This window comes from Devosia sp. (assembly GCF_048261455.1).
Classification (GTDB): Bacteria; Pseudomonadota; Alphaproteobacteria; order Rhizobiales; family Devosiaceae; genus Devosia_A.
Genome location: NZ_JBLXGA010000003.1, coordinates 120,146 through 176,993 on the forward strand (window position 1 = coordinate 120,146; position 56,848 = coordinate 176,993).

The 56,848-nt window shown below is 63.8% G+C and carries 52 protein-coding genes (2 of these 52 cut by a window edge); 26 read left to right on the forward strand and 26 right to left on the reverse strand.

All coding sequences use genetic code 11. The annotated features are described in order from the left end of the window. The 3 genes from ACN0TK_RS04510 to ACN0TK_RS04520 all read right to left on the reverse strand — a co-directional run. Nucleotides 1-82, reverse strand: partial view of a diacylglycerol/lipid kinase family protein gene (locus tag ACN0TK_RS04510; RefSeq protein ID WP_417308260.1) — the 5' end (the start) only. Its footprint begins 1,019 nt before the window's first position; only the first 82 of its 1,101 coding nucleotides appear in the window; the start codon lies at nucleotides 80-82; its stop codon lies beyond the left edge, outside the window. Further along, on the reverse strand, nucleotides 12-1,331 hold the full coding sequence (locus ACN0TK_RS04515) for a sensor histidine kinase (RefSeq protein WP_417308261.1): 1,320 nt from the start codon (nucleotides 1,329-1,331) through the stop codon (nucleotides 12-14). The genes ACN0TK_RS04510 and ACN0TK_RS04515 overlap by 71 nt, the downstream gene beginning before the upstream one ends. 185 nt (nucleotides 1,332-1,516) lie before the next feature. Further along, the gene (locus ACN0TK_RS04520) at nucleotides 1,517-2,302 is read right to left on the reverse strand and encodes a Crp/Fnr family transcriptional regulator (protein ID WP_417308262.1); all 786 of its coding nucleotides are present in this window, start codon (nucleotides 2,300-2,302) and stop codon (nucleotides 1,517-1,519) included. Between the two features lie 125 nt (nucleotides 2,303-2,427). On the opposite strand from ACN0TK_RS04520, the gene ACN0TK_RS04525 reads away from it, so the two are divergent. After that, nucleotides 2,428-2,775 carry a response regulator gene (locus tag ACN0TK_RS04525; RefSeq protein ID WP_417308263.1) on the forward strand — a complete coding sequence of 116 codons (348 nt, stop codon included), beginning with the start codon at nucleotides 2,428-2,430 and terminating at the stop codon, nucleotides 2,773-2,775. 11 nt (nucleotides 2,776-2,786) lie between these two features. On the opposite strand, the gene ACN0TK_RS04530 is transcribed toward ACN0TK_RS04525, so the two are convergent. Both ACN0TK_RS04530 and ACN0TK_RS04535 read right to left on the reverse strand, forming a co-directional pair. Further along, nucleotides 2,787-3,353: an RNA polymerase sigma factor gene (locus ACN0TK_RS04530; RefSeq protein WP_417308264.1), complete on the reverse strand. Its 567-nt coding sequence runs from the start codon at nucleotides 3,351-3,353 to the stop codon at nucleotides 2,787-2,789. Beyond that, the gene (locus tag ACN0TK_RS04535) at nucleotides 3,346-3,555 is read right to left on the reverse strand and encodes a NepR family anti-sigma factor (RefSeq protein ID WP_417308265.1); all 210 of its coding nucleotides are present in this window, start codon (nucleotides 3,553-3,555) and stop codon (nucleotides 3,346-3,348) included. The genes ACN0TK_RS04530 and ACN0TK_RS04535 overlap by 8 nt, the downstream gene beginning before the upstream one ends. 173 nt (nucleotides 3,556-3,728) lie before the next feature. Between ACN0TK_RS04535 and ACN0TK_RS04540 the strand changes: the two genes are divergently transcribed. After that, nucleotides 3,729-4,523: a response regulator gene (locus tag ACN0TK_RS04540; protein WP_417308266.1), complete on the forward strand. Its 795-nt coding sequence runs from the start codon at nucleotides 3,729-3,731 to the stop codon at nucleotides 4,521-4,523. A gap of 199 nt (nucleotides 4,524-4,722) precedes the next feature. Continuing rightward, nucleotides 4,723-4,893, forward strand: a complete 171-nt coding sequence (locus ACN0TK_RS04545) for a DUF1328 domain-containing protein (RefSeq protein WP_417308267.1) — start codon at nucleotides 4,723-4,725, stop codon at nucleotides 4,891-4,893. Between the two features lie 204 nt (nucleotides 4,894-5,097). Here the strand turns inward: ACN0TK_RS04545 and ACN0TK_RS04550 are convergent, their stop codons facing one another. After that, nucleotides 5,098-5,298, reverse strand: coding sequence for a CsbD family protein (locus ACN0TK_RS04550; RefSeq protein WP_417308268.1), 201 nt, complete (start codon nucleotides 5,296-5,298; stop codon nucleotides 5,098-5,100). Nucleotides 5,299-5,417: 119 nt separating this feature from the next. Here ACN0TK_RS04550 and ACN0TK_RS04555 point away from each other — a divergent pair, with 119 nt between their 5' ends. The 5 genes from ACN0TK_RS04555 (at nucleotide 5,418) to ACN0TK_RS04575 (ending at nucleotide 9,913) form a co-directional block, all read left to right on the forward strand. Continuing rightward, complete coding sequence (locus tag ACN0TK_RS04555) at nucleotides 5,418-6,185, forward strand: ABC transporter ATP-binding protein (protein WP_417308269.1); 768 nt, start codon at nucleotides 5,418-5,420, stop codon at nucleotides 6,183-6,185. Nucleotides 6,186-6,351: 166 nt separating this feature from the next. Next, on the forward strand, nucleotides 6,352-7,113 hold the full coding sequence (locus ACN0TK_RS04560; RefSeq protein WP_417308270.1) for a transporter substrate-binding domain-containing protein: 762 nt from the start codon (nucleotides 6,352-6,354) through the stop codon (nucleotides 7,111-7,113). A 52-nt stretch (nucleotides 7,114-7,165) separates the two neighbouring features. Next, complete coding sequence (locus ACN0TK_RS04565; protein WP_417308271.1) at nucleotides 7,166-8,020, forward strand: ABC transporter permease subunit; 855 nt, start codon at nucleotides 7,166-7,168, stop codon at nucleotides 8,018-8,020. Beyond that, entirely contained in the window at nucleotides 8,020-8,766 is a 747-nt protein-coding gene (locus tag ACN0TK_RS04570) for an ABC transporter permease subunit (RefSeq protein ID WP_417308272.1), read from the forward strand. The genes ACN0TK_RS04565 and ACN0TK_RS04570 overlap by 1 nt, the downstream gene beginning before the upstream one ends. A 4-nt stretch (nucleotides 8,767-8,770) precedes the next feature. Continuing rightward, nucleotides 8,771-9,913: a succinylglutamate desuccinylase/aspartoacylase family protein gene (locus ACN0TK_RS04575; RefSeq protein WP_417308273.1), complete on the forward strand. Its 1,143-nt coding sequence runs from the start codon at nucleotides 8,771-8,773 to the stop codon at nucleotides 9,911-9,913. A gap of 70 nt (nucleotides 9,914-9,983) precedes the next feature. On the opposite strand, the gene ACN0TK_RS04580 is transcribed toward ACN0TK_RS04575, so the two are convergent. The 5 genes from ACN0TK_RS04580 to ACN0TK_RS04600 all read right to left on the reverse strand — a co-directional run bounded on the left by ACN0TK_RS04580 (nucleotide 9,984) and on the right by ACN0TK_RS04600 (nucleotide 15,044). Continuing rightward, complete coding sequence (locus tag ACN0TK_RS04580) at nucleotides 9,984-10,934, reverse strand: glutathione S-transferase family protein (protein ID WP_417308274.1); 951 nt, start codon at nucleotides 10,932-10,934, stop codon at nucleotides 9,984-9,986. A gap of 87 nt (nucleotides 10,935-11,021) precedes the next feature. Then, nucleotides 11,022-12,095, reverse strand: coding sequence for a Gfo/Idh/MocA family protein (locus tag ACN0TK_RS04585; protein WP_417308275.1), 1,074 nt, complete (start codon nucleotides 12,093-12,095; stop codon nucleotides 11,022-11,024). Then, nucleotides 12,095-13,309: a mannonate dehydratase gene (gene uxuA / locus ACN0TK_RS04590; RefSeq protein WP_417308276.1), complete on the reverse strand. Its 1,215-nt coding sequence runs from the start codon at nucleotides 13,307-13,309 to the stop codon at nucleotides 12,095-12,097. Before uxuA ends, ACN0TK_RS04585 begins: the two co-directional genes overlap by 1 nt. A 71-nt stretch (nucleotides 13,310-13,380) precedes the next feature. After that, complete coding sequence (locus tag ACN0TK_RS04595) at nucleotides 13,381-14,508, reverse strand: iron-containing alcohol dehydrogenase (protein ID WP_417308277.1); 1,128 nt, start codon at nucleotides 14,506-14,508, stop codon at nucleotides 13,381-13,383. A 65-nt stretch (nucleotides 14,509-14,573) separates the two neighbouring features. Beyond that, nucleotides 14,574-15,044: a hypothetical protein gene (locus ACN0TK_RS04600; RefSeq protein WP_417308278.1), complete on the reverse strand. Its 471-nt coding sequence runs from the start codon at nucleotides 15,042-15,044 to the stop codon at nucleotides 14,574-14,576. Between the two features lie 174 nt (nucleotides 15,045-15,218). On the opposite strand from ACN0TK_RS04600, the gene ACN0TK_RS04605 reads away from it, so the two are divergent. Genes ACN0TK_RS04605 through ACN0TK_RS04615 form a run of 3 tightly spaced genes read left to right on the forward strand, consistent with a single transcriptional unit; the run spans nucleotide 15,219 to nucleotide 18,720 of the window. Further along, nucleotides 15,219-16,139 (forward strand): acetamidase/formamidase family protein, encoded by a 921-nt coding sequence (locus tag ACN0TK_RS04605; protein ID WP_417308279.1) that lies wholly within the window; start codon nucleotides 15,219-15,221, stop codon nucleotides 16,137-16,139. Next, complete coding sequence (locus ACN0TK_RS04610) at nucleotides 16,136-17,965, forward strand: glycoside hydrolase family 2 protein (RefSeq protein WP_417308280.1); 1,830 nt, start codon at nucleotides 16,136-16,138, stop codon at nucleotides 17,963-17,965. The genes ACN0TK_RS04605 and ACN0TK_RS04610 overlap by 4 nt, the downstream gene beginning before the upstream one ends. Before the next feature lie 26 nt (nucleotides 17,966-17,991). Then, nucleotides 17,992-18,720 carry a metallophosphoesterase family protein gene (locus ACN0TK_RS04615; protein ID WP_417308281.1) on the forward strand — a complete coding sequence of 243 codons (729 nt, stop codon included), beginning with the start codon at nucleotides 17,992-17,994 and terminating at the stop codon, nucleotides 18,718-18,720. 90 nt (nucleotides 18,721-18,810) lie between these two features. Here the strand turns inward: ACN0TK_RS04615 and denD are convergent, their stop codons facing one another. From denD to ACN0TK_RS04650, 7 genes are all read right to left on the reverse strand, one after another. Further along, nucleotides 18,811-19,800, reverse strand: coding sequence for a D-erythronate dehydrogenase (gene denD, locus ACN0TK_RS04620; protein ID WP_417308282.1), 990 nt, complete (start codon nucleotides 19,798-19,800; stop codon nucleotides 18,811-18,813). An 89-nt stretch (nucleotides 19,801-19,889) separates the two neighbouring features. Beyond that, complete coding sequence (locus ACN0TK_RS04625; protein WP_417308283.1) at nucleotides 19,890-20,645, reverse strand: SDR family NAD(P)-dependent oxidoreductase; 756 nt, start codon at nucleotides 20,643-20,645, stop codon at nucleotides 19,890-19,892. Between the two features lie 104 nt (nucleotides 20,646-20,749). Then, a complete protein-coding gene (locus ACN0TK_RS04630; RefSeq protein WP_417308284.1) occupies nucleotides 20,750-21,574 on the reverse strand; it encodes a sugar phosphate isomerase/epimerase family protein in 825 nt (274 codons plus the stop codon). After that, on the reverse strand, nucleotides 21,574-22,977 hold the full coding sequence (locus ACN0TK_RS04635; RefSeq protein WP_417308285.1) for a mandelate racemase: 1,404 nt from the start codon (nucleotides 22,975-22,977) through the stop codon (nucleotides 21,574-21,576). Before ACN0TK_RS04635 ends, ACN0TK_RS04630 begins: the two co-directional genes overlap by 1 nt. Next, nucleotides 22,977-24,143, reverse strand: coding sequence for a dihydrodipicolinate synthase family protein (locus tag ACN0TK_RS04640; protein ID WP_417308286.1), 1,167 nt, complete (start codon nucleotides 24,141-24,143; stop codon nucleotides 22,977-22,979). Before ACN0TK_RS04640 ends, ACN0TK_RS04635 begins: the two co-directional genes overlap by 1 nt. Before the next feature lie 148 nt (nucleotides 24,144-24,291). After that, the gene (locus ACN0TK_RS04645; RefSeq protein ID WP_417308287.1) at nucleotides 24,292-25,446 is read right to left on the reverse strand and encodes a Gfo/Idh/MocA family protein; all 1,155 of its coding nucleotides are present in this window, start codon (nucleotides 25,444-25,446) and stop codon (nucleotides 24,292-24,294) included. Between the two features lie 84 nt (nucleotides 25,447-25,530). Next, nucleotides 25,531-26,271, reverse strand: coding sequence for a sulfite exporter TauE/SafE family protein (locus tag ACN0TK_RS04650; RefSeq protein WP_417308288.1), 741 nt, complete (start codon nucleotides 26,269-26,271; stop codon nucleotides 25,531-25,533). A 225-nt stretch (nucleotides 26,272-26,496) separates the two neighbouring features. On the opposite strand from ACN0TK_RS04650, the gene ACN0TK_RS04655 reads away from it, so the two are divergent. The 10 genes from ACN0TK_RS04655 (at nucleotide 26,497) to ACN0TK_RS04700 (ending at nucleotide 36,983) form a co-directional block, all read left to right on the forward strand. Next, complete coding sequence (locus ACN0TK_RS04655) at nucleotides 26,497-27,528, forward strand: Bug family tripartite tricarboxylate transporter substrate binding protein (RefSeq protein WP_417308289.1); 1,032 nt, start codon at nucleotides 26,497-26,499, stop codon at nucleotides 27,526-27,528. Nucleotides 27,529-27,605: 77 nt separating this feature from the next. Next, nucleotides 27,606-28,178, forward strand: a complete 573-nt coding sequence (locus ACN0TK_RS04660; protein ID WP_417308290.1) for a tripartite tricarboxylate transporter TctB family protein — start codon at nucleotides 27,606-27,608, stop codon at nucleotides 28,176-28,178. Between the two features lie 12 nt (nucleotides 28,179-28,190). Next, nucleotides 28,191-29,714, forward strand: coding sequence for a tripartite tricarboxylate transporter permease (locus ACN0TK_RS04665; RefSeq protein WP_417308291.1), 1,524 nt, complete (start codon nucleotides 28,191-28,193; stop codon nucleotides 29,712-29,714). Beyond that, entirely contained in the window at nucleotides 29,695-30,366 is a 672-nt protein-coding gene (locus tag ACN0TK_RS04670; RefSeq protein ID WP_417308292.1) for a TetR/AcrR family transcriptional regulator, read from the forward strand. The genes ACN0TK_RS04665 and ACN0TK_RS04670 overlap by 20 nt, the downstream gene beginning before the upstream one ends. Nucleotides 30,367-30,510: 144 nt before the next feature. Beyond that, the gene (locus ACN0TK_RS04675; protein ID WP_417308293.1) at nucleotides 30,511-31,803 is read left to right on the forward strand and encodes an ABC transporter substrate-binding protein; all 1,293 of its coding nucleotides are present in this window, start codon (nucleotides 30,511-30,513) and stop codon (nucleotides 31,801-31,803) included. A 28-nt stretch (nucleotides 31,804-31,831) separates the two neighbouring features. Then, on the forward strand, nucleotides 31,832-32,758 hold the full coding sequence (locus tag ACN0TK_RS04680; protein ID WP_417308443.1) for a carbohydrate ABC transporter permease: 927 nt from the start codon (nucleotides 31,832-31,834) through the stop codon (nucleotides 32,756-32,758). Nucleotides 32,759-32,819: 61 nt separating this feature from the next. Continuing rightward, nucleotides 32,820-33,644, forward strand: a complete 825-nt coding sequence (locus ACN0TK_RS04685; protein ID WP_417308444.1) for a carbohydrate ABC transporter permease — start codon at nucleotides 32,820-32,822, stop codon at nucleotides 33,642-33,644. Nucleotides 33,645-33,686: 42 nt separating this feature from the next. Further along, entirely contained in the window at nucleotides 33,687-34,706 is a 1,020-nt protein-coding gene (locus ACN0TK_RS04690) for a Gfo/Idh/MocA family protein (RefSeq protein ID WP_417308294.1), read from the forward strand. Further along, nucleotides 34,703-35,782, forward strand: a complete 1,080-nt coding sequence (locus tag ACN0TK_RS04695) for a Gfo/Idh/MocA family protein (RefSeq protein WP_417308295.1) — start codon at nucleotides 34,703-34,705, stop codon at nucleotides 35,780-35,782. The genes ACN0TK_RS04690 and ACN0TK_RS04695 overlap by 4 nt, the downstream gene beginning before the upstream one ends. A 127-nt stretch (nucleotides 35,783-35,909) precedes the next feature. Beyond that, nucleotides 35,910-36,983 (forward strand): ABC transporter ATP-binding protein, encoded by a 1,074-nt coding sequence (locus ACN0TK_RS04700; protein ID WP_417308296.1) that lies wholly within the window; start codon nucleotides 35,910-35,912, stop codon nucleotides 36,981-36,983. A gap of 3 nt (nucleotides 36,984-36,986) precedes the next feature. Here ACN0TK_RS04700 and putA read toward each other — a convergent pair whose 3' ends face one another. The 4 genes from putA to ACN0TK_RS04720 form a co-directional block, all read right to left on the reverse strand. After that, entirely contained in the window at nucleotides 36,987-40,553 is a 3,567-nt protein-coding gene (gene putA, locus ACN0TK_RS04705) for a bifunctional proline dehydrogenase/L-glutamate gamma-semialdehyde dehydrogenase PutA (RefSeq protein ID WP_417308297.1), read from the reverse strand. Nucleotides 40,554-40,759: 206 nt separating this feature from the next. Further along, nucleotides 40,760-42,673, reverse strand: a complete 1,914-nt coding sequence (locus ACN0TK_RS04710; protein WP_417308298.1) for an ABC transporter ATP-binding protein — start codon at nucleotides 42,671-42,673, stop codon at nucleotides 40,760-40,762. Beyond that, nucleotides 42,670-44,523 (reverse strand): ABC transporter ATP-binding protein, encoded by a 1,854-nt coding sequence (locus ACN0TK_RS04715; protein ID WP_417308299.1) that lies wholly within the window; start codon nucleotides 44,521-44,523, stop codon nucleotides 42,670-42,672. Before ACN0TK_RS04715 ends, ACN0TK_RS04710 begins: the two co-directional genes overlap by 4 nt. A gap of 180 nt (nucleotides 44,524-44,703) precedes the next feature. Beyond that, the gene (locus ACN0TK_RS04720; protein WP_417308300.1) at nucleotides 44,704-46,152 is read right to left on the reverse strand and encodes an exopolysaccharide biosynthesis polyprenyl glycosylphosphotransferase; all 1,449 of its coding nucleotides are present in this window, start codon (nucleotides 46,150-46,152) and stop codon (nucleotides 44,704-44,706) included. 190 nt (nucleotides 46,153-46,342) lie between these two features. Between ACN0TK_RS04720 and ACN0TK_RS04725 the strand changes: the two genes are divergently transcribed. After that, on the forward strand, nucleotides 46,343-46,831 hold the full coding sequence (locus ACN0TK_RS04725; protein WP_417308301.1) for a hypothetical protein: 489 nt from the start codon (nucleotides 46,343-46,345) through the stop codon (nucleotides 46,829-46,831). Between the two features lie 6 nt (nucleotides 46,832-46,837). On the opposite strand, the gene ACN0TK_RS04730 is transcribed toward ACN0TK_RS04725, so the two are convergent. Together ACN0TK_RS04730 and ACN0TK_RS04735 are read right to left on the reverse strand one after the other, a co-directional pair. Further along, the gene (locus ACN0TK_RS04730) at nucleotides 46,838-47,956 is read right to left on the reverse strand and encodes a glycosyltransferase (protein WP_417308302.1); all 1,119 of its coding nucleotides are present in this window, start codon (nucleotides 47,954-47,956) and stop codon (nucleotides 46,838-46,840) included. A gap of 8 nt (nucleotides 47,957-47,964) precedes the next feature. Beyond that, nucleotides 47,965-49,539 (reverse strand): GumC family protein, encoded by a 1,575-nt coding sequence (locus ACN0TK_RS04735; RefSeq protein WP_417308303.1) that lies wholly within the window; start codon nucleotides 49,537-49,539, stop codon nucleotides 47,965-47,967. 126 nt (nucleotides 49,540-49,665) lie between these two features. Between ACN0TK_RS04735 and ACN0TK_RS04740 the strand changes: the two genes are divergently transcribed. Continuing rightward, entirely contained in the window at nucleotides 49,666-50,931 is a 1,266-nt protein-coding gene (locus tag ACN0TK_RS04740; protein WP_417308304.1) for a VpsF family polysaccharide biosynthesis protein, read from the forward strand. Here the strand turns inward: ACN0TK_RS04740 and ACN0TK_RS04745 are convergent. After that, nucleotides 50,923-52,365 (reverse strand): hypothetical protein, encoded by a 1,443-nt coding sequence (locus tag ACN0TK_RS04745; RefSeq protein ID WP_417308305.1) that lies wholly within the window; start codon nucleotides 52,363-52,365, stop codon nucleotides 50,923-50,925. The genes ACN0TK_RS04740 and ACN0TK_RS04745 overlap by 9 nt on opposite strands. Nucleotides 52,366-52,566: 201 nt before the next feature. Here ACN0TK_RS04745 and wecB point away from each other — a divergent pair, with 201 nt between their 5' ends. The 3 genes from wecB to ACN0TK_RS04760 are packed head-to-tail and all read left to right on the forward strand — an operon-like array spanning nucleotide 52,567 to nucleotide 55,876. Then, a complete protein-coding gene (gene wecB, locus ACN0TK_RS04750; protein WP_417308306.1) occupies nucleotides 52,567-53,718 on the forward strand; it encodes a non-hydrolyzing UDP-N-acetylglucosamine 2-epimerase in 1,152 nt (383 codons plus the stop codon). Then, entirely contained in the window at nucleotides 53,711-55,060 is a 1,350-nt protein-coding gene (gene wecC / locus ACN0TK_RS04755; protein ID WP_417308307.1) for a UDP-N-acetyl-D-mannosamine dehydrogenase, read from the forward strand. Before wecB ends, wecC begins: the two co-directional genes overlap by 8 nt. A 3-nt stretch (nucleotides 55,061-55,063) precedes the next feature. Beyond that, nucleotides 55,064-55,876 (forward strand): WecB/TagA/CpsF family glycosyltransferase, encoded by an 813-nt coding sequence (locus tag ACN0TK_RS04760; protein ID WP_417308308.1) that lies wholly within the window; start codon nucleotides 55,064-55,066, stop codon nucleotides 55,874-55,876. Between the two features lie 4 nt (nucleotides 55,877-55,880). Here the strand turns inward: ACN0TK_RS04760 and ACN0TK_RS04765 are convergent, their stop codons facing one another. After that, nucleotides 55,881-56,848, reverse strand: partial view of a lipopolysaccharide biosynthesis protein gene (locus ACN0TK_RS04765; RefSeq protein ID WP_417308309.1) — the 3' portion only. The gene runs 505 nt beyond the window's last position; only the last 968 of its 1,473 coding nucleotides appear in the window; the start codon falls outside the window, past its right edge — the gene reads right to left on this strand; it ends in the stop codon at nucleotides 55,881-55,883.

Below are 56,848 nucleotides of genomic sequence, written 5' to 3' on the forward strand. Positions count from 1 at the left end.
AGCTAAGTTCCTTAATCGGCGGCGGGCGCCAGCTTTGGCAGCGGCACCGTTGCCTGCGTGCCACCACCCTCGCGCGGCGCATAGGTCGGCACGCCGCCGAACGGCCGCGCCAGCTGCACGATCACCACGCTTCCGAGCCCATTGGAGCCGGCGGGCGGACTATCACCACTGAAACCGACACCGTCATCCTCGACCACGAGTTGGGGCCCGCCCTCGCCCTCGACCAGCAGCCGGATCCAGATCTGGCCGGGACGATCGGCGGTAAAGGCGTGCTTGAGAGCATTCGTCACGAGCTCGCTGACGATGATCCCCAGCGTCGTCGCGTCGCGGGCGGGAACCACCATATGCGCGATCTCGTGGTGAAAGCTGATCTGCCGCGATGCCGGCACAGAGTTAGCCAGATCACCGATAACCGCTTCCAGAAACTCGTCAATTCGTGCCGTGTCGTAATCGCCGCCAAGGCGCAAACGCCGATGGCTCGAGGCGATAGCATGTACACGGCTCTGGGCCGAATCGAGAGCCGTTCGCACCTCGTCGGAGCTCGCACGCGCCATCTGCAGCGAAAGCAGCGACGAGACGGTGGCCAGAGAGTTTCCGATGCGGTGATTGGTATCCTGCAACAGGGCTTCGACCCGCTCCCGCTCGCGTTCGGCACTCTGGCGCGCCATTTCCACTTCCGCCGTACGTTCCGCGACATGCGCTTCCAGCTCGGCCTTGCGCTCGATCAGTGCCGCTTGGCGCTCGGCCATGGTCGCCACTTGCCGCTGGCTGCGGGTGAGCAGCATGAAGGCCAGCGCGGCACAGCCGGCCAACGAGGCGAGGATGGCACCAACCAGCCAGACGCGGGCTGCGCGCATCTGAGCGTTGCGATCCGCCAGCCTGACTTCGAGCTCGGTGGCGAACAGACGCAGCGACAGCCGCAAGGCCTCCATCATCCCCTGGCCGGCGTCGGAGCGGACCATGTCGCGCGCCGCGTCCCACTCCCCGCCAGAAACCAGTTCGATGGTACGCGCCATCTCTGCCCGTTTGGCATCGATGTCGTCGGCCAGTGCCTCGACCGTGGCACGTTGGCGCGCGTCATCGGCAACGAGATCGCGCAGCCGCTGGTAGGTCTCGTCGAGATTGGCGATGGCCCGATTGTAGGGTCTGAGATAGCCGGCATCGCCGGTGATGATGTAGCCGCGCTGTCCAGTTTCGGCGTCGACCAGCGCCTGCAGCAAAGTGTTGGACTGCTGGCGCAGTTCATAGGTCTCGGTGATATCGGCGAGATGGTTGTCGACCAGACGCACGAGTACCAGCGAACTCCCCGCCGCCAGCAGGATCAATATCACCGAAACAATGATCGCAAATCGCCGCCGGACGCGGCTTCCCGCGGTCCTGGTCGTCGGTGAATGCGCTGCGACGTCAATCATCGGAATGCCCAAGGCAGGAACGCGATCGGCGAAGGCATCCACCATAACCCCGAGTCCCTCAGCCGAGCGAATCGTATCGCACAGCTGAATGTCGAGATTTGGACCTAAACGAACGGTCGGCGTTCTTCCTCGAGCCCGGTCCAGCCGGACAGTTCGAGCAGCCCGGTCTCGTCGAGCACTTCGCAAGACCGGTCATGCCATTTGATCAGGTTGCGCTCGGCGAGCTTGCGCAACGTCTTGTTGGTATGAACGATGGACAGACCCAGCGTATCGGCAACGTGCTGCTGGGTGATCGGGATCAGCAGGCGCTGGCCCACGGTGAGGCCGATCCGCGCCGCTCGCTGATAGATGAAAACCAGCAGATAGGCGGCCCGCTCGACCGCGCTGCGTCGCCCGACGCTGAGCAGCGTTTCGTCCAGCATGCGCTCCTCGCGCGAGGCAAGCCAGGTGATGTCGAAGGCGAGGCCCGGATGGTTGCGGAACAGCGACTGCAGATTGTCGCGCTCGAAAACGCAGAACACCACCGGCGACAGCGCCTCGACGGAATGCTGCATCTCCCCGATCACTGACCCCTGCAAACCCGCCAGATCACCGGGCAGGAGATAGTTCAGAATCTGCCGACGGCCATCCTCCAGTGTCTTGTAACGGAAAGCCCAGCCGGACAGCAGGGTGAACAGCTGCGCACTGTGCGCACCCTCGGACAGGATCATCGAGCCGGGTTCGGCAGCCAGTTCGCCGCGCTTGAAGCCGGAAACGAACTTCAGCTCGTCGGGAGTGAAAGCCCGGAAATATGGATTGGTCCGCAACGGACAGGCTTCACACGGGACGCGTCTGGCGGAACTGGTCAGGATCGTTACTCGCGCAGGTGGGGGGTACCCAAATAATGCCATCGGCGGCGCCTCACGCCAAGGCGGAAGATGCCCTATCCCCGCCCCGCAGTATGTCATTGTTTAATGCGAGATGCCGTCCCGCTACGCATTCTGACGCTCCTGCCTCCTCAAGCGTCACGAGAATCATGTCTGTTGCTGCCCGAATCCTCGTCGTCGAGGCTGAGTTTCTTATTGGCTTGGAGATACAGCAGATTCTCGAAGAGGGCGGCGCTCAGCAGGTCCAGCTATTCCAAAATGTCCTCGACGCAACCGAGGATGCCGACCTCGATGTCGACGTGGTCCTGCTGGAGGCGCGCCTGGGCGCCGAAGAGGTTCTGGCGTTCGGCAAGATGATCGACGAACGCGGCATTCCCGTCGTCATGATGACGGCGGATCGCGCCACGGCTGCAGCATTTGCTGGGGAAGGTGTGCTGGAAAAGCCCTTCACCGCGGAGCGGCTGCTGGCCGTTTGCCAGCAGCCCCAACCGCGCTAGGGCTTGGTCGTCTAGTTCAAGTGCGGCATGGTCGTGACCTGCGAGGACACGGCATCGGGGCCATAGTCGGACTCGCCGGTAACCTTGAGCACTTCCTGCAGCTTGGTCCGCGCACGGCTGACACGGCTCTTCATCGTGCCGATTGCGCAATGACAGATCTCTGCGGCCTCTTCATACGAAAAGCCCGACGCGCCGATGAGGATGATCGCTTCACGCTGATCGTCCGGCAAACCGTCGAGCGCCTTCTTGAAGTCGCCCATGTCCATGATGCCGTACTGAGACGGATGCACCGACATGCGTTCGGTGAACGCGCCATCGCTGTCCTGGATCTCCCGGCCGCGCTTGCGCATCTGGCTGTAGAACTCGTTACGCAGGATCGTGAACAGCCACGCCTTGATGTTGGTGCCCATTTCGAAGCTCTCCTGCTTCGCCCAGGCCTTCATCACGGTATCTTGTACCAGATCGTCTGCCTTGTCGTGACGCCCGCTCAGGGAGACGGCAAACGCCCGCAGGCTCGGCAAAGTCGCAAGCAGCTCTCGCTTGAAACTCGGCGTTTCGGAACTCGCAGTCTTACTCACTCTTGCTACCCGGCTTGGAGGCAGTTGCACCTTCGGCCTGCTGTTCCGCCTGATCGAGCTTGTCGAGCAGATCGAGCAGATTGGACGGAATCCCTTCGTCTTGCACAGCGCCGTACAGCGCGCGCAACTTATTGCCGATATCCGAGTTCGTACCCAATCCGTCGTCCTCAGCGCGACGCCTCAATCCTGTCGGATCGTTCATGTCTGCTTTATCTTTCATAAAAATTCGACCTGCACTGAATTTGCCCCCAATTTCGGTGCTATGTTACATTGAAATGCATGAGGCGACAAAAAGTTCCGGATAGCCGGAACCTTTTGCCGGGACCGAAAGTTATCGCCCCGGTATCTCGAGAAGCGTCACGGAGTGGAATACCAATGTCATTGTCTACGCGGATTGCGCCGCACCTTCCCTATCTGCGGCGGTTCTCGCGCGCTGTCACTGGCTCGCAGACGTCCGGCGACGCCTATGTCGCCGCTACCCTCGAGGCTTTGATCGCCGATCTGTCGATCTTCCCCGAAGCATCGAGCGACCGCATCGCGCTGTACAAGCTGTTTTCCGCCCTGTTTTCGAGCTCGGCGATTGCCATCCCAGAGCCGACGTCCAGCGTGCCGTGGGAAACCCGAGCAGCGGCAAACCTCGCCAATCTCTCGCCGCGCTCGCGTCAGGCTTTCCTGCTCGTCGCAGTCGAGGGCTTTGCGCATGAGGACGCTGCCGAGATTCTCGATGTCAGCGACGCCGACTTTTCCACCCTGCTTGACGAGGCCTCCTCGGAGATCTCCCGCCAGGTCGCGACCGACATCATGATCATCGAAGACGAACCGCTGATTGCGATGGATATCGAGCAGATGGTGGAAGGCCTCGGCCATCGCGTAGTCGGCATCGCCCGCACCCATAAGGAAGCGCTGGCGCTGTATCAAAAGACCAATCCGCGCATGATCCTCGCCGATATCCAGCTCGCCGATGGCTCATCCGGCATCGATGCGGTCAACGACATCCTGCACACGCACCCGGTCCCGGTGATCTTCATCACGGCCTTCCCCGAGCGGTTGCTGACCGGCGAGCGGCCGGAGCCGACCTTCCTCGTCACCAAGCCGTTCAACCCGGACATGGTGAAGGCGCTGATCAGCCAGGCGCTGTTCTTCGACGAAGGCTCGCGCGCCGCAGCGTAAACCCGTCAGATCGTCGAGTGAATTCAGGGGAGCCGGTCCGCCGGCTCCCCTTTTTCGTGCCGTCGCGGTGCCGGGCCGGACATCACTCAGCGCTCACGCGAACCGCAAAAACATCCGCGCCTAAAGTGTCTGTCACCGGGAACCAAGAGCGCAGCTCAGAGTTTTCCAATCAATGCAAGCAACATCATGGAGAAGTGAAATGCTGCAATATGCTTTGATTTTTCTCGTCGTCGCCGTGATTGCCGGTGTGCTTGGTTTCGGCGGCATTGCGGGCGCCGCTTCGGGCATCGCGCAGATCCTGTTCTTCCTGTTCCTGGCGTTTCTCGTCATCTCGCTGCTGGTCGGGCTTTTCCGCCGCAGCGCCTCGTGACCTGAGCTAACGCAACACAGTTACCCGAACCGTCCCTGCCGGGTCCGCGGTTCGGGGATTGCGCGGCCCCGCCCTCACGGGCGGGGTCGTTGCTTTGTGGGCAGCTGCTTACTGGGCGGGGAGCGTGCTGCTACCCATTTCCGCTCGGCAGCACACAAAAAAGGCCCCGCAGAAGCGGGGCCCTGATCTAGTAGGTCAGGCAGATCAATCGAACTGCTTCGACCACTCGTCGATTTCGCGCTCGGCCTCTTCCTGAGTCTTGCCGTAGCGCTCCTGGATCTTGCCGGCGAGCTCTTTGCGCTTGCCTTCGACAACGTCCATGTCGTCATTGGTGAGCTTGCCCCACTGGGCCTGAGCCTTACCCTTGAACTGTTCCCAATTACCTTCGACCTGATTCCAATTCATCGGAACCTCCTTGGTTTTGGTGCCGGCGCGCTTGCCGGCTTCGTGTAATCAACGCAAAGACCGGAGGCGGGTTCCGAATTCTGCTTGCCAGCCTTGCCGAACTTGGGTGTTCTGGCGCGATGAACAGCACGCCCCCCGTCATCGAGCTCGCCGACATCCACAAATCCTATGGCGATATCGCCGTACTCAAGGGCGTCTCGCTGACCGCCCGCCAAGGCGAGGTTGTCGCGCTGATCGGCTCGTCGGGGTCCGGCAAATCCACCCTGCTGCGCTGCATCAACATGCTGGAAGTGCCTGAAGAGGGCACCGTGAAGATCGGCGGCGAGACGGTGGAGCTGTCGGGCAAACCGCGCAAACCGTCGAACGAGCGCCAGATCCGCCGCATCCGCTCCGAACTCGGCATGGTGTTTCAATCCTTCAACCTGTGGAGCCACATGAGCGTGCTCGACAATGTCATGGAGGCACCGCTGCACGTGCAGAAGCGCCAGCGTGACGAGGTGGAGGCCGAGGCGCTGGAAATGCTCGACAAGGTCGGCATTCGCGACAAAGCGCACAGTTACCCCAGCCAGCTTTCCGGCGGGCAGCAACAGCGCGCCGCAATTGCCCGGGCCCTATGCATCAACCCGCGCGTCATGCTGTTCGACGAGCCTACTTCGGCCCTCGACCCGGAGCTTGAAGCCGAAGTGCTGCGGGTGATCAAGCTGCTGGCCGATGAGGGCCGGACCATGCTGCTGGTGACCCATGACATGCAGTTCGCCCGGACCATCGCCGACCGCATCATCTTCCTGCATCAGGGGCTGATCGAGGAAGAAGGGACCGCTGAAGAGGTGTTTCAATCCACCCGCTCGCCGCGCCTCAGGCAGTTTCTCAGTGCCGCCGGACACTAGGCTGAAACCTGGCATCGGGTCGCCGGCCGCAAGAATCCACGCGCTTCGGCCACCTGGATTATTGACCAAACGGTAAAAACCTCTAGCGTCATGGGTCTGTCGCGAACCTTTCGCGACCAACGAGGTTTTTTCGTTGTCCGTATTTTGTCCCGCAGGGAGAGTTTTGATGAACAAACTACTTGCCGCGTCAGCGGCTATCGCCGTCGCCATGATGGCGACCTCTGCCAGCGCCGAGACCGTCCGTCTCGGCACCGAGGGGGCTTATGCCCCGTGGAATTTCCTCGATGACAACGGCGATGTCGCCGGCTTCGAGATCGATCTGGGCAACGAGATCTGCGCGCGCGCCGAACTCGACTGCACCTGGGTCGTGAACGACTGGGATTCAATGATCCCCAATCTCGTCGCCGGCAACTACGATGCCATCATGGCCGGCATGTCGATCACCGACGAGCGCAAGGAAAGCATCGACTTCTCGGACAACTACTTCCCGCCCGATCCGTCGATGTACATGGTCCGCGCCGGCACCGAGCTCGATTTCGATGCCCTGTCGGGCGCCAATATCGGCGTGCAGGGCTCGACCATCCAGGCCGGCTATGTCGAAGACAATTTCGGCGCCGACAACACGGTCAAGGCCTTCGAGACCGCTGACCAGGCGCTCGCCGACCTCAATGCCGGCAATGTCGACGTGATCCTCGCCGACGGCAGCTATATCCAGGAAATCATCGCCGGCTCCGAAGGCATGCTCGAGGTCATCGGCCCCGAGGTCGCCATCGGCGGTGGTGTCGGCGTTGGACTGCGCAAGGCCGACGATGAACTGGAAGGCACCATCAACGAAGTCATCGGCGAGATGAAATCCGATGGCTCGCTGGATGAGCTGATCCTCAAGTGGTTCCCGGACAAGACCGGCCCGATCTTCGCCGGTAGCTGATCCTTTTCGAGGGCGGGCCTGATGGTCCGCCCTTACTTTTGCCGGGTCGCACATGCTCGAACACTTCCCTGAATGGCTGCGCAACGGCATCGGTGAGGATGCCGCCTTCTGGCTCGGCTATCTGACCAACGGCAAGCACCTCACCTGGTATGCCTCAGTGCAATATACGCTGGCCGCCGCGTTTTTCGGTGCGCTGGTGGCGCTGGCCTTCGGCCTGGCGGGCGCCACGCTGAAGAACGCGCGATTCGCCCCGGCGCGCCTCGTCGGCAATCTTTATATCAACATGGTCCGCGGCATTCCGGACGTGCTGTTTTTCCTGTTTTTCCCCCTCGCCTTCGAGCAGCTGATCGAACTGATCCGCGCTCAGGCGGTGTGCACGCCGGAAACCCTCGCCGCCAACGTCGGCCAATGGCCGCCGTGTGACGCGGCAAACCTTTATTTCGGCACCACGGGCTATCTGGTGCTCGCTTGCGTCTCGCTGGGGATCGTATACGGCGCCTTCGCCGCTAACGTCATCTCGGGCGCCATGAGCGCGGTGCCGCGGGGCCAGCTCGAGGCGGCGCGCGCCTACGGCTTTACCGCCCGTCAGGTGCTGTGGCGCTTTCACATCCGCCAGATGTGGATCTACGCCCTGCCCGGCCTGTCGAACGTCTGGATGCTGCTGATCAAGGCGACCTCGCTGCTGTCGCTGCTGCAGATATCCGACATCGTGCTGTGGGCCGACCGGCTAGGCGCGCCGAATTTCACCCGCTCGGCCGGGCTGGTGCACCCCGACTGGCGCTGGGCCTATTATCTGGTGCTGCTAATTTTTTATCTCATCCTGACCTATCTGTCGGAAAAGGCCTTCAATGCGCTGAGCCGCTGGGCCGGGCGCGGCATGCTGGCCAGCGCGGGGGCGCGCAGCTGATGGGTCTGCTCGAAGCCATCGGCACCGACCTGCGGCTGCTGGCCAAGCCGGCGCTGTTCAACATCTATTTTGCCCTCGCCGCGATCCCTCTCGGCTTCGTGCTGGCGATCTTTCTGGCGCTGGGCAAGGGCTCGCACAACAGGCTGATCTCGGCGATGTCGCGCGGCTATATCTATGCCTTCCGCGGTACGCCGTTCTTCATTCAGCTGTTCATGTTCTACTCGCTGGCGCTGGCCTTCAATTTGAGCGTCTGGCGGCCGCTGGGGATCGACTGGCTCGTGCTCAACCCGCTGGTGCTGGGCCCCTTCATCCTGACGCTCAACACCACGGCCTATACCGCTGAAATCTTTCACGGCGCCCTGGTGACCGTGCCCTCTGGCGAGCTGGAAGCGGCCCGCGCCTATGGCATGACGAAAACCCAGCAGTTCCGGCGCATCACCTGGCCGCACCTGATCCGCATCGCCTGGCCCGCCTATACCAATGAGGTGGTGTTCCTGTTCCACGCCACGGCGCTGATCTATTTCACCCTGCCGGTGATCAACGACCAGAAGGACCTGATGAACAAGGCCGGCGAGCTGTTCGAGCGCGACTACAACGCGCTGCTGCACTATTCGGTGGCGGCCATGTATTTCCTCGCCGTGTCACTGGCGGTTTTCTTTGTCTTCGGTTTCGTGTACCGCCGAATGACGCGGCACATGCCGGGAGCCGCGCCGCTGCGGCTCGGGTTCAGCCGCCTGATGAGGTAGCCGGGTGAGCTTTCAACGCCGATCCGTACCGCTGCGTGGCGACACGCCAGGCCAAGTGACCGAATTCGTCTACTATGCGATCGGCGAGCCGGATGCGCCGGAAAAGGTGCATCTGCAGGCGGCATTGCACGCCGACGAACACCCCGGCACCATGGTGCTGCACCATCTGTTGCCCATGCTGCGAGAAGCTGACGAACAGGGCCTGCTGCGCGCCCGCTTCACGGTGATCCCGCTGGCCAATCCGCTGGGCATGGCCAATTTCAGCCTGCACCACCATATCGGCCGCTACGACGTGAACAGCGGCATCAACTACAACCGGCGCTGGCCGGACCTGTTCGCCCAAATCCGAACGCAACTCGCCGGCCGGCTGAGCGACGACGAGCTGTTCAACGTCAATCTGATCCGCAAAACCGTCGCCAACTGGATCGACAGCCAGGAGCCGCAATCGGCCGCCGACCAGCTGCGGCTGATCCTGCTGCGCGAGTGCCACGACGCCGAGTTCATTCTCGACCTGCACTGCGACGACGACGCGCTGACCCATATCTACACCTCACCCGAACTGATGCCGGAACTGCAGGACCTCGCCGACTGGATGGGCGCGGCCGCGACCCTGACCGCCGCGGATTCCGGTGGCGGCTCGTTCGACGAGATGCTGCCGCAGCTCTATCGCAAGCTGGCACAGGCCAACCCCGGCAAGCCGGTTCCGATGGCAAGCGCCACTGCGACGCTGGAATATCGCGGCCAGGCCGATACGTTCGATGAACTGGGCGCCGATGACGCGCGGCGGCTGTGGGGGTTTCTGTGCGGCCGCGGACTGATCGACGCCGACCCCGGCGCCGCGCCCCCGGCAGCATCCGGCGGCACACCCTTCGAGGCAACCGAAGTGCTGCGCGCCAAGGCCCCCGGCCTTGTCGCCTATCGGGTGGGACTGGGCGAGATGGTGCGCAAGGGCCAGCCGGTGGCCGACCTGATTGCGCTCGACGGGCCCGAGGCCTTCATCAAGCGCACCGGCCTGCTGGCCGGCACCGACGGCATGGTGCTGAGCCGGCGCAGCGCCAAGTATGTCGCCCGCGGCGGCAGCGTGATGAAGATCGTCGGCACCGAGGTGCTGCCGTCACGCAAAGGCGGATATCTGCTCGAGGATTGAGGCGTCAGACGCGCCACGCTAGGCCGTCCCTCCCCATCATGGGGAGGGAGAGCAGAGCGAACCGATCAGGTCAGAGCGAGAAGTCGAGATCGGGGCCGACGGGCACGATGCCGGTCGGATTGATCTGCGTGTGGCTCGCATAATAGTGCGACTTGATGTGGGTGAAATCGACCGTCTCGGCGAAGCCCGGCGTGTTGTAGAGCAGACGCGTGTAGCGCCACAGATTCGGGTAATCGACGATGCGGCGGATGTTGCACTTGAAGTGCCCATGATAGACCGCGTCGAACCGCACCAGCGTGGTGAAAAGCCGGATATCGGCCTCGGTCAGCTGGTTGCCGACGAGATAGTCGACGCCTTCGAGGCGGTTTTCCAGCCAGTCCAGCGACTCGAACAGCGGCGTGACGGCCTCTTCGTAGGCGTCCTGCTTGGTGGCGAAGCCGGCCTTGTACACCCCGTTGTTGACCGTGTGATAGACCCGGTCGTTGACCTCGTCGATCTCGGCGCGCAGCGCTTCGGGGTAGTAGTCGCCCGGCGTCGCGCCGATACCGTCGAAAGCGGTGTTGAGCATCCGGATGATTTCGGAGGACTCGTTGTTGACGATGGTCTCGCGCTTTTTGTCCCACAAGACCGGCACGGTGACTCGGCCATCGAAGCCCGGCACGGCCTTCTGGTAGATGTCGCGAATGATGCGCGAGCCATAGAGCTTGTCGCCCGTCGCGCCTTCGGTCTTGTCGAAGGTCCAGCTTTCCTTGCCCATGAACCAGTGAACGACCGAGACGTCGATCATCTCTTCGAGCCCCTTGAGGTGCCGCATGATCAACGTGCGGTTGGCCCAGGGACAGGCGAGGCTGACATAGAGATGGTAGCGATCGGGTTCGGCGACGAAGCCATCTTCGCCCGTGGGTCCGGCACTGCCGTCGGCGGTGATCCAGTTGCGGAACTTGCTCTCGCCGCGGTTGAACCGGCCGGTCTGGTCGGTCACGTCGAGCTTGAGGCCTTCGCGGGCTTTGGTGTCAGTCATGGATCCTGCCTTGCTGAATGAAGAAAGCGGAACCGGACAGCATACCGCCCGGTTCCAGCACCCCGTCGCAGTGGCAGCAACTGCCGCCTATTGCGCCCAGGGTTGGCGCGAACTGTGGAGCGTTTCGCCCGAACGGGCAGCCTGCTCCATCAGCAGTGCCAGATACTGGTCCTGCGCCGCTTCGGCGAAGCTGTAGGGCCCGGCATCCTTCCCCTTGAGGTAGGCATCCATGCGCTGCATCGCAACAGCAATCGCAATCTCGTCATCCATCAGCCGCGCGCCAGGAAACGGCATCTGCCAGACCACGTCATCGCCGCAGGAGATGGTCTCGAGCGCGTGGCCGCCAAGGTTGCCGTATTGACCCGACTGCTGCCGGGTGAAGGTGCGGATGACCGGCTGCCCATAGGTGGGCATGGCGCGCAGCTCGAGATCGGCGATCTCGCCGCGCTCGCCGCGGATCACCACCCGGTGCGAATGAACCGGCGAGCGATATTGCACGTCGGTGAAATCGAACAGGCCCAGGCGATCGCCGAAATCGAACTCGCCGAGCAGTTGCACGGTCTCGGCGAAGCTTTCTTCGGCGGGCCAGCTGTAGCGATCCGGACCGGCCAGCGCCCGGCTTTCGAAACGTTTGCCGCGGATGGTGGCGTCCTCGAAGCCGAGGCCGAGGAACTGCCGCATCAGGCTGACGCCGTGATAGCCGTGGGCGGTGGAGACGCGGGCGAAACTCACCCGGCCCAGCGCCCCGTCGCCGATCAGCTTCAGACGTGCCGCATGGAGCGGCTGGAACAGGTATTGCTCGGCGACCTGCAACCGGAACCCGGCCTCAACCAGGTGCCAGATTGCGATCATCTCCTCGAGCGTCAGCGCCGCCGGGGTTTCGCAGAGGACCGCCAGACCGTGCTGATGCAGCTCGGTCAGGAGCGGCACATGCGCCGCCGCCTTGACCGACAGGACGACGAAATCCGGCTTCGCCGCAGCGAGCGCGGCAATGTCCGGGTAGGCCGGCGCCCCCCAGGCCGCAGCGAAGGCCTCGGCCTTGGCCGGGTCGCGCTGCACCACGCCCGCGAGCTGGAACTGCGCGGGCAGTTCGCGCGCGATGCGGGTGAAGAACTCGGCGCGCCAGCCGCCGCCGACGAGGCCGAAACGGATCGGCGCCATCAGTTGAGCCCGAACTGGGCGTGCTCGAGCGCCGCGATCACGCCACGCAGCTCGGCGAGGCCCTTGAGCCGGCCGATGGTCGGATAGCCCGGCTGGGCGCGGCGGCCGAGATCGTCGACGATGTCCTGCCCATGGTCGGGCCGCATCGGGATCTGCGCATCCGCCCTGCCCTCGGCGGCGCGACGGCGCTCTTCACGCAGGATCGCCGCGATCAGCGCCACCATGTCGGTATCGCCGGCGAGATGCTCATCCTCATGGAAGGAACCGGCAAGCGCATCAGTGTCGCGCTTGACGTTGCGCAGATGCAGGAAATGCACCTTGGGCCCGAAGGCGTCCATGATGGCCGGCAGATCGTTGTCGGGCCGCGCGCCGAGCGAGCCGGAGCACAGCGTCATGCCATTAGCCGGGCTGTCGACGGCGTCGAGCACCTGGCGATAGTCATCGGCCGTCGACATGATGCGCGGCAGGCCGAGCAGCGCAAACGGCGGATCGTCCGGATGACAGCACAGCCGCACGCCGACCTCTTCAGCCACCGGAACAACTTCGCTGAGGAAGTCGATGAAATGATTCCGCAATCGGTCCGGCGAGATGTCGCCATAGGCGCTCAGATGCGTCCGCACGTCATCGAGCGTCATGCTCTCGGTCGAGCCGGGCAGCCCCATAGTTACATTGCGCGCCAGCTGCTTTTTCGCGTCGTCGTCGAGGGCCGCGAAACGGCGGCCGGCTTCGTCGACGACCGCTTCCGAGAAATCCTCGGCGGCGCCGGGGCGCTCCAGGATGTGGATGTCGAAGGCCGCGAAATCATTGATGTCGAAGCGCATGCAGGTGCCGCCATGGGCGAGCTGGTAGCGCAGGTCGGTGCGGGTCCAGTCGAGCACCGGCATGAAATTGTAGCACACGACCTCGAGCCCGGCCGCGGCGACATTGCGCAGCGAAGTCTTGTAGGTCTCGGTATGCGCGCGCCAGTCGCCCTTCTGCTTCTTGATGTCCTCGGAAACCGGCAGGCTTTCGATGACATCCCACGCGATGCCGGAGGGCGCGCCATCCTTGCGGTGGCGGATCAGTTCCTGGCGCTTGCTGATCTCCTCCGGCGTCCATTCGGTGCCATTGGGCACGTGATGGAGGGCCGTGACGATGCCCTCGGCGCCCGCCTGTACGACATCGTCAATGCTTGCCAGATCAGCCGGGCCAAACCAGCGCCAGGTCTGCTTCATACGTCTTCTCCCGAATTCCTCAGGCTCTGTTTAGCCGAGGTGTCTCCTGCCAGCCAGAGCGGATAAGGGCGTCAGCCCATGACGCTTTCAAGCAGCGCGCGATAATCTTCGGCGCTGGGCGGCCGCGGATTGGTGGCATGGCTGTGGTCGGCCTGGGCGCGCTCGATCAGCCAGTCGAAATGCGCGGTTTTGACCCCGAGCGTGCCGAGTCCGAGCGGGATGTCGAGGCGCCGGTTGAGCGCGTCGAGCGCGTCGGGCAGATCCTCGTCCGGGCCGAGCCCCATCGCCGCCTTGAGCCGCGGCAGCAGCTCTCCGATGGCCGGCGTGTTAAAGCGCAGCACCGGCGGCATCAGGATGGCGTTGAGCGTGCCGTGGTGCAGATGCACATCCTTGAGCCCGCCGAGCGCATGGCTGAGCGAATGGACGGCGCCGAGACCCTTCTGCAAAGCCAGCCCGCCCATCAGCGCACCCATCAGCATTTCGCTGCGCGCGTCGAGATCGGAGCCGGTCTTGGTCGCCGTTTCGATATTGCGCCAGATGCGTCCCGCGCCGTCGAGCGCAATGGCGTCGGCGACCGGGTTGAAGCGCGGCGAGCAGAAGGTTTCGATGCAATGGCTGAGCGCATCGAGACCGGTGGCGGCCGTCAGCATGGGCGGCAGGCCGAGCGTCAGCTCCGGGTCGGAAATCGTGCGCTTGGGGATGAGATGTGGCGACAGAACGCCGAGCTTGCGCCCGTCGGTGAGGGTCAGGAGCGCCGCGCGCCCGACTTCGGCACCGGTGCCGGCGGTCGTCGGGATGGCGATGATCGGCGCAACGGACGCGGTGATCCGCTCCATGCCGCCATAGATCACCGCATATTGCTCGAGCGGCCCGGCATGCGTCGCGAGCAGCGCCACGCCCTTGCTGAGATCGATCGGCGAGCCGCCGCCCAGCGCCACCATGCCGTCGCAGGCATTCGCCTTGTAGAGCGCCAGCGCGGCGTCCACCGCCTCTTCCGTCGGGTTCGACGGGGTGTCTGAAAACACCGGCGTGCCGGCGGGCATATGCGCCAGCGCCTTGTCGGCGAGGCCGGCGGCGATGACGCCCTTGTCGGCAACCAGCAGCGGGCGCTTGAGGTTCAGCCCGGCCAGCGCGTCGCCCAAAGTGTCAACGGCGCCAGGCCCGAACTCGATTCCGGTGATGTAGTTGATGAGCGCCATGTGGATCCCCCCAGCGGCTGACGATGTCTGCGAACTTCCGCCAGATGCCGGCGCCCGCTCGTGATTTATTGCGACGTTGATTGCAGTGCGATGATCTTCACGTCAACTGTGCTGCAGCTGGCGTCGACACAGCTGCCGCCGAGCCAGACTTCGCCATCGCCGAACATGATACCATCCTGATTGACGAACAGGTCCTCATACTTCTGTTCAGTGATCCTCGTGACGATCTCGGGCGTGAACAGGCTGTCGTAGATCTCATAGAGGTCGAACTCGCTGTCGAGGGCGACCTCCTCGCCGTTCACCCGCAGTGGCGTCTCATAGGAGAAATACGGCGCCAGCGCCTCTTCGTCGCGCTCCGTGACGGCCGCCTGAATGGCCGTGAAGGCCGACTGCCAGGGCGCGGGATTGCCCAGCACGCTTTCGATCCGGGCCGTGACGGCGGGATCATACGACGGCACGGGCGGGGTTTCGGTCTGCGCCGTGGCAGCAGACGCCATCAGCACGGCGGCAGCAAGGGAGAGGATCAGGCGCTGCATGGGGGCTCCGGAAAGATGAGAATGCGGTGACGCGCCTTCTAGCGCACAATCCGCGGCCAAAACATGGAGAGATTTCAGGACCAAACGCACGAAAGCACGGCAAGCTCCGCTGTCGCAGCCTTTTCAAGGCGGGCCCGAGCGGCTACGCATTTTTGGCAGAGGGGACCACACACCATGACCACACATCGCTTCGCGCCAACCACCTGGTACAACGTGCTGGGCACCGTGCCGCCGGCGCTCACCATCGCATCCGGTGACACCGTCATCACCGAAACGCTCGATGCCAATGGCTTCGACAAGGACGGCGTGCACCGCATGTCGGGCCCCAACCCGATGAACGGGCCGATCTTCGTCGAGGGCGCCGAACCCGGCGACGCGCTGAAGCTCGAAATCATCCGCATGACGCCGAACCGCGCGACGGGCTGGACCCGCGCCTCTCTCGCCGGCAATGTCGTCGACCCCGAAGTGGTGCGCGAGCTACCGGCACGCGACAAGGTCAACTGGGCGATCGACCGACAGGCGCTGACCGTCACGCTCGACCCGCCGGTAAAGGGGCTGGAGCATCTGGTGCTGCCGGTGGAGCCGATGATCGGCTGCTTCGGAGTGGCGCCGGCGCTCGGCCAGGCCTTTTCGACCGCGACCAGCGCCGAGAACGGCGGCAACATGGATTATCGCGGCTTTGGCCCCGGGGCGACCGTGTGGTTTCCGGTGGCGACCGAAGGTGCGCTGTTCTTCATCGGCGACTGCCATGCGACGCAGGGCGACGGCGAGATCGTCGGTACCGGCATCGAAACCAGCTACGAGGTCGAGTTCCGCCTGACGGTGGAGAAGGGGCGCAAGCTCGTCTGGCCGCGCGGCGAGAGCGAGGATTTCATCTATTCGGTCGGCAATGCCCGCCCACTCGATCAGGCGCTGCAGCACGCAACGACCGACATGATGAACTGGCTGATGAGCGACTACGGCCTGTCGAACGTGGCGGCGAGCCACCTGCTGGGACAGGTGGTGCGCTACGAGGTCGGCAATGTCTATGACCCGGCCTATACGATGGTGTGCAAGGTCGAAAAGAAATGGCTGCCGGCGCGAGTGAGCAAATGAACGACGCTTTGCACCCTCGCCCGCGGCTGACCCGCGCGCGCTGGACCGATCTTTGCGGCACCTGGGACTTTGCCTATGACGATGCCGACGCGGGGCTGGATGGCCGCTGGCATGACGCCGGCGACGCCTTCGACCGCGAGATCGTGGTCCCCTACCCGCCGGAGAGCGCGCTGTCGGGCATAGCCGACACGGGGTTTCATCCGGTGGTCTGGTACCGCCGGACGTTCACGCCCGAACACGAGACCGACGAGCGGCTGCTGCTGCATTTCGGTGCGGTGGACTATGCCGCCATGGTCTGGGTCAATGGCGAACTGGTCGCGACCCACGAGGGCGGGCACACGCCGTTTTCCGCCGACATCACCGCGGCGCTGAAGGGTGACGGGGAGCAGGTTGTCGTGGTGCGGGCAGAAGACCGTCCGGACGACGCGACCATGCCGCGCGGCAAGCAAGACTGGCAGGCGACGCCGCATGGCATCTGGTATGACCGCACGACCGGCATCTGGCAGCCGGTGTGGCTGGAGCCCGTGCCGCAGACCGCGATCACCACGCTGCATTTCACCCCTGACCTGCCGAGCGGCAGTGTGAAGATCGAGGCCGGGCTGAGCCGCGCGCACCGAGGCTGGCTAGCGCTCCGCCTCACCAAGGGCGACGAGGTGCTGGCGATGCAGCAGGTGCATGTGGCGGGCCAAAAGCTCGAAACCACGGTCAGCATCCCCCTGCTCCAGCATGCCCAGCGCCGCAACGAGCTGACCTGGTCGCCGGAACGGCCCAACCTCATCACAGTCACGGCGACACTGGTGGATGAACAGGGCGGGCCGATCGATACGGTCGACAGCTATTTCGGCATGCGCAGCTGCGGCATCGGCAATGGCCGCTTTCTGCTCAACGGCAATCCCTATTTCGTGCGCTCGGTGCTCGAACAGGGTTTTTGGCCCGAGTCGCACCTCGCCGCGCCGGACGCCGACGCGCTGCGCGCCGAGGTGGAAGCGATCAAGGCACTGGGCTTCAACGCCTGCCGCATCCACCAAAAGGTCGAGGACCCACGGTTCCTCTATTGGGCCGACCGGCTGGGCCTGTTGGTCTGGGGGGAAATGGCCAATGCCTATGCCTTTACGCCCGGCGCGGTGGACCGTTTCACCCGCGAGTGGCTGAGCGTCGTCGAGCGCGACCGCTCGAACCCCTGTGTCGTCACCTGGACCCCGCTGAACGAGAGCTGGGGCGTGCACGACATCGCCACCGAGCCGGCGCAGCAGGCCTATGCCAGCGCGCTCTATTTCCTCACCAAAGCGATCGATCCGATGCGCCCGGTGATCTCCAACGAGGGCTGGGAGCACACCCATTCCGACATTCTGGGCATCCACGACTACACCCAGCATGGCAGCCAGCTGATCGACCGCTTCGGCTCCGCGGAAGCGATCGCGGCGACGCTCGGGAGCCACAAGCCCAATCGCAAGCTGCAATTGCTGCGCCCCGAGGATCAGCGCGGCCAGCCGGTGATGCTGACCGAGTTCGGCGGCATTTCCTTCCACCCGGCCGAGGGCGAAAACTGGATGGGATATGCGACGGTCGAGACCGAGGAGGAGTATCTCGGAATCCTCGCCGACCTGTTCGCCGGCATCTATCGCAGCACTGAACTGGCCGGGTTCTGCTACACGCAGATCACCGACACGCAGCAGGAAAAGAACGGGCTCTACGATGAGCATCGCAAGCCCAAACTGCCGGTGGAACGGCTACGCGAGATCATCTGGCAGCCGAGCGACGCCGTGCCGACAGAATATCTCGATATCGCCCGGCGAAAGGCGTTGAAGACCAGCGGCGCGTCGTAGCACTTGCTCTTGGGCGGGAGACCCTGATGACCGAACGCATCGCCATCATCTCGGACATTCACGGCAATCTGCCGGCCTTCGAGACGGTGCTGGCCGACATCGCGGCGCGCGGCATCGAGACGATCTATTGCCTCGGTGACGTCATCGGCAAGGGTCCGGACGGCGCGGCGGCGGTAGACCTCTGCCGCGCACATTGCATCGCGACGGTGCAGGGCAACTGGGATGCAAACGCAGCCGAAGGCTACGATCACCCGTCGTATCATTGGAATCGCCCCCGGCTGGGACGCGAACGTCTCGACTGGCTGGGCGCACTGCCCGGTACGGTCGAGTTCGTGCTGAGCGGCCAGCGCGTGCGGCTATTTCATGCCTCGCAGCAAAGTCCCTTCCACCGGGTGCACCAGTACGACGCGTTCGAAAACCATGCGGCGATGTTCGAGAACACCGATTTCACCGGCCATGGACCGACACCGGACTATGTCGGCTATGGCGACATCCACATCGCCTATGTGAAGTCGTTCCGGCACAAGTGCCTGTTCAACGTCGGCAGTGTGGGCAATGCGCTGGACATTCCGCTTGCCACCTATGCGGTGCTGGAAGGCGACACAGGGCCGGCGCCACTGAGCCTGAGCATCATCCGCCTGCCCTACGACATCGAACTGGCCACCCGCCAGGCCGAGGCCTCGGGCATGCCCGATCTCGAGGACTATGCCGACGAGCTCAGGACAGCGCGATATCGGGGACTCAAGAGGAAATAGCCGACACCGCGTGGCGAGCAGGCACCACCCCACCCCGTCCCTCCCCATCAAGGGGAGGGAGCGCCGACTGAAACCTCTTGTGCGGGAAGGTTACCCGCCGATCTTGCCGTCGAGTTCGTCCTCGATATGGATGCGGATGATCTCGTCCATGCTAGATTCTGCCCTAAAGCCGAGCGCCGCGGCACGCTGCGTGTCGAAATTGCGCGGCCAACCATCGACGATGCCGATAATCGTGGGATCGGGCACCTCCTTGATCAGCGCCACGATCTCGTCGCCCGCGACCCGGCGCAGCGCCTCGATCTCTTCACCGACAGTGGCCGACAGACCCGGTGCGGAAATCGTACGGCGCCAGCCGAGCTTGCTGCTGTCCATTTCTGCGGCATGCAACAGGAAACCGATGGCGGCGCGGGGGCTGGCGAACCAGTGGCGGACATCCTTCGAAACCGGCAGCACGGCTTCCTTGCCGCTTAGCGGCTCGCGCAGGATGTTGGAGAAGAACCCCGAGGCGGCGAGGTTTGGCTTGCCGGGGCGCACAGTGATGGTCGGCAGGCGGATGCCGATGCCGTCGACGAAGCCCTTGCGCGAATAATCGTTGAGCAGCAGCTCGCAGATGGCCTTCTGCGTGCCATAGCTGGTGAGCGGGGTGTTGAAGAACTCGTCGCCGATCGCCTCGGGGAACGGCGCACCGAAGACCGCGATCGACGAAGTGAAGATCAGCCGCGGCACATAGGCTTCGCCAGCGCCGGCCTGCCGAATGGCTTCGAGCAGATAGCGCGTGCCGTCGAAATTGATCCGATAGCCCTTTTCGAAATCCGCCTCCGCCTCGCCCGACACGATGGCGGCGAGGTGAAAGATCAGATCGGGCCGGCCGGCGATCAACTGCTCGGCGGTGCCGGGAGATGACAGATCGGCGGCAACCGTATCAACACTGCCCGCAAAGCCTTCGGGCGCGTCGGGCGCGACGACATCGGCCAGCGTGAGTTTGTCGATGGATTTGCCACCGACCTGCCCGGCCGAGATCAGCGCGGACGTGAGCTTGCGGCCGACCATGCCGGCCGCACCGATGATGAGAATGTGCATGAAGTCCCCTCGAATGTATCCGAGGGGACTGTAATCAGCCAGCGATCCGCTGCAAGGGTTGCGCGCGGGACCGCGGTACGGTGGGCGCTTTACTGCGAGACGTAACCGCCATCGGCGAGGTGATAGCTGCCGGTGATGAAGCCGGCCTCGTCGGACAGCAGGAACGCGGTCAGGTTCGCGATTTCTTCGGGCTGGCCCAGCCGGTTCATGGCGTGCTTGGAGGCGATGAACTTCAGCGTCTCTTCATCCATGTGCTTGGTCAGCAGCGGGGTTTCGATGAAGCCCGGGCCGATCGCATTGATGCGCACGCCCTTCTCGCCATATTCGAGCGCCGCCGATTTGGTCAGCCCGACCACACCATGCTTGGCCGCCACATAGGCCGGTGACATGGCAATGCCGACGGAGCCGAGAATGGAGGCCATATTGACGATGGAGCCGCCACCGGAGGCCTCAATCGCCGGAATTTCGTAGCGCATGCCGTAAAAGACACCATTGAGGTTGATGTCGATCACCTTGTCCCAGGATTCGATCGGATATTCGCCCGTCAGCGCTGCAGCACCACCGATACCGGCATTGTTGACCGCCAAATGGAGGCCGCCATAGGTTTCCTTGGCGAACGCAACCATGGCTTCGTTCTGGGCGGCATCCGCCACATCGACGGCAAAGCCGGCGGCAGTGCCCCCTGCCTTCTCGATCTCGGCTGCCGTCGCCTTGGCGGCAGACTCATCGAGATCGGCAACCACGACCTTCGCGCCACTGGCTGCGAGCAGCTTCGACACCGCCTCGCCAATACCGGACGCGCCACCGGTCACGAGCGCAACCTTGCCTGAAAAATCATATGTCATTTCAAAAATCTCCGTCTGTTGCGTCCACGTTTTGGATATGGGGACGGTAGGACGGGATCGGCAGAGGCAAATTGACGCCGGTCAAACGAACAGTCAGTTGCGGATCAGCAGACGGTGGCGAAGCGCTCAACGCAGGTGCGGACCACGTCGTCGCCCGGCCGCTTCCACCAATTGTCGCGCGAGAAGATCTCGACCTCCTGCGGACCATGATAGCCGGCCGCCTCGATCATCGCGCGGATGGCTTTGAGGTCGATAACGCCGTCTCCCATCATGCCGCGATCGAGCAGCATGTCGTTGGTCGGCACCAGCCAGTCGCAGATGTGATGGGCCATGATGCGCTTCTCGCGACCCGCGCGCGCGATGGCCGCGGCGAGATTCGGATCCCACCACACGTGATAGACATCGATGGCGACACCGACGCCCTCGCCCAGCTGCCCGGCGATATCCAGCGCTTGGTCGATGGTGTTCACGCAGGCCCGGTCGGCGGCATACATCGGGTGCAGCGGCTCGATGGCGAGCGGCACCCCCGACGCTTGGGCGTGCGGCAGCATGGCCGCGATCCCGTCGGTGACCATCTGCCGCGCGCCGGCGATATCCTTGCTCTCCCCCGGCAGGCCGCCGACGACCAGGACGAGACAATCGGCACCGAGCGCCGCCGCTTCGTCGATGGCGCGCAGATTATCGTCATTCGCCGTCTGGCGCCCCTCGGCCGTCTCGGCCGGAAACATGCCGCCCCGGCAAAGACCAGTGACGCGGATGCCGTTGCCCTTGATGATCCGCGCGGCTTCATCGAGGCCGACGGACTCGACCTGATCGCGCCAGGGCGCGATGGCGGTAACGCCGTGCTTCAGGCAGCCTTCGACCATCTGCGCAAAGGACCAGCCATTGCGCAGCGTCGCCAGGTTCATGGAGAGCTCTCCCTTGGCCATCAGTCCTCTCCTCCCAATGGGATCATCTGCGTCCAGTCCGGCGCGACGGCGGCGCCGAGCCCGACACTCTGTCCGACCGTTCTGAGCGAAATCTCGCCGTCCGCGATGCGCAGCCGCGCCCGGCCATCGGCTTCGACATAAAGATCGCCGTGGTGATCGAGGAACGCCTGCTGCTCTGCCTCGGGTGCGCCCGCCATGCCGTCCACATAGTGGTGGCCATTGCGCTCGATATGCGTGGCGCCCGCCATTGCCGCAAGCGCCAGATCCTGTTGCAGCCCGATACCCGCCTGCGTCGTCAGATCCTCGGCGGAAAGAAACGCATCGACGCCCCCGGCCCTCGCCTGTTCGACGCGCGCCATATTGAGCAGCGAACGATAGAACCCCTTGCAGGACTTGGACGAGATGCCCCTGTAGCCAAGCTTGAGCGCCGCCGGGAAGGCGCCGATGTCGGCGTCCGACTCGTCGATCTCGAGCCCGATACGCCAAGCCACCTGGCTCATATCGGTTTCGAGTGCCCTCGCCCGAGCGATCGGTTGTTCGAGGAAAAGCACGCGGCTGCGCAACGTTGCGAGGGCCGGCTCGCGCGCCATCCGGTCGAGAAGTTCGAGCACCGCTTCGGGTCCGGCATATTGCTCATTGCCGTCGAGCGTCGCCTGATACTCGGGCACCATGCGGTCGAGGACCTCGGCGATCTGGACGAGCCGGGCCACGTCCGCTTCCGGGTCGCCGCCGAGCTTGAGCTTGAACCAGCGATGGCCGTAGCGGTTGATCACCTCCTCCAAAGTGTCGGGCAGACCATCATCGAGGGTCGCTGCACCGGTGAGGACGTCTCCGAGCCCGACGGTATGTCGCGCGGCGATCGTCTCAGGCATCGGCCGGGCCGCAAGGAAAGCGTCGAGATCGAAGCCCTCGAGCTCGGGCGCCGTACGCGCATCGATGCCCAAAAGGTTGGACCGCACCGCCTCGACGACCGGAAGCTCCGCCAGCCGGCAGAGCCCGTCGATCACCGCCCGGTCGAGCAGCGCCAGGCCGAACGAGGCAATGAGACCGTTGAGACCCGCGTCTGCCGCCGCCTGATGGTGCTTGGGCTCGATCTCGGCATGACGGGCAAAGGCCGTGCCCGGTTTCGCCGCAAGGGTGCCATCGGCGGCCAGCCGCAGCGACTGACGCAACTGCGCGACATTGTCCTCAGGCGTCAGCTCCGGCGACTTGTCGAACCACTTGGGCATCATCATTTCAGCAGACCAGCCGACAGCGCTCCGCCCATCGGCATCGGTGACGCGCAGTCGGACGAAGGCCTGCGCCGTCTGCTCGACCCGGGCCACGCCAAAGCGGAACGGCATGCGAAAACGAACCGGCCGCTCGAACAGGGCGACCTCGTCGACACGGATGATCGGCGCCATCACGCGATACCGTGCACGGCCAGCACGCGCCGCATCCGATCGACGGCAAGCTCTGGATCGGCGAGGACACGCGCCTTGTCGGCGAGACGGAAGAGTTCCGCGAGATGCTGCAGCGAGCGCGTGGACTGCTGCCCGCCGATCATCGTAAAATGCTCCTGCAGCCCATTTAGATAGGCGAGGAACACCACGCCGGTCTTGTAGAACCGGGTCGGCGACGCAAAGATGTGCCGGCTCAGCGGTACGGTCGGTTCGAGCAGCTCGAAGAACTCGTTCTCGCTGCCACGGCCGAGCGCCGCGAGCCCCGCCGAAGCGGCCGGCGCGATGGCGTCGAAAATGCCGAGCAGCGCGTCCGAATGCCCCTCGTCGTCGCCCGCGATCAGTTCGGCATAGTTGAAATCGTCGCCGGTGTACATTCGCACGCTGTCCGGCAGGCGGCGCCGCATCGCCACTTCCTTTTCCTTGCTCAAAAGCGAGATCTTGATGCCGTCGACCTTGTCGGCATGCGCACGGATCACCTCGAGGCAGACATCCATTGCCGCTTCGTGGGTGGGCTTGCCCCAATAGCCTTCGAGCGCGGGATCGAACATCTCGCCGAGCCAGTGCAGCACCACGGGCTGCTTCACCTGCGACAGGATGCGCCCATAGACCTCGGCGTAGTCCTCCGGGGTCCGGGCCGCCTTGGCCAACGCCCGCGAGGCCATGAGGATCACCCTACCGCCCTCGCCTTCGACGAACCCGACCTGCTCTTCATAGGCCGAGATGATGTCCGCAATCGTCACGTCCGGGCCGGGCTGCAGATGGTCGGTGCCGGCGCCATAGGCGATGAGCGAGTCGTCACGCGTGCGCGCTTCCGCCTGCGCCCGCCGGATCAGCTCCTGCGCCTCGGCCCAGCCAAGCCCCATGCCGCGCTGCGCCGTGTCCATGGCTTCGGCGACGCCGAGCCCGAGGTCCCAAAGGCGATGCCGGAATTTCAGCGTCGTCTCCCAATCGATCGCCGGCGTCAGCCAGGGATCGTTCACGGCCAGCGGATCGGCAACCACATGCGCTGCGGCGTAGGCGATGCGCGGGAAATCGCTGGCCTGATGTTTGACGAACGGAATCGGATCGCCGGTGAGGCGATATGCGGTCATCGACCGGTCGGCATTTGGCAGGTTGATTTCAGTCATTCAGAACCCCCTCATCCGCCCTTCGGGCACCTTCTCCCACGAGGGGAGAAGGCGATCGGGGCACGATCGAGTCACAGGGCCTTCTCCCTTGATGGGAGAAGGTGGGCGAAGCCCGGATGAGGGTGGAGCCAAGCCCACCCCCGTTTCATCAGATGCCCAGCTTCGGAACGTCGAGCCAGCGACGTTCTTTCCAGCTTTCGAGGCCGAGCATTGCGAGTTGCACACCCTTGGCACCGGCTTCGAGGCCATAGGGCCACGGCGCATCCTCGGCGACGTGCTTGAGGAACATCTCCCACTGCGCCTTGAACCCATTCTCGGCCGGCACATTGTCCGGAACCTCTTCCCAGTCGTCGAAGAAGTTCATGGTCTGCGGCTGATCAGGGTTCCAAACCGGCTTGGGTGTGTTGACCCGATGCTGGGTGAAGCATTTGTGGAGACCTGCAACGGCCGAGCCATGCGTGCCATCGACCTGGAAGGTCACGAGATCGTCGCGGCGGACGCGTACATCCCAGCTCGAATTGATGTGGGCGATGACCCCACCTTCGAGTTCGAAGGTCGCATAGGCCGCATCATCGGCATCGGCGGTGTAGGTATTGCCCTTTTCGTCGACGCGCTCGGGGATGTGGGTGGCGCCGAGGCAGCTGACCGCCTGGACCTCGCCGAACAGATTGTCGAGCACATAGCGCCAGTGGCACAGCATATCGAGGATGATGCCGCCGCCGTCGTCCTTGCGGTAGTTCCAGCTCGGGCGCTGCGCAGGCTGGCCCCAGTCGCCCTCGAACACCCAGTAGCCGAACTCGCCGCGCACCGACAGGATGCGGCCGAAAAAGCCGCTGTCGCGCAGCATTTTCAGCTTCAGCAGGCCCGGCAGGAACAGCTTGTCCTGCACCACGCCGTGCTTGATGCCCGACGCCTTGGCCTTCTTGGCGAGCGCCACCGCGACCTCGAGATCGTCCGAGATCGGCTTTTCGCAATAGACATGCTTGCCGGCATCGATGGCCTTCGACAGCAGGTCGGCCCGCATCTGCGTGGTGCCGGCATCAAAAAACACCGTGTCGTCAGGGTTTGCCAGCGCCGCATCGAGATCCGTGGTCCAGCGCGCAATGTCGTGCTTTTCGGCAAGACGGCGGATCTTGTCCGCGTCACGCCCGACGATGATAGGGTCGACGATCAGCCGGTCCCCGTTCGACAGCACGACGCCGCCCTGCGCCCGGATGGCGAGGATCGACCTTACCAGGTGCTGATTGTACCCCATCCGCCCGGTAACACCGTGCATGATCAGCCCAAGCCGACGCTCGGCCATGATCTTTCCTCCCCGTTATCTTTGTAACCGCTTGGTTACATAGTCTGCCAAGTGACGCGACGCGCGTCAAGCGCGACCGAAGTTCTAGAGTCCGAGCACCAGCTTGAGCCCGATGACACCAAGAAAAATCAGGATCAACCGGTCGAAGGCCTTGGCGCTGAGCTTGCCGGCGAGCCACTGCCCCACCGGCATGAAGACGATGATCGGAATCAGCGCCAGCACCCCCTGGATCAGCCAGTCCGTCTGCATGACGCCCGAAACGATGAGCGAGACGAACTGCACCACGCCGAACCCGAGGAACATCGCCGACACGGCAAACACATGCGCATCTCGATCGAGCTTCATGGCATGGATGAAGGTGACCCCGAGCGGCGCCGAGATGCCCGTGGCGCCCTGCAGCATGCCCGCGCCGAGACCGACCGGCAGCGCTGCCTTGCGACCGAGGTCCTGGCTGACGACAAAATTCGGGTTGGTCAAACGCAAAACGATATAGACGATCAACAGCACACCTAGGCTGAACAACAATTGTCGTTCCGGCAGACTGACGAGCAGCCAGGTGCCGAGGACCACACCAACCAGCCCTCCTGCAACGATGGCCGGCAGGAACCGGACCCGCGCCTCGCCCCGCACGGAGCGAAACCGCCAGACCTGCGCGACATTGGTGACAAGGATCGGGATGGTAAGAATGGAGATGGCGTGCTGCAGGCCGAAAAACGCCGTCAGCGCCGGCAGCGCCACGAGCGGCAGCCCCATGCCCGTCGCGCCCTTGACCAGCGCGCCGCCCGCCAGCGCGGCCGCCATGATGAGATAAATTGTAATGTCCACGATGCCCTCCGGCACCGGTGGTAGCCAGTTCGGCCGCCCCCGTCACTGAGTTTTTCGCCAGTTAACAGCCCAGTTCTAACCGGCGGCTCAATTGCCATGACAACGCGCATCATTTGGACTTACAGGCGAACCAACTGGTTACAAACTTGACAGTCGCAACGCCGTAACCTCACTCTGCTGGATGGCGGATGCCAACGAGCATGTCGCCAAACAGGAGGAGACAGAATGACTCGTGTGCTTTGCACGGCGCTAGCCGTATCTGCCTCGGTCGTGGCGATGACCGCGTCCGCAGCCTTTGCCCAGGACTGGCAGCCCGACCGTCCGATCAACATCATCGTGCCTTGGGGCGCCGGCGGATCGACCGATCAGGTGACCCGCGTCACCGCACCGATCCTGTCCGAAGCGCTTGGCGTCGAGGTGATCGTCGTCAACCAGCCAGGCGCCTCCGGCGCCATCGGCACACAGGAAGTGCTCAACGCCCCGCGCGATGGTTACACCTGGACAGCCAACGCCATCGCCAACAATGCGACCTATTCGGTGACGGGCCTGCTCGAGGACACCAATATCGACGACTGGAACATCTACCTGTCGGTCGCGAACGTGCCGGTGGTCAGCGTGCCAGCCGACAGTGAATTCGAGGATTTCGGTCAGTTGCTCGAGGCGCTGAAGAGCCGCGGGCAGGACATCACCATTGCCACGGCAGGCGTCACGTCGTCCGGTGGCACGGCGATCGCCGCGCTCAGTGACGAAGCCGGCTTCGACTACAACATGATCACCTATGATGGTGGCGGGCCGGCCGCGATTGCCACCGCATCCGGTGAAGCGATGGTGACGACCCAGCTCGCGGTGGAACAGACCGAACTGATCCGCGGCAACCGGCTGCGCGCGCTTGCCGTGCTGTCCGACCAGCCGTTGAGCCTTGAAGGCGTCGATCCGATCCCGCCGATCACGAATTGGCTGCCCGATATGGATCTGGCACCGGATTATTTCGGCATCTTCATTCCGGCCGGCGTGCCCGATGAAGTGATCGCCACGATGGACAAGATCTGGGCTGATCAGGTGCAGAACTCGGACGCGATCAAGACCTACGCCGAAACCTTTGGTGCCGTCTTTGCGCCGTCATATGGCGACGAAGCACGGGCTCTGGCCATGCCGGTCGTCATTCTCGAGGCCTGTTCTTCGGTCGAGCGTGGCGAAGCGGTCAATGACCCCTCGACCATCGGCATCGACTGCGAAACCCGCACCGAGACCAAATAGTCGCAGCAATTCCTGCTCCGGGCCGGCGACACTTCCGCCGGCCCGGCCACTGACATTTGTTCCCTGGCCGGTACCCCATGACCAATCCCGACGCAGACGACGGTGCTGCCGTCGCAACGCCGCCTGAATCCATCTCGGATCCAATTGCCGACGCGCGCATGAACCGCGCCGACCTTGTCGCCGCCCTGTTTCTGTTGGCGCTTGGCGGTGCCATGCTGTTCGGCGCCTGGACCATGGACCGGCTCGAAATCCGGCGCATCAACCCGCTGACCGCGCCGGGGCTCGTGCCCGGCCTGCTGAGCCTGGCGCTTATCCTATGCGCCGCCATTCTGGCCATTCGCTCGATCCGACGCGCCGCCCCGGGCGGCTGGGCAGCTCTCCGCGCGGCACTTGTGTCCCGCAGCGCGCAGCGCGCCGGAATCGTCATCGGGCTGGTGCTGATCTACACGCTGGGTCTCGTCGGCAGGATCCCCTTCTGGGCCGCCACCGGTCTGTTCGTCTTCACCTTCGTCATGGTGTTCGAGGTGTGGATCGCCGACCCCAAGCGCCCCATCCGGGTCTCGCTTCCCTGGGCTGCCGGGCTGGCGATTGTCACGGCCGCCGTCGTGACCCTCGTCTTCCAGTACGGCTTCCTCGTCCGTCTGCCATAGAGAGCCCGCAGCATGTTTGACGGCCTAGGATTTCTCGCTACTGCACTTGCCGGCTTCCTGACCCCGGTTTCGCTATTCAACATCGCCTGGGCGACCCTGCTCGGCATCGTGGTCGGTGCCCTGCCCGGGTTGACGGCCACCATGGCGGTCGCGCTACTGGTGACGCTGACCTACAAGATGGATCCCAGCCAGGCGATCCTGAGCCTGATGTGCGTCTATTCCGGCGCCATCTATGGCGGCAGCCGCACAGCGATCCTTCTTGCCATTCCTGGCACACCGGCCAGCGCCGCAACAACGCTGGACGGCCATCCGCTGGCGCTGCAGGGCAAGGCCGGCCGAGCCATGGGCATCGCCACCGCCTCGTCGGCGATGGGCACCGTGATCGGCATCGTCTTTCTCGCGCTGATCGCCCCGCTGCTGGCAGAAGCCGCGCTGAAGTTCCAATCCTACGAATTCTTCTGGCTGGCCCTGTTCGGCGTCGTGATCTCGGGTCAGATGACCGCCGTCGATGACCCGCTGAAAGGCTACATCGCCGGCATATTGGGCCTGATGGTCGCCATGGTCGGAATGGAGGGGCTGCACGCCTATACACGCTTCAGCTTCGGCATCACCGCGCTGAGCGGCGGCGTCGACCTGATCCCGGCGATGGTCGGCGCCTTCGGCCTGGCGGAGATCCTCGGCGTCATGAAGCGCCGGGCCAGCGCCCAGGTCGTCACCTCGACGGACCGCGTGATACCGCGACTTCGTGACCTCACCCCGCACTGGGTGACCACGCTGCGCTCGGGCCTGATCGGCACCTTCGTCGGTATCGTTCCCGGCGTGGGCGAAGACGTCGGCGCCTGGGCGTCCTATGCGGCCGCCAAACGATCCTCGAAGCATCCTGAAAAATACGGCCGTGGCAGCCTCGAGGGCCTCATCGCGGCGGAAACCGGCAATTCCGCAGTGGTGCCCGGCGCGATGATTCCAACACTGACGCTGGCCCTGCCCGGCTCTGCTGCAGCTGCGGTGCTGATCGCAGCGATGTTCATCCACGGGATCCGGCCTGGCCCACTGCTGATGACCGAGAACCCGAGCTTCCTTTACGAGATCGTCGCCATCCTGCTGTTGTCGACTCTCGCCTTCACCATTTTCGGCCTGTCGCTGACACGCCCGCTGGTCAAGGTGCTGCAGGTCCCGCGCGAACGCTTGATGGCCGTGGTTTACGTGCTGTGCGTGGTCGGTAGTTTCGCCATCACCCAGCGCATGTTCGACGTCTATGTGATGCTGTTCTTCGGCGTCGTCGGCTTCATCCTGCGCGAAATGAAATACCCCATGGCACCTTTGGTGTTGGGCATCATTCTGGGACCGCTGCTCGACGACAATCTTCGGCGTGGCCTGAAGATCACCAACGGCGATCCAAGCCCGTTCTTTACGCGGCCAATCAGTCTCGTCATCATGCTGGTGATCATCGCCACTGTGCTGATGTCGATCCCTGCGGTAAAGCGGGGGTTCTCAACCCTTTTAAGACCGAAAGCACATGGACGCCAAAGCCCCTGACGCAACAGTTCAGACCCGACGTCCGCGCGATTCGGCGCGAACCAAGGCCGCCATTCTGAAGGCAGCCCGGGACGAGTTCTGCGAACAGGGATTCAATGGCGCGCGGGTCGACGCGATCGCCGCGCGGGCCAAGGCAAACAAGCGGCTGCTTTATCACTACTACGGCAACAAGGAAGCGCTGTACCAAACGGTTCTTCTGGATGCTTACAAGGAAATCCGCAACGGCGAGCGCGAGCTGTCGCTGCGCCAGCACCACCCGGTGGAGGCCATCGACAGGATGGTCCGCTTCACCTTCCGGCACTTTCTGGCCAACCCCTGGTTCCCCCGGCTTCTCGCTGTGGAAAACCTGCAGAACGCACGGTTCTTGAAGCAGATTACCGATCTGCCGGCGCTGCATTCACCACTGGTGACCGAACTGCAGGACATCATTCGCCGCGGTGGCGAGATGGGCGTATTTCGTCCGGATGTCGACCCCATGCAGCTGTATATTTCGATCGCTGGACTTGGCTATTTCTACGTATCCAACATCAAGACTTTGTCGGTCATCTTCGATCGCGACCTCAACGATTTCGCCGCCATCCAGGAGCGCGAGGCCCAGGCCGTACAGATGGTGATCGACTATCTGCGCGCCGGCCATCGTCAAGGCGAATAAGTTTTCCCTTCGGCTGCAACTCCCGCTTGACACCGATGGGTCGACGCGCACTAAATGTAACCAACCAGTTATATAGCGCCATCAAGAGCGCATCAGATTTCAGGCGGCGACCGCCGCCCGCACCAGCAGAACGGGAGGACTGCAATGACCATCAGACTCAATCGCCGCCATTTCCTGGCGGGAACCTCGGCACTCGCCGCGGCGTCGGCTTTCGGGCCGGCTTTCGCGCAGAGTTCCGACCTGCGCCAGCTGTTTTGGGGCGGCCAGAACCGCGCCGAGCGCACCTATGGCGTGAACGACCTGTTCGCCGCCTCCGCTGATGGCGTGCCGGTGGAAGGCAGCGTCCTCAGCTGGGGTGACTACTGGACCAAGCTGGCGACCGAAACCGCGGGCGGCAACGCCCCCGACATCGTCCAGATGGACTACCGCTACATCGTCGAATACGCCAAGCGGAACGCCATTGCGCCGCTCGACGACTATGTCGGCTCGCAGCTCAACCTCGATGACTTCGACCAGGACCAGCTCGAGGGCGGCAAGGTCGACGGCAAGCTTTACGGCATCAGCCTCGGCGCCAACTCCGTGGCCCAGCTGGTGAATCTGGCGGCCTTCGAGGAAGCCGGCGTGGAGCCGCCGAATCGCGACACGACCTATGACGACATCTTCGCCATGGGCGAGGCGTTCAATGCCGCCAACATCCGAGACGGCATGAAGGTGATCTCCGACGGTTCCGGCGTCGAGCCGATGCTCGACAACTGGCTGCGCCAGAAGGGCCTTGCGCTCTATACGGCCGACGGCAAGCTCGGCTTCGGTGAAGACGAGGCAGTCGCCTGGTTCCAGCTGTGGGACAAGATGCGTCAAGCCGGCGTTTGCGTCGACGCTGAAACCCAGGCGCTCGACCAGAACGGCCCGATGGAGACCACGATGGTGGTGTCCGGCTACGCGGCCATGATGCCGTCGAACTCCAACCAGCTCGTCGCCTATCAGTCGCTGATGACCGACCCGCTGACCATCACCAGCTACCCGCGCATCGCGCCGGGCGCCGGTGGCGGCCATTACCGCAAGCCCTCGATGTTCTTCTCGATGGGTGGCGGCATCGCCGACGAGGCACTGGCCGCGGCCTATATCAGCTTCTTCGTCAACGACGTTGAGGCGGGCAAGATCCTGGGTGTCGAGCGTGGCATTCCCTGCGCCGCGCACGTGCGTGAAGCAGTGGCCCCGACGCTGGACGAACAGAGCCAGATCGCGCTCAACTTCGTGTCGAACCTTGGCGACCTGCTCGGGCCGCTGCCCCCGCCGCCGCCGCCGGCTGCCGGTGAAATCGACTCGTCGCTGCTGCGTCCCGTCAGCCAGGAAGTCGCCTTTGGTGCCCGCTCGCCAGAAGATGCCGGCAAGTACTTCGTGAAAGAAGCCGCCGCCATTCTCGAGCGCGCAAGCTAATACGGGTTAGACGATGGCCGCTACCTCTATGACGTCAGACACCTCAAGGGGTGCGGACACTTCATCAAGCTGGTCGAGGGCGTGGGAAAACCACGCCCCCGGCTACATGTTCCTGATCCCATGGTTCATCGGCTTTTTCGGCCTGACCCTGGGCCCCATCATCTATTCGTTCTATCTCAGCTTCACCAATTTCGACCTGCTGACAGCGCCGGAATGGACGGGGCTGGACAACTACATCCGCATGTTCACGGCCGACCCGAAGTTCCTGACTTCCATGCGGGTCACCCTGTTCTTCGTGGTCTTCTCGGTGCCGCTGAAACTGGCTTTCGCGCTGGGCGTCGCGCTGCTGCTCAACCGTGGCATGCGCGGTCTGCCGGTCTATCGCGCGGTGTTTTACCTGCCCAGCCTGCTCGGCGCCTCGGTGGCGATCGCCATTCTGTGGCGGCAGATCTTCGCCCGCGACGGGTTGGTCAACCAGCTGCTGGCGCTGGTCAATATTGACGGGCCGAGCTGGATTTCGAACCCCAAGCACTCGCTGTGGACCCTGGTCATCCTCGCCGTTTGGCAGTTCGGCTCACCGATGATCATCTTCCTCGCCGGCCTGCGGCAGATCCCGCAGGATCTGTATGAGGTCGCAAGCCTCGACGGCGCGTCCAAGTGGCGGCAGTTCTGGAAGATCACCCTGCCGATGCTGACCCCGGTGGTGTTCTTCAACGCCATCATCCAGACCATCGACGCCTTCAAGAGCTTTACCCCCGCCTACATCATTTCCGGCGGCACGGGCGGGCCCATCAACTCGACCCTGTTCTACACGCTCTACCTCTACCAGGAGGCGTTCCTGTTCTTCCGCATGGGCTATGCCTCGGCACTGGCCTGGGCGCTGCTGGCGATCGTTGCGCTGTTCACCGCCTTCTCCTTCCTGACCTCGAAATACTGGGTGCACTACGATGACTGACGTGCACAAGCTCACCGTCGTCGGCGAAGACGACCCGGCTCTCCGCGCCCGCCGCCGCTTCATGTCGGTTGCCGCCCATGTGCTGCTGATCGGCGTGTCGATCATGATGCTGTATCCGCTGTTGTGGTTGCTGGCGTCATCGTTCAGGCCGGAAAACGAAATTTTCGGCTCTGGCATCTCGCTGCTGCCTTCGTTCAGCTGGAGCCTTGATTCCTACTTCCGCGGCTGGAACGGCCTGCGTGTCAGTTTCACGACCTTCTTCGCCAACTCGCTGACCATCTCGATCCTGTGCGTGATCGGCAATGTGCTGGCCTGTTCGCTGGCAGCCTATGCCTTCGCCCGGCTCGAATTCGCCGGCCGGCGTTTCTGGTTCGCCATGATGCTGATGACTCTCATGCTGCCCTATCAGGTGACCCTGATCCCGCAGTATGTGCTGTTCCTCAATCTCGGCTGGGTGAACACCTTCCTGCCGCTGATCGTGCCGAAGTACCTGGCCTCCGACGCCTTCTTCATCTTCCTGATGGTGCAGTTCTTCCGCGGCATCCCCAAGGAGCTGGATGAGGCGGCGCGCATGGATGGCGCCAGCCCGTGGCGGATCTACTACAAGATCATGCTGCCGCTCTCGATGCCGGTGCTGGCGACCGCAGCGATCTTCACCTTCATCTGGACCTGGGACGACTTCTTCGGGCCGCTGATCTATCTGAGCGAGCTCAAGGACTACACCGTCATGCTCGGCCTCAGGACGTTCACCGACTCGACCGGCGAGTCCGACTATGGCGGGCTGTTCGCGATGAGCGTGCTGAGCCTGGTGCCGATCTTCGTGTTCTTCCTCGCGTTCCAGCGCCTTCTGATCGAAGGCATTGCGACGACAGGCATGAAGCGCTGAGCGGCCTCCCCTCACTCTCAATTTGTTAGCAAGTACCCCAAGATGAGCATCAAATTTGCCGCCATCGGCCTCAACCACAACCATATCTACGGTCAGGTTGCGTGCCTTCTGAATGCCGGCGCCGAACTGGTCGCCTTCCACTCGCCCGAAGAGGATCTCGCCAAGGAATTCGGTGAGAAATTCCCCCAGGCCAAGCGCGTCGCCGACCGGCGCGAAATTCTTGACGATCCGTCGATCCTCATGGTGCTGACGGCCGCCATCCCGGCCGAACGCGCCGGCATTGCCATCGAGGCCATGCAGCACGGCAAGGACGTGATGAGCGACAAGCCGGGGATGACGACCTTCGAGCAGCTCGACGAGGTCAAGCGCGTCCAGGCCGAAACCGGGCGCATCTATTCGGTGTGCTATTCCGAGCATTTCGAGACCCGCTCGACCGTCAAGGCGGGCGAACTGGTCGCTGCCGGCGCCATCGGCAAGGTGGTGCACACGCTCGGCCTCGGACCACACCAGATCCGTAACAACTCCCGCCCCGACTGGTTCTATCAGCGCGAGCGCTACGGTGGCATCCTGTGCGATATTGGCGCCCACCAGTGCGAGCAGTTCCTGTTCTTTTCGGGCACCGAGACCGAGGCCGAAGTCATTTCGGCCACCGTCGCCAACCGCGGCAATCCCGACCGGCCCGGCCTGCAGGATGTCGGCGACATGCACCTCAAAACGCCCAACACCACGGGCTATGTGCGGCTCGACTGGTTCACCCCGGATGGCCTCGGCACCTGGGGTGACGGGCGGCTGACCCTGCTCGGCACCGAAGGTTATATCGAACTGAGGAAATACATCGATATCGCTGGTCGCCCCGGCAAGGACCACCTGTTCCTCGTCGACAAATACGGCGCCCAGCACATCGACTGCACGAATGTCGAGCTGCCCTATGGCCCCGCACTGATCTCCGATGTGCTGAACCGCACCGAGACGGCGATGCCGCAGGCGCGCTGCTTCAAGGCAATGGAACTGGCGCTGAGCGCCCAAAAACTGGCTGAAACCGGCACGGAGTGGCAGCAATGAGCAAGATCTACAACGTTGCTGTCGTCGGTGGCGGTATCGGACGCAGCCATATCAGCGAGGGCTATGTGCCCAACGCCGACCGCTTCAAGGTCCTGGCGATCTGCGACCTCGACGAAGAACGCCGCAGCAAGCTAGTCGACGAATTCGACATCGAACGCAGCATCGAGAATTTCGATGACCTGCTGACCATGGATGACATCGACATCATCGATATCTGCACGCCACCGATGGTGCATCTGCCGATGATCCTCGCGGCGCTGAAGGCCGGCAAGCACGTCGTGTGCGAAAAGCCCCTGGTGGGCTCGCTGGCCGACATCGACGAAGTGATCGAGGCGGAAAAGGCCAGCAGCGGCCGCCTGATGCCGGTGTTCCAGTATCGCTTCGGCAACGGCATCCAGCAGGCCAAGGCGATCATCGACGCCGGCATTGCCGGAAAGCCCTATGTCGGCACGGTCGAGACGCTGTGGAAGCGTGGCGCCGACTACTACTCGGTGCCGTGGCGCGGCAAGTGGAAGACCGAACTCGGCGGTGTGCTGATGGGCCATGCCATCCACCCGCACGACATCTTCACTTATCTGATGGGCCGGCCGAAATCGCTGTTCGGGCGCACGGCGACCCGAGTGAACCCGATCGAAGTCGAGGATTGCGTTTCCGCCTCTCTGGAAATGGAATCCGGTGCGCTGGCAAGCTTCACAGCCACGCTGGGCTCCGCCGACGAGATCAGCCGCATCCGGCTGGCCTTCGAGAACGTCACCATCGAAAGCGACCACGCGCCCTACAATCCCGGCGCGGCGCTGTGGAAGATCCTGCCGCGCAATGACAAGGCCAAGGCAGAAATCGACGCGCTGCTCGCTGACTGGCAGGACGTGCCGGCGCGCTTCGGCACCCAGATGTACCGCTTCTGGGATGCACTGGAGACCGGCGGCAAGCTGCCGGTGACCAGCGCGGATTCCCGCCTGGCGCTCGAAATCGTCACCGCAATCTATCACTCGAACGAGACCCATGAAGAGGTTCAGTTCCCCGTGGGCGCGGCGCATCCGAAATATCAAAGCTGGCTGCCCGAGGCGTTTCGATGATGGGGACATACAGCAGCCTCATGGTCCGTCAGGACTTGCATGAGGATGTCGGAGGGTCTGCGCAGACCCTCATCCCGGGCCCCGCAGAGGACGGGTTTCGGGCAACACGGACCGGAGGAAACAGCTGATGGCAACAAGCGTCGAACTGCGCAAGGTCGTAAAACGCTACGGTGACGTGGAGGTGATCCACGGCGTCGACCTGACCATCGATCCGGGCGAATTCGCTGTCTTTGTCGGCCCTTCGGGCTGCGGCAAGTCCACCCTGCTGCGCATGATCGCCGGGCTGGAGCCGATCAGCGGCGGCGACATGATGATCGACGGCCAGCGCATGAACGAAGTGCCGGCTGCCAAGCGCGGCATCGCCATGGTGTTCCAGTCCTATGCGCTCTACCCGCATATGAGCGTCTACCAGAACCTGGCCTTCGGCCTCGAAACGGCAAAGCTGCCCAAGACTGAAATCACCCAGCGGGTGAACCAGGCGGCAGCCATTCTGCAGATCGAGCCGCTGCTGAAGCGCAAGCCCAAGCAACTGTCGGGCGGGCAGCGTCAGCGCGTGGCCATCGGCCGTGCCATCGTGCGCGAGCCCAATATCTTTCTGTTCGACGAACCGCTGAGCAATCTCGACGCCGAATTGCGTGTGCAGATGCGCGTCGAGATCGCCAAGCTGCACAACGACCTCGGCAACACCATGATCTATGTGACCCATGATCAGGTGGAGGCCATGACCATGGCCGACAAGATCGTCGTGCTGCAGGCCGGGATCATCGAGCAGGTCGGCGCCCCGCTGGACCTCTACAACAACCCACGCAACCGCTTTGTCGCCGGCTTTATCGGCTCGCCGAAGATGAACTTCCTCGAAGCCAAGATTGATGGCAGCGACGCAGCCGGCACCAAGCTGATCACCGGCGGCAGCAGCGTGGTGGTCAACCGCAAGCTCGATGCCACTGGCGATGTAACCTTTGGCGTGCGGCCAGAGCATATCGGCATCACTGAAGGTTCGGGCGTGCCGCTGGCCGATGTGACTGTCGACCTGGTGGAGCACCTTGGCGGCCAGACCATGGTCTATGCCCGCACCGCGGACGGACAGAGCCTGACCATCGTCGTCGACGGGCAGGTGCAGGTCGCTCCGGGCGGCAAGCTGGCGACCTATGTGGACCCCGCCCGCTGCCATGTCTTCGCAGCGGACGGGCGCACGCTCTAGCGGCTAGTCCTGCCCCGCCAGCAATTCCGCATTGCCGCCACTGGCGGTGGTGTCGATGCACACATGCCGCTCGAGGATCAGCAGTTCTGCGTCCTCGGGCCGCGTGATCAGCGGAATGATAGCGCCGTCGCGGCGGCTGAGGGCCTGCCGCCAGGGCTTGAGCTGATCGTCCTCGCCGAAATGCATGATAGCGTCGACGCCGAGTCCGGCTTCGATGGCGGCGGGGGATAGCTTCTTGTCCATGCCGCCGATCGGCTCGCCGTTCTTGCCCAGTCGATCCGCCACATCCTGAGCGCCCTTGCACACGACCAGGACGCCATTGCCCTGCTGTAGCGCCAGCGTGGCCTGCATCTCGGCGGCTTCGGTGTCCGGCCCGAGACATAAGACGATACCGCGCGGCCAGGTGTAGAGCGTGTTGCTCTCGCCCGTCGGCCCCGGCATCTGCCGGGCCTTCGGCGTGATCTGCAGTTTGTCGAGCGCGATGCGCACCTGATCCACCGCCGCGATGGCGAACCCGATGGAGAGGCCCGACAGCGGATTGGGCGTCGAAGACGGCGCGTAGCGCGTCGGCGCGCGCCACATGCGGCGCAGGTAGTTTGGCCCGCCGGCCTTGGGCCCGGTACCGCTCATCCCCTCGCCGCCAAACGGCTGTGATCCGACGACGGCGCCGATCTGGTTGCGGTTGACGTAGATATTGCCGGCCCGAACGGTTTCCGCCACCTCGTCGACCCGCCCGTCGATGCGGGTATGCAGCCCGAACGTCAGGCCATAGTGCGACGCATTGATCGCATCGATCACCGCGTCGAACGCCTCGGCCTTGAAGGTCGCGACATGCAGCACCGGCCCGAAGGTCTCTTCTTCGAGATCGCCAATGCCATCGACCTTCAGCGCCACGGGGGCAACGAAATGCCCGCTCTCCGGCGCCGAAACGCGATGCAGCAGGGCGCCGCGTTCAGCGAAGCCAGCGATATAATCCTCGAAGCGCTGCTGCGCCTTGGCGTCGATCACCGGGCCGATATCGGTTTCGAGCGCCCAGGGGTCGCCGAGCTGCAACTCGTCCATCGCGCCATAGAGCATTTCCAGCACGCGATCGGCGGCGTCTTCCTGCACATAAAGGATGCGCAGGGCCGAGCAGCGCTGCCCCGCCGACTGGAACGCCGAAGCCAGGATGTCGCGCACCGCCTGCTCGGGCAGTGCGGTTGAATCGACGATCATCGCATTGAGCCCGCCGGTCTCGGCGATCAGTGGTGCGCCGGGCGCCAGATGGTCGGACATGGCCTGGTCGATACGCTGCGCAGTCGGATGCGAGCCGGTGAACACGACGCCATCGATCCGCGGATCGGAGACCAGCGCGGTGCCGACCACAGCGCCGGCACCCGGCAGCAATTGCAGCACCTCTTCTGGCACTCCGGCCTGATGCATCAGCCGTACCGCTTCTGCCGCGATCAGCGGCGTCGCTTCGGCGGGCTTTGCCAGCACGGCGTTGCCGGTGACCAGCGCTGCAGCGATCTGGCCAGTGAAAATCGCGAGCGGGAAGTTCCAAGGCGAGATGCAGGTGACGACACCGAGCGGCGCGCGCGTGTCGCTGATCGATTCCGCTTCGTCCGCATAGTAACGCAGAAAGTCGACCGCCTCGCGGATTTCGCCCACGGCGTCCGCGATGGTCTTGCCGGCCTCGCGGGCGCACAGCGCCAGAAACAGCGGCGTGTTGCGCTCGAACAGATCTGCCGCATGGCGCAGCATGATGGCGCGTTCGCTGACCGGGCGCGCGGCCCATTCGGGCGCCGCATCCTTGGCGCTGGCAATGGCCAGTTCGACCGCCTGGGGCCCTGCCCCGATGGCTTCGCCGACGGGCGTACCGGTGGCCGGGTTGGCGATCTCGAACCGGGTCAGCATCTCCGCATCGGCATGCTGATCGGCCGGCAGTGGTGGCACGGTGAATTGCCTGTCAGCAAAGGCATCGCGCGCGGCCAGCAGCTCGGTGACGGCGATCGGATCGGTCAGATCATGGCCCTGCGAATTGCGCCTTGCCGGCGCGAACAGTTCGGCTGGCGGCTTCACCCGCGATTGGGCCTTGGCGACCTCGACAAAGGGATCGGCGACGACATCGGCCGCCGGCACGTCACGATCGGCGATCATGTTGACGAAGCTGCCATTGGCCCCGTTCTCGAGCAGGCGGCGGACGAGATAGGCCAGCAAATCGGCATGACGGCCGACCGGCGCATAGATCCGCGTGCGCGTCTTGTGGGTCTTGGACAGCACTTCGTGTAGCCGCTCGCCCATGCCATGCAGGCGCTGGAACTCCCAGGCGTCGTCAGGCACTTCCATCGCCTTGGCGAGATGCATGACGGCAGCGACGGTATGCGCGTTGTGCGTGGCGAATTGCGGATAGAGGCGGTCGCGACGCTCGAAAAGGCGGCGGGCGTTGGCGATATAGCTGACATCGGTGGCGGCTTTGGTGGTGAAGACGGGGAAGCCATCGAGCCCCATCACCTGGGCGCGCTTGATCTCATTGTCCCAATAGGCGCCCTTCACCAGGCGTACCATCACCCGGCGATCATACTTTTCTGCAAGCGTGTGCAGCCAGTCGATGACATGGCTGGCGCGCTGGCCATAGGCCTGCACCACGACGCCGAACCCATCCCATCCGGCAAGACGATCATCGGACAGAACCGCGGCGATCACGTCGAGCGACAGATCGAGCCGGTCGGCCTCCTCGGCATCGATATTGAGACCGATGTTGGCGCCGCGCGCCATGAGCGCCAGCGCCAGAACGCGCTCGACCAGTTCGTCCATCACCCGCTCGCGCTGGGTGAACTCATAGCGCGGATGCAGCGCCGACAGTTTGACCGAGACGCCCGGGTTGTCGCGCACCGAACCATCGGTGGAGCGGGCAGCGAGCACGGCCAGCGCCTCGGCATAGGCCGCGCGATAGCGTCTGGCGTCCTCGGCGGTGCGGGCCGCTTCGCCCAGCATGTCGTAGGAGTAGGTGTAGCCCTTGCGCTCCGCCTTGCGCGCCAGATCGGTCGCCTCGTCGATATCGCGCCCGAGGACGAACTGGCCTCCGAGGATCTTCATCGCCTGGATGACCGACGAGCGGATCACCGGCTCGCCGATGCGCTGGACGAAGCCACGGATCAACCCGGCGATGCCGGCGCCGGAATCGCGCAGCACTTCACCGGAAAGGGTGAGCGCCAAGGTGGAGACATTGACCAGCGGACTGTTGGCGCGGTCGAGATGCTCGTGCCAGCGGCTGGTGGCGATCTTGTCTTCGATCAGCTCGTCGATGGTGGCGTTGTCGGGCACGCGCAACAGCGCCTCGGCGAGGCACATCAGCGCGATGCCCTCCTGGGTCGACAGCGAGTATTCCGCGAGAAAGGACTCAAGCATGCCAGCGGAGGAGGCATTGCGAACGGTTTCAACGAGCTTTGTGGCCTCGGTGCCGATGGCATCACGTGCCGTGTCGTCGAGGTCGGCATCGGCAATCAGCCGCGCCACCGTATCGTTCTCATCGGCAAGTAGGGCCGCGCGCATGCGGCCGCGGAGCTCATCGAGCTGCTGCATAAACATCTCCTGGACCGAATTTTGCCAACAGGTCTGATTTGTGTGTGGAAAATGTGATGCTCAAGCCTCATCGGCCATAAGAGCGAAATCTACGGCGAATGGCGGCAACCTATCGTCCCGAACGCGATGAATTGCCAGCGAAAACGGCACGGGGCGGGTGCGGCCTGATGGCTCGCCCCCGCCCCGTGGCATGAGGTCGATCGCGCGTGGCTTCAGGTCGCCTTGCCGACTTCGGCAGCGACTTCGCCCTGCCCCGGCAGATCGTCAAAGCTGGAGTAGTTCATCGTGTAGAGGCGCGAATAGAGCCCCTGCTTGGCGATCAGTTCGTCATGGTTGCCGCTTTCGAGCAACTCGCCATTCTGCAGCACGATGATCCGGTCGGCGCCGCGGATGGTCGCGAGCCGATGCGCGATGACGAGGCCCGTACGTCCTTCCAGCAGCCGCTTCAGCGCCTTCTGGATCAGCATCTCGGTATAGCTGTCGATATTGGCCGTCGCCTCGTCGAGCACGAGGATCTTTGCGTCCGCGACCAGCGCCCGCGCGAAGCTGATCAACTGGCGCTGACCGAGCGACAGGTTGCCGCCGCGCTCTTCGACCACGGTGTCATAGCCATCGGCCAGCGACATGATGAACTCATGCGCACCCACGGCCTCGGCGGCCCGGATCACGTCCTGCCTCGTCGCGTCGGTCATGCGGTAGCGGATGTTCTCGAACACAGTGCCGGTGAACAGGAACGGCTCCTGCAGCACCATCGCAACCTCGTGGCCGAGCGAATCCTGAGTGACATCGCGCACGTCATGCCCGCCAACCGTCACCGAGCCGTCCCAGACCTCGTAGAAGCGATGGACAAGCGACATGCAGCTCGACTTGCCGGAGCCTGTCGGGCCGACGATCGCGACGGTCTCGCCCGGATTGACCCGGAAGCTGACATTGCGCAGCACCGGCTGGCCCTTGCGGTAGCCGAAGGTCACGTTCTTGAACTCGACCGAGCCGTCCATGTCGCTGGTCAGCTCCACCGCGTCAGGCTTGTCGGTGATGTCGACCGGCACATCGAGCACCTCGATGATGCGCTGCCCCGAGCTCATGGCGCGCTGGAACACCGAATACTGCATGGTGAGCGAGCGGATCGGGTCGAAGAAGCGCTGGATGTAGAACAGGAACGCCACCATTACACCGACGTCGAGTTCGCCGCCCAGCACCATCTGGCCGCCGAAGACGACGACCGTGGCCATGGAGATGCCGGTGAGCGTGTCGACGATCGGCACCATGACCTGGGCGAACTTGGCTGCCCGCAGATGGGTCAGCAGGTTGGCGTGGGCCTTTTCCTCATAGAGGTCGAAGTTGACCTTCTGCCGGTCGAGGCTCTGCACCGTACGCACGCCGCTGATGCCCTCGGCCAGCGCGCCATTGGCGGACGAGTTGGTGTGGTGCGCGTCCATGAAGCTTTTCTTGGCAGGCGGCAGCCAGAACAGCCGCACGACGAACAGGATCGGCATGGTCGCCATGGTGAGCAGGCCCAGCCGAACATCCATCCACAGCATCACGCCGATAATGCCGAACAGCAGCACGATGTCGCCGACCGACAGCACCGAGGTCTCGAGAAACTCCTGCATGGAGTTCACGTCGCCCATCAGCCGGCTCATCATCCGGCCGACTTCGGTCTTGTCCATGAAGCTGAGCGACACCTTCTGCAGCCGGGTGAACATCGCCCGGCGCAGATCGAACAGCACATGCTCGGCCGCCTTGCCGACCACGGTTTCCTGCACCCAGCTGGCGGCGTAGTTGATCACCACGGTCGCAAAGAAGCCGACCAGCACCCAGTAGAGCACCACCCGGCCGCTGTTTTCGGCATCGACGGTCATGCCGTGGTCGATGGCAAAGCGGATCAGCAGCGGGATCGCCAGCTGGGTCAGCGTGAAGATGAGGACGGCGGCGACCGACAGATAGATCTGGCTGCGGTAGGGGCCGACGAATTCCCAGATGCGGCTTACAACCTTGGGGTCGTAGGCCTTGCCGAAAATCTCTTCTTCCTTATCGAGGCTGGAGCCAACCTCGGCGCGCGGCGGACGACGGCCGCGATCTTCGCTCTCGTCGTCCTCGGTATTGAGAAGGGTGGCGGGGGTCATTGGGCGATCTCCAGCTGCTCGTCACCGGGTTTCACCTGCAGGTCGTAAAGCGCCCTGTAGCGACCGCCGAGTGCCAGCAGTTCTTCGTGTGTCCCGCGCTCGACGACGGTGCCGTCCTCGACGAACAGGATCTGGTCTGCATGCATCAGCGAACTCAGCCGATGCGAGATGACGATGGTGATGCGATCCTTCGAGAAGCGCTTCATCGCGGTGCGGATACGCTGCTCGGTGCCGGCATCGACCGCTGCGGTGGAATCGTCGAACACCATGATGGCCGGCCGCAGCATGAGCGAACGAGCGATGTTGAGCCGCTGGCGCTGACCGCCCGACAGCGACACGCCGCGCTCGCCGACGACGGTGTCATAGCCGGTCGGCAGACCGATGATATAGTTGTGCAGCTGCGCGAACTCGGCCGACTTGGCGATGCGCGGCTCCTTGGCCCACGGATCGCCATAGGCGATGTTGTTCTCGATATTGGTGGTGAACAGGAACGAGTCCTGCTGCACCACGGCCGTCGCGCGGCGCAGCGAACCGACCGTGACGTCCCGGATGTCCTGGCCATCGATCTTCACGCTGCCGGCGGTAACGTCATAAAAGCGCGGAATGAGATGGGCGATGGTCGACTTGCCGCTGCCCGGCGGGCCGACGATGCCGACCGTCTCGCCGCGCTTCGCCTCGAAACTGACCTGACGCAGCACCGGGCGGCCCGGGGCGCTGGGATAGGCGAAGTCGACATTTTCGAAACTCAGCACGCCATCGGTGACCTCGAGGTCCTTGGCGCCCGGCTTATCGCGGATCTCGATCTCCAGATCGAGCAAGTCGAACAGCCGGTTGCCGCAGGTCGAGGCACGGGCGAAGGCATTGACCATCAGTCCGAGCTGCCGCACCGGCATCTGCAGGATGGTCATGAAGGTCAGAAAGCTCGCCAGCGTGCCGACGGTCATCTCGCCGGCCATCACTTTTTCGCCGCCGAATAGCAGCACGAGGCCCATGGCCAGGAAGAATGAGAAGTTCATGATCGACGTGTTGCCGACGCGGATAGAGATGCGCTGGTGCTGCAGCTTCAGCGCGGCTGCGGAGGCCTCGTCGAACTTCTTCATCTCGTAGTCGTGCCCGGCGAAGGCCCGCACCACGCGGATGCCGCCGAGGTTCTCCTCCATCACGCGCGATACGCCCTGCAGCATTTCCTGCAGCTTGAGCCAGGTGGCGCGGAGGCGCAGCTGCGTCACCGACGATCGCCAGGCGACGAAGGGCACGAAGCACAGCGCCAGAAGGCCCAGTCCCAGATCGGTGCTGAGCAGCATGTAGGCGCCGACGCCGATGAGGATGCCCAGAAGAAACACCCGCACCACGGCCGTCGCAAAGAACATGCGCACGCCTTCGAGATCGAGCATGCCCACAGTGATCAGATCGCCGGTGTGAACCTTGTCGTGGTAGGAAAAGCTGAGCCGCTGGATCTTCTCGTAAATCGCCAACCGCAGCGCATAGGCAGTGCGATGGCCGACGGCCTCACCCCAGTAGTTCTGCACCATGGTGAAGACGCCGCGCCCGATCGAGGCACCGAGCAGCAGGAGCGCAGTCACCATCAGCGCGCTCTGCGCGTCGGCCGCACCATCGAGGATACCCGCGGCTTCGTCCACCGCCCGGCCGAGCAGGCGGGGAATCGACAGAGTCATCGAAGTGGCAATAAAGGTTGCGGCCAGCGTGAGCGCTACCTGCCACGGATGCCGTAGCGCCAGCACCAGAATGCGCCACAGCGTGGGCAGACCCTTGCCGCTCTCCGCCGCCGCCACATGAGCAAATGCGTTGTCGCGCGGCGCAGCACCGCGCTGACCAGAAGAACCAGCCAATTTCCAATTCCAAACGTGTATGAAGGCCGGCGACCGCACTACGGCGATCGGACTCGGCCTGATATCAGTGGGAGAGCGCTTTTTTGACCCTGTTTTGCGTTATCCGCAAGGCAGGCATGCAAAAAACTTTCTGACTTCCCGCCTGACGGAAAGGAGGCGAGCCCCTCGGATGGCTGTCGCTCAGACGGCGTTCTGGCGGGTCTTGGGCGAGAAGACCGTCAGCACGATGATCCAGAAGTCAAAGAAGATCGACCAGTTGTCGACATAGAACAGGTCATGGGAGGTGCGCCCGTTGATCTGCTCGATCGTCGAGGTCTCGCCGCGGTAGCCGTTAACCTGTGCCCAGCCGGTGATTCCCGGCTTGATGCGCTGGCGGTGCGCATAAGTGGCGACCTGGGTGCCGAGTTCGTCGTCATGCACCAGCGCATGCGGGCGCGGGCCGACGAGGCTCATCTCGCCGCTCAGCACGTTGAACAGCTGCGGCAGTTCGTCGATCGAGGTGCGGCGGATGAAGGCGCCGATGCGGGTGATGCGCGGATCGCCCACCTGCGCCTGGGTCATCTTGTGGCCGCTCTCGGTGACGCGCATCGAACGGAACTTCCAGATACGGAAAGTCTCGCCGTTAAAGCCACGGCGCTCCTGGCGGTAGAACACGGCGCCGGGACCCTCGAGCTTGATCAGGATCGCGATGACGGCGAACAGCGGCGACAGGACCAGCACGCCAAGCCCGGCCAGGACCAGGTCGAAGCTGCGCTTCAGCGCTACCGCACCGTCGCTCATCGGCTTGCGCAGGAAGCGCACGGCATTGTTGGGGCCAAGCGGCACGACATCGAGGAACTTGAAGGTGTCATTGTCCGTCGCCGGCACGCAGACGGCATTAACCGAAAAGCGCTTCAGCTTGTTGGCGATGGCATTCAGACCGTCGACATCGCCCATGTCACCGACCAGCACCACGTACTGCGCGCCCTGCGCGACATTGCGGGCGGCGAATTCGAGGATTTCGTCGGCGGAGTTCCGGGCATGATCGACATTGAGTGTGCCGGCCAGCTGATAGCCGGCGCGCCACAGCGACCCGGCCCGCAGGAACCGCTGCACATCATCCTTGCTGCCGATGACGGCGACCCGCTGATACTGGAGGCGACCCGTGCGGATGCGCAGGCCCAGCGCCGAGTAGGCAAAGCCCCGGCCCATGAGCAGCACCGGCACGCCGATGACGAAGGCGGTGAGCATCGACACACGCGACAGGTCGCCGGAAATGCCCAGCAGGAAGGCGGCGAACAGCGCAATCGAGAAGGCACCGGTCCAGCTCAGCAGACTTTCGGAAAACGGCACGTCGACCTTGTCGGCCTTGGCCTGGCCCAGATAGCGCTTGGCGCTGATGCCGGAAAAGCTGCCATAAAGGAGGCTCGTCACCAGGGCGTAGCTGCCATAGAGCACCAGGTTGACCTGCGACAGCGGCACATCGAGCAGGACAACGTGGTAGGCGAGTGCGGGCAGCAGCATGGTCAGGCCGGCCAGCAGACCTTCGCCGACACCCAGCATGGTGCTGAGCGTCTGCAGGTTCGAGTTGACCCGACGCGCGCTGCGTCGCTCAACCTGTACCCGCTGTCCGATGTTTTCCTGAGCCATTTGTCTTGCCGCTTTTGTGGGACGTTACGTCCGAACTCCGAACTAACACGTGCTCCTCTCACATCCCAAGCATTGGGTTAAGTCGGGGTTAATGATGCAATTTGAATAGATTAACGCTGTCGGACGTTCACCGGAGCTATCGGAATCGGGCGTGATAGAAGGACACTCTGCCTCGTCCGGACCGACCGTCATGCCGACTGCCAAGCCCATCGTCGCCCTGCTGGCCGCCAACGCGGCCTTTGCCGCCATTCTGGGCCGCACGCTTCGTGAAGAAGGCGGATTTCGCGTCGAGGTTTTCGCTACGGTCATGGCGATGACGCGCTTCATCGCATCGCACGGCACCGCGATCGCGGTGATCGATTGCGATCTGCCGCGGCTCGATGTCCGCGAGCTGTCTCACAGCCTGCGCACGGTGGCCAGAACCTCTTTACGGCAGATCGCCGTCACCCGGGCGGCACCGGCCTTCCATGCGCCACTGCGCGCCGCAGGAATTGATGTGGTGCTGCAAAAGCCGGTGACACCGGACCAGATGCTGACCTGCGTGCGTACGCTTCATCCCACGGGCCTTGCAGGCGGCGGGACGCAGGACGGCACGGAGCATCGCTTTGACGCCGATGAGCGACACCCGGACGGCCAGCGCGACAATGTCATTGAGCTGTTTCGCCGGACCGCAGGTTAGTCTCCATCAGGCATCGAGCAGGGCCTCGTAGCGATCCCCGATCCGCTGCGGTGTGAAATCGGCGGCACGCTGCTGCAACAGGTCCACCCCCGTCGGCGCGTCGAGCATTTTTGCCATTGCGACGGCCAGTGCCTCGGCATCCCCCACTGGCACCAGACCACCATAGCGGCCATCTGCCAGGATTTCGCGCGGGCCATGCTCGCAGTCGGTCGAGACCACGGGAACACCCGCTGCCATGGCTTCGACCAGCACATTGCCGAAGCCCTCGGAGGTAGAGGTCAGAACAAAGAGATCCGCCGCGGCATAGATCGCCTCGGGATCGTTCACATAGCCGGCAAACAGCACGCTGGTCGCGATGCCGAGATCATTGGCCTGCTGCTTCAGCGACGCCTCCAGCGGCCCTGCCCCGAAGATCACCAGCCGTGCCGGTCGTTCGGCCCTCAGCGTTGCGAACCCGCGCAGCAAGGTCGCCTGATCCTTGACGCCGACCAGCCGGCCGGCCGTTGCAACCACCGGCCCTGACCCCATTTCGGCAAGCGCATCCTGCCACGGGTAGGGCGTCGTCTCACCGCTGCGCGCAGGCGGCAAAGGATTGTGGATGACGGCAACCTTGCGGCTTGGAATACCGCGCGCCTCGAGATCGCGCCCCACACCGGCCGAGACGGCAATGGCCCGGGTTGCGCGCAACGTCACAAGCCGCGCCAGAAACGATGCGATCTGCGAGCCGATCCGCTCAGTCGGGATCGAGGCCGCGGCATGAAAGCTCGGGAAGAACTTCGCCCGGCTGAAACTGGCGATCAGCGCCAATGCCATCATCAGGTTCGCGAATTCCGGCGCGCTGTAGAGCGCTGCAGGCCGGTGCTCGATGATGAAGGCAATGGAACTCAGAAGGCCCCGCAGCGTGCCGGTCTTGCCGAAACCATCGCCCTTCACCTCAAGTCCGAGATCGACGAGCCGCACCCCGTCAGACCGCAGGGCTGCGTTGGGCCCTTCGCCGTTCCAGGTGAAGAGCGTCACATCGTGCCCGCGCGCGGCCAGCTCGTTGGCCATCAGCACCCAGACGCGCTCCGCCCCGCCGCCTCTCAGGGTCGGGACATGGAAGACAATCGTTTCGCGAGAAGCCAAGTGCGGCCTCAGGCTGCGGCAGTTCGCGCGGGACGACGCGGCTTGGCCCGGCGCATATCGCCGAAGATGCCGAGCAGGACAGCGAGACCCACGCCGAGCATCATCCCGGCTGCGCCACCAAGCCCAAGCAGAATGACCGTACGCGGCGGATAGGACCGGGCCTTGGGCGGTACGGCGCTGGAAATAACCCGCACATTGGTGGTGTCGATCCGCTCGCGCTGGGTCACTTCGCGGGCCCGCGTCAGGAAGGCTTCGTAGATCGTGCTCTTCGATGTCGCGTCGCGCTCGAGTTCGCGCAGCGTCACCAGCGCATCATTGTCGGTGAACACATCGGCTTCCATCGTCGCAGCGCGGTTGGTGAGCGCCACCAGCGACGCCTTGGCCTCGTCGAGCGAGGTTTTCGCAGCCGCCACGATCCGGCCCATTTCCGTGCGGATCTGGGCGTTGACGGCACCGAGCTCGGTGTTGAGCCGCACGATGGTCGGGTGACGTGGGCCATAAATGCGCGACTGCGCGTCGAGCTGCTGCTGCAACGCGCCGGCGCTGGCGCGCAGGGTGGCAAGCGTCGTCGAGGCCTGGGTGCCGGCCGAGCTGGCATTCGCACCCGCAGCTACCAGTTCGTCATAAGCCGATTGCGCAGCGATCACATTGGCTTCGGCCTCGACCATCTGCTGGTTGAGCTGGGTCATTGTCTGCGACGACATCAACTCGCCCGCGCTGGAGGACAGGCCTTTCTCGCGCTTGAAGGTCTCGACCGCTTCCTCAGCCGTTTTAACATCGGCCTTGAGCTCGGCGAGGCGCCCATTGAGCGCCGCCGCAGTGCGGGCTGCGCTGTCGGTCTCGGCATTGGCGAGCTCGAGCTGGAAGGACTTGAAGATCGCATCCGCCAGTGCGATCGACTTTGCCACGGATTCACTGGTCACGCGCAGAGTGGCCACATAGCTGGTCTCATCGGCCACGGTGCCGACGTTCTTGCTCAGATGGTCCAGCGCAGTGAGGCGCGGGTCGACGTCCGGGCCATCGTCCTTGCTGCCGAACAGCCCGTCGAACAGCGACGGCTTTGGCGGCTCGACGAATTCCGGGTCGTTGACGAGATCGAGCTGGTCCACGACGCGCATCAGCACGTTGCCCGAGGTCAGAACACGCAGCATGCTGCCCGCATTCATCATCTGGCCGTCCACCTGCCCCGGCGGCGAGAAGATATCGTCGCTGACGACCTGAAGATTGGTCGGATCGATCAGGATATCGGTCGAAACCGTGTATTTCGGCGTCGCCAGCACGGCAAAGGCGCCACCCGCGACCACGCCGAGGATGGCAAAAATGACGATCAGCGGGATGCCCGCGCGCAGCCAGGCGAACAGGCGCCGAAAATCTAGCTCGAGGAAATCGCCGACCTTGGCGAGGGTGACCGTTTCCACTGGCGTCGCCTCGGCCCGCGGTGCCTCATAGCTGCCGGCAGACGGCGCAGGGCGCTGCGATGGCGTCGTGGCCCGTGCCCGGCTCTGCCCGACGTCGAGCCGGGCGAAGGCACGCGCGCCAGAGGCGGTCCGTGCGGCCTGCGGCCGATCCGTAATGTCGGACATGACGTTAACGCCTCATTCTCAGAACTGAACTAGTTTTAGTGCTTATACACCAGCGCATACCGGCCCGAGCCGGAATGGCGTAACTTGGTAAACCGTATGCAAGCCCTGCGAAGAAAGGGTAAACTGGTGAGCTATTCGGCGGCGGAACCGCAGCTTGTGGGAGGCGACGACGCCCGGCGCCAGAACGCGCTGTCGCTCGTCTTCTTCCTGCTCACGGCCGTCGCTCTGTTGATGCGCTTCAGCATCACGCCCGAGATCATGAACTCGATGGTCGAATATTCGACCCTCGAAGGCGCGACCTGGGAAAAGGTCCACTTCGGCAGCTACGCCCTGTTTGCCCTGCTGCCGTTCGCCCTCTTCAGCCGGCCCATTGTACTGCGCGGACATGAGATCACCCTGTTCCGCACCTTCGTGCGCTACAGCGCGCTGCTGATCGGCTTGATCGGCTTCATGGTGGTAACCGGTCGGGCAGGATCCTCGGGCTTCGTGCTCGACACCTATCTCGTGGCCGGCGCCGCAGGGCTGATCATGCTGTCGCAGAACGCCGAGGCGCGCCGGGCACTGGGGGACGTGACGCTGATCATGCTGCTGGTCAGCGCGCTGATCGGCATTTTCGAGGCTGTTACTCAAACCCGCGTGCTGCCCTACCCGCTGACCGAAGATGTTTTTCGCCCCACCGGGCTGACCGAGCACCCGCTGGCTTTCGGCGCCATGTGCGCCACCGGCATCGGCTTTGCCACGCTGGCGCGCTGGCCATTGTGGCTGCGGCTTATGGCGGCGTTCGTGCTGTTCATCGGCTGCGCCGCATCGGGTGCGCGACTGGCGCTGCTGATTGCCGGTATGCAGATCGTCCTGCTGCTGCTCTTCGTGCCGTGGACCCAGTTGAGTGCGCGGCATGAGCGCCAGGCCAAGACGATCGTGCTGGTGATGACGCTGGTGGCCGGGGCGGCCTTGATCAGCCTGATGTTCGCCGCCGGGCTGCTGAGCCGTTTCGGCGATACGCTGTTCGACGAGAACTTCATGGCGCGCATCACTGTCTATGAAGTCTTCGGCTATGCAACGCCGCGCGAACTGCTGATGGGCAAGGACCTGTCGGCGGTGCTGGAGATCGTCAACACCAAGCTCAACCTGCCCTATATCGAATCCTCGGTTGTGGTCGTGGTGTTCCTGTTCGGCATCCCACTGGCGCTGTTCTTCGTCTGGGTCGTGGGCCGGATGATGTACCAGCTGCTGCGGAACGCCCCGGTCGCCGGAAAACTGGCGACACTGACCTTCATGCTTGCCGTATTGTCCAACAATGCCCTGTCATCGAAGACCGCGATGTTCTGTATCGTCGTGGTGCTGCTGATCGCCTACCAGCGATCTCCGCCCGCACCGGCGCGCCTAGGCTGACCAGTCGACCGCTTCGAACCCGGCTGCGGCATTGAGCGTGTGGATGGGCCGCGGGCAGGCCGATCCGGGTTCAATGGGTCGCACCGGCCCGAACCGCACATGGGCTTCATCCAGTTCAACCAGTTCGACCAGTCCTAGCCCGCCGCCATAGGACTCAGTGCCATCCTGCACCGGCAGATACGTGCGGCCGTCGATTGCGATGAAGGCGCCGCCCGGTCGCGCCGCGGCTCTGTCGACGACAATCGGGTTCAGCGGATGCGGTTGATAGGGCCCGCGCAGCGAGTCGGACGAATAGATCACCATGGTGTCGCTGATACTGCCGACGCCGAACCGCTCCGTCGCAAACAGCCAGTAGCGCCCATCGCGAACCAGCAGCGTGGCGTCGCCGATTTCGTGATTGTCGAGCAGGACCGTGTCGCGCACCCAGGCGTCGGGAAAGGCCGTCGCGCGATAGAGGACCAGTTCGCGCCCGGCGCCGCCCTCGGGCAGCATGAACATCTCGCCATCATGCGCGAACACCTGCGGATAGCTCAGATGATAGCTCTCCTCGAGCACCACGCGGGGCGTTTGAAACTGACCTTCGCTACCTTGCTCGGCGACAGCCACGACGCCACGGCCGGTCGCATAGGGAAACGCCTCGACGAACAGATAGGGGCGCCCGCCGTGCGCGACGAGGAAAGGATCGGCGTAAAACACCGAACCGTCGTCACGCAGGGTTGCAAATGCGGCGCCCTCCATCCGGCCGCTGTGCGCCACGTCACCGGCCTCGGGCAGTGGACGGATGCCGGTCTGCCAATAGAACGGCCGGGTCGCCGCGAGCTTGGAGCGCAGACGACCAGCCACCTGAGGCACCAGGTTGGAAAGATAGGGGAGGACGAATCCGCGGTTCTCTGCCTTCGGTGTCGAAGGCGCATCGTCAAGTGGGGTCAACTGGCCGAGGGTGAAACGGGCAACGCAATGTTCGACGAGGCTGATGGCGCCCGCCAGAAGTTCTGTGCTGGCCCGGCTGAGCCACAGCCGGTCCGAGATCATCGGCCGAGCCCGCGCGACGGCAACACCATCGAGCCGGGCGATGAGTTCGGGCAAGTCCCGGGTGGCCAGCATCCGGGTCACACCCGCGGCGTAGCTGGGCTGGCCCGAAAAACTGAGCGTAAGGACAGGTGTGTTTGCAGCTGACGCGGAGCCGGTCAGATCCACGGCGAGATCCACGGGTCCTGTTTCCGGAACGGGATCGAGCGCTGCCCCAGGCGTTGCCAGCCCGTCGCCGAAACGCCGCGCTTCGAGCGCCAGTATGGCGTCGAGCGATGCTGACGCCTGCGCGGGCTCTCCATGCGCGACCGCCACATGCCAGCGGCGTTCTTCGAGCCGGCTGACCAATGCCCGCTCCCAGGCCCGGGCGCGATCCCGATGCACGATAAGCAGAATTTTATTCAATTTCGTGCAGACCTCAAATCCATTTTAAAGCTTCGGCGGGTAAGCACCTACACGAACCAATCCCGCAGCTGGCATCCGAGTAAGAACGGCTACCGACGTTAAGCATACGTAAACTCTTGGCTTTGGGCAGCACCAACACAGCGTAGAAGGAACGACGCATAGTTTCTTCCGGTCGCGAACATATCACCACCTCAGGTCTTTATGGACGAAAACGGATCACCAGAAACGCAGGCGACCAAGCGGTTGCTCATCGTCTTCGGGACACGCCCCGAGGCGCTGAAGTGCTTTCCCGTGGCCCGGGCTGCGCTGGACCATGCTGACTTTGACGTGCGCATCTGCGTCACCGCCCAGCACCGCGAGATGGTCGACGCCATCATCGCCCTGACCGGCCTGCCCGTCGACTATGATCTCGACATCATGCAGCCCGGCCAATCCCTCTTCGATGTCACCAGCCGCGTTCTGACCAGCATGGCAGACGTGCTGGCTGACGCGAGGCCGGACATCGTGATGGTTCAGGGCGATACGACGACCGCGATGACAGCGGCCCTTGCGGCCTTCTATAAACGCATCCCCGTCGCCCATATCGAGGCCGGACTGCGCAGCCACGACATCAATTCGCCCTTCCCCGAAGAGCTGAACCGCAAGATCGTCGGCGACATAGCCCATTGGCACTTTGCCCCGACCGACGAGGCACGCGACAACCTTGTGGCCGAAGCCAAGGATCCGGACAGGATTTTCGTCACCGGCAACACGGTGATCGATACGCTGCTACATTTTTCGGGCACGCTGGAGACCGACAGCCAGCGCGATGCCGACCTGGCAGCCCGTTTTCCATTCCTTGATGCCGACAAGCGCCTGATCCTTGTCACCGGGCATCGCCGCGAAAATTTCGACGGCGGCATCGGCCGGATCTGCGAGGCCCTCAAGCAACTGGCCGCCCGTGGCGACGTGCAGATCGTCTATCCGGTCCATCCCAATCCCAATGTACGGGGTGTGGTCGACGCCGAACTGGGGGACGTCGCGGGCATCCACCTGATCGACCCGCAGGATTATCTGCCGTTCCTGTACCTACTCAAGCGCAGCTATCTGGTGCTGACCGATTCCGGCGGCGTGCAGGAAGAGGCACCGTCGCTGGGCAAGCCGGTGCTGGTGATGCGCGAGAACACCGAACGCCCCGAAGGCGTCGCCGCCGGCACAGCGATCCTCGTCGGCACCGACATCGAGAAAATTCTGAACACCACGACGCGCCTGCTCGACGACGCGACCGCCTATCGCGCCATGACCGAGCGACACAATCCGTATGGCGATGGCAGGGCGAGCGCCCGTATCCTGGAGGGACTGCTTCATGGCTGAGATCAACACCGTATCCGTGATCGGCATGGGCTATATCGGCCTGCCGACCTGCGCCATTCTCGCCAGCCGCGGGCTCGATGTGATCGGCATCGACGTCAATCCGACGGTGGTCGAAAAAGTCGGCCGCGGCGAGATCCACATCGTCGAACCCGATCTCGACGGGCTGATCCAGAAGGTCGTCGCCAACGGCAAGCTGAAGGCCTTCACTGAACCGCAGCCGGCTGATGCTTTCATCATCGCCGTGCCGACGCCCATCGACGAGGATCACAAGCCCGACCTCAGCTACATTTTCGCGGCAGGCCGCTCGATCGCGCCCGTGCTGAAGCAGGGTGATCTGGTTGTGCTGGAATCGACGTCTCCGGTCGGCACAACCCGCCAGCTCGAAAAGCAGCTCGCCGGCCTGCGGCCTGACCTCAAGTTTCCGAGCGCCTTCGGCGAGGATGCCGAGGTCATGGTGGCCTATAGCCCCGAGCGCGTTTTGCCCGGCAAGGTGCTGGCCGAGTTGATCAACAATGACCGGTCCGTAGGCGGGCTTTCGGTCGCCTCCTCGCACCGCGCGGTGGAACTTTATTCGCGCTTCGTCGGCGGCGACCTGTTCATGACCAGCGCCGAAAGCGCCGAGCTCGTGAAGCTGACCGAAAACGCCTTCCGCGACGTCAACATCGCCTTCGCCAATGAACTGGCGGCAGTATGCCAGCATCTGGGGCTGAATGTGTGGGAGGTGATCGAACTCGCCAACAAGCACCCGCGGGTCAACATCCTGCAGCCGGGCCCCGGCGTCGGCGGCCACTGCATTGCGGTCGACCCCTATTTCATCATCGACGCGGCGCCGGAACACACCCGCCTGATGCGCTCGTCGCGGCGCATCAACTCGGACCGCCCCTTCACCGTGGTGCGGGACATCGAGGCGCTGCTGGAGCCGGGCAAGACGCAGACGATCGCCTGCCTCGGACTGAGCTTCAAACCCAATATCGACGACCTACGCGAAAGCCCCGCCGTTGAGGTGGTGAAGCTTCTGACCGAACTGCCTGATGCCCGAATCCTTGCTTGCGAGCCGAACACCCGCGCGCTGCCGGCAGAACTGACCGATCTTGGCGTGGAACTCAGGGATGCCCTGACGGCTATCGACGAAGCCGATATCGTCGTGCTGCTGGTCGACCACCGGCAGTTTGCCCTGATCGATCCCGAGGCCCTAGGCGACAAGAAACTGGTCGACACCCGCGGCCTGTGGACCTGGGCCAAGGCCAAACGGCCCGACGCGCGGATCGAGGGCCGCAAGGCCCGCGAGGAACGCGAACGCGGTCATCCGCTGCGCCGCGCCTCCGACCGGGACGCCGCGTGATCCATGGCTGACTGGTCTGCACATCCCCTGCTCGGGAAACGGCGCACGCACTTTCTCGGCGCGCCGGTGCATCTGCTGACGATGGACGAAACACTGTCGCTGGCAACCGAGGCCATGCGCACAAAGAGCCAGATGCACCACACCGTGGTGAACGTCTCCAAGCTCGTGAACATGCAGAAAAGCGCCGAGCTGATGGAGGATGTCGCCGGTGCCGACCTGATCAATATCGACGGTGCGGGCGTGGTGATCGGCGCGCGGCTGTTCGGTATTGACGTGCCCGAACGCGTCGCCGGCGTGGACATCATGCAGCGCCTGTTCGAGATCTGCGCCCGTGAGGGCTTCCGCCCCTATCTGCTGGGCGCCGAACCGGACGTGCTCGACAAGGTGCGCGCACGACTCGCCAGTGAATATCCGGCGCTGCAAATTGCTGGCATGCAGGATGGCTATTTCAAGCCCGAGGACGAGGACGACGTGGTCGCGGCGATCCGCGCGTCAGGCGCCGATTGCCTGTTCGTTGCCATGCCGACCCCGCGCAAGGAGCGCTTCTTGAAGCGCCATCGCAACGATCTGGGCGCCAGCTTCATCATGGGTGTAGGCGGCAGTTTCGATGTCTATGGCGGCAAGGTGCGCCGCGCCCCGGCGCTCTGGCAGAAATTGGGGATCGAGTGGCTCTATCGCGTGCTGCAGGAGCCCGGTCGGCTGTGGCGCCGCTACTACGAAACCAACACCGCCTATGCAGGGCTCTTGTGGCGGGAGTGGCGCAAGCACAAAAAGTCCGCAGCTGCGGCAAAGACCACACGGTCCCTGCCCCACTGAACCACTAGCTCCGGCTGAAACGCAGCCTCAGCCTGCGGGCGAAATCCGCCGTTTCACGCGGAAACAGCATGGCGTTCAGCGCCAGAAACACACTGCCGCCTGCCGCGCCCGCAAAGCCCAGCCGGAAGATCACCCACAGATCGGCCAACAACGTACTGGCGATATAGGCCGTGCCACCGCTCAGCACAGCGATGCCCGCCGAAAGCATGATATCGCGCCACGGCACGGGAATATGGGTGAGCCGCTCGCTGACGATGATGCAGGCGATGAGACTGGTGAGCATGCCGCCTGCAAGCGCGAAGGCCGCACCAACGACCGAGAACATCGGGATCAGCAGCACCGACAGGCCGATGGTCACCACCGAACCCGGCGCATTGACCATGACCATCAGGATCGGCCGCTTGTGCGCCAGGATCACCACTTCGTAGACGAAGGCGGTGAGGTTGGCGCAGATCACGCTGAAGGCGATGATCGGGAACAGTTGGGCCGCCGCGCCGTGATACTCGGGCGGCAGGACGAGCTGGACGATGTCGGAACTGAGCGCCACCAGCAGCGCTGCGATCGGCAGCGTCAGGCGCAGCATTAGCGCCATGGTGTGTGACAGAAAACTGGCCGCCGCCTCGGGACCATCGGCATCAAAGCGCGCCACGACCTCGGGGAAGCCACCCATGTTGATGGCGTTGGAGACGAGATCGATGGGCTGGCGCGCCAGCGCATATGCAGCGGCAAAGATCGCCACGGCGCCGGCGTCATAGTACACCTTGAGCAGCACACGCTCGGCGCTGTTGAGCCCGAAGCCCATGACCGCGATGACGATCAGCGGAATCCCCAGAGCGAAGAGCTCGCGGTAGCTGAAGCGCGACGGGCCGGGCACCGTCTTTGGCAGCGCCAGCGCCAGCGCCACCAGCCCGGCGATCAGCCACCCGAGGCTGGACGCCAGTGACACGGTGAGAAACTGGTCCTTGAACACCA

Coding starts and splice junctions, on each gene's coding strand:
- ACN0TK_RS04520 (WP_417308262.1), bottom strand. CDS start 2,302: ATGGCATTATTTGGGTACCCCCCACCTGCGCGAGTAACGATCCTGACC.
- ACN0TK_RS04525 (WP_417308263.1), top strand. CDS start 2,428: ATGTCTGTTGCTGCCCGAATCCTCGTCGTCGAGGCTGAGTTTCTTATT.
- ACN0TK_RS04535 (WP_417308265.1), bottom strand. CDS start 3,555: ATGAACGATCCGACAGGATTGAGGCGTCGCGCTGAGGACGACGGATTG.
- ACN0TK_RS04540 (WP_417308266.1), top strand. CDS start 3,729: ATGTCATTGTCTACGCGGATTGCGCCGCACCTTCCCTATCTGCGGCGG.
- ACN0TK_RS04545 (WP_417308267.1), top strand. CDS start 4,723: ATGCTGCAATATGCTTTGATTTTTCTCGTCGTCGCCGTGATTGCCGGT.
- ACN0TK_RS04550 (WP_417308268.1), bottom strand. CDS start 5,298: ATGAATTGGAATCAGGTCGAAGGTAATTGGGAACAGTTCAAGGGTAAG.
- ACN0TK_RS04555 (WP_417308269.1), top strand. CDS start 5,418: ATGAACAGCACGCCCCCCGTCATCGAGCTCGCCGACATCCACAAATCC.
- ACN0TK_RS04560 (WP_417308270.1), top strand. CDS start 6,352: ATGAACAAACTACTTGCCGCGTCAGCGGCTATCGCCGTCGCCATGATG.
- ACN0TK_RS04565 (WP_417308271.1), top strand. CDS start 7,166: ATGCTCGAACACTTCCCTGAATGGCTGCGCAACGGCATCGGTGAGGAT.
- ACN0TK_RS04570 (WP_417308272.1), top strand. CDS start 8,020: ATGGGTCTGCTCGAAGCCATCGGCACCGACCTGCGGCTGCTGGCCAAG.
- ACN0TK_RS04580 (WP_417308274.1), bottom strand. CDS start 10,934: ATGACTGACACCAAAGCCCGCGAAGGCCTCAAGCTCGACGTGACCGAC.
- ACN0TK_RS04585 (WP_417308275.1), bottom strand. CDS start 12,095: ATGGCGCCGATCCGTTTCGGCCTCGTCGGCGGCGGCTGGCGCGCCGAG.
- uxuA (WP_417308276.1), bottom strand. CDS start 13,309: ATGAAGCAGACCTGGCGCTGGTTTGGCCCGGCTGATCTGGCAAGCATT.
- ACN0TK_RS04595 (WP_417308277.1), bottom strand. CDS start 14,508: ATGGCGCTCATCAACTACATCACCGGAATCGAGTTCGGGCCTGGCGCC.
- ACN0TK_RS04600 (WP_417308278.1), bottom strand. CDS start 15,044: ATGCAGCGCCTGATCCTCTCCCTTGCTGCCGCCGTGCTGATGGCGTCT.
- ACN0TK_RS04605 (WP_417308279.1), top strand. CDS start 15,219: ATGACCACACATCGCTTCGCGCCAACCACCTGGTACAACGTGCTGGGC.
- ACN0TK_RS04610 (WP_417308280.1), top strand. CDS start 16,136: ATGAACGACGCTTTGCACCCTCGCCCGCGGCTGACCCGCGCGCGCTGG.
- ACN0TK_RS04615 (WP_417308281.1), top strand. CDS start 17,992: ATGACCGAACGCATCGCCATCATCTCGGACATTCACGGCAATCTGCCG.
- denD (WP_417308282.1), bottom strand. CDS start 19,800: ATGCACATTCTCATCATCGGTGCGGCCGGCATGGTCGGCCGCAAGCTC.
- ACN0TK_RS04625 (WP_417308283.1), bottom strand. CDS start 20,645: ATGACATATGATTTTTCAGGCAAGGTTGCGCTCGTGACCGGTGGCGCG.
- ACN0TK_RS04630 (WP_417308284.1), bottom strand. CDS start 21,574: ATGGCCAAGGGAGAGCTCTCCATGAACCTGGCGACGCTGCGCAATGGC.
- ACN0TK_RS04635 (WP_417308285.1), bottom strand. CDS start 22,977: ATGGCGCCGATCATCCGTGTCGACGAGGTCGCCCTGTTCGAGCGGCCG.
- ACN0TK_RS04640 (WP_417308286.1), bottom strand. CDS start 24,143: ATGACTGAAATCAACCTGCCAAATGCCGACCGGTCGATGACCGCATAT.
- ACN0TK_RS04645 (WP_417308287.1), bottom strand. CDS start 25,446: ATGGCCGAGCGTCGGCTTGGGCTGATCATGCACGGTGTTACCGGGCGG.
- ACN0TK_RS04655 (WP_417308289.1), top strand. CDS start 26,497: ATGACTCGTGTGCTTTGCACGGCGCTAGCCGTATCTGCCTCGGTCGTG.
- ACN0TK_RS04660 (WP_417308290.1), top strand. CDS start 27,606: ATGACCAATCCCGACGCAGACGACGGTGCTGCCGTCGCAACGCCGCCT.
- ACN0TK_RS04665 (WP_417308291.1), top strand. CDS start 28,191: ATGTTTGACGGCCTAGGATTTCTCGCTACTGCACTTGCCGGCTTCCTG.
- ACN0TK_RS04670 (WP_417308292.1), top strand. CDS start 29,695: ATGGACGCCAAAGCCCCTGACGCAACAGTTCAGACCCGACGTCCGCGC.
- ACN0TK_RS04675 (WP_417308293.1), top strand. CDS start 30,511: ATGACCATCAGACTCAATCGCCGCCATTTCCTGGCGGGAACCTCGGCA.
- ACN0TK_RS04680 (WP_417308443.1), top strand. CDS start 31,832: ATGACGTCAGACACCTCAAGGGGTGCGGACACTTCATCAAGCTGGTCG.
- ACN0TK_RS04685 (WP_417308444.1), top strand. CDS start 32,820: ATGTCGGTTGCCGCCCATGTGCTGCTGATCGGCGTGTCGATCATGATG.
- ACN0TK_RS04690 (WP_417308294.1), top strand. CDS start 33,687: ATGAGCATCAAATTTGCCGCCATCGGCCTCAACCACAACCATATCTAC.
- ACN0TK_RS04695 (WP_417308295.1), top strand. CDS start 34,703: ATGAGCAAGATCTACAACGTTGCTGTCGTCGGTGGCGGTATCGGACGC.
- ACN0TK_RS04700 (WP_417308296.1), top strand. CDS start 35,910: ATGGCAACAAGCGTCGAACTGCGCAAGGTCGTAAAACGCTACGGTGAC.
- putA (WP_417308297.1), bottom strand. CDS start 40,553: ATGTTTATGCAGCAGCTCGATGAGCTCCGCGGCCGCATGCGCGCGGCC.
- ACN0TK_RS04710 (WP_417308298.1), bottom strand. CDS start 42,673: ATGACCCCCGCCACCCTTCTCAATACCGAGGACGACGAGAGCGAAGAT.
- ACN0TK_RS04720 (WP_417308300.1), bottom strand. CDS start 46,152: ATGGCTCAGGAAAACATCGGACAGCGGGTACAGGTTGAGCGACGCAGC.
- ACN0TK_RS04725 (WP_417308301.1), top strand. CDS start 46,343: ATGCCGACTGCCAAGCCCATCGTCGCCCTGCTGGCCGCCAACGCGGCC.
- ACN0TK_RS04735 (WP_417308303.1), bottom strand. CDS start 49,539: ATGTCCGACATTACGGATCGGCCGCAGGCCGCACGGACCGCCTCTGGC.
- wecB (WP_417308306.1), top strand. CDS start 52,567: ATGGACGAAAACGGATCACCAGAAACGCAGGCGACCAAGCGGTTGCTC.
- wecC (WP_417308307.1), top strand. CDS start 53,711: ATGGCTGAGATCAACACCGTATCCGTGATCGGCATGGGCTATATCGGC.
- ACN0TK_RS04760 (WP_417308308.1), top strand. CDS start 55,064: ATGGCTGACTGGTCTGCACATCCCCTGCTCGGGAAACGGCGCACGCAC.